This is a genomic window from Paenibacillus sp. FSL H3-0310, from assembly GCF_038002785.1.
In the GTDB taxonomy this organism is placed as follows: Bacteria; Bacillota; Bacilli; order Paenibacillales; family Paenibacillaceae; genus Paenibacillus_AQ; species Paenibacillus_AQ odorifer.
In genome coordinates this window covers 519,043-576,713 of record NZ_JBBODC010000003.1, presented here as the reverse complement: position 1 = coordinate 576,713, position 57,671 = coordinate 519,043, and the positions used below count along the sequence as shown (strand labels likewise).

The following is a 57,671-nucleotide window of genomic DNA, read 5'->3' as shown; positions in this document are numbered from 1 at the left end:
TGCATATTCCGTGTACCCACCTGCAGAATATCCGCATGTTCCGCACAGATATCAACATACTCTGGTGTCATAACCTCTGTAATGGTCAACAGCCCATGACGCTTTCCTGCTTCAGCCATCATAGTCAAACCTTCCACACCTACGCCTTGGAAGCTGTACGGTCCTGTACGGGGCTTAAATGCGCCTCCACGAAGTACCTGAGCACCAGACGCTTTAACAAGCCGGGCGATCTCATCAATCTGCTCTGGAGACTCAACGGCGCAAGGTCCGCCCATGATCACCAGGTTTTCTCCACCAATCTTCACACCCTTGATATCAATAATCGTATCCTCAGGATGGAAATCCCGGCTGGCCAGCTTGTAGGATTTGGAGATCTTCACGACGTTCTCTACACCCTTCATTTGCCGCAAATGCTCGGCGAGCTTAGGAGTGACGCCTCCCACTAAACCTATCACCGTGTGATCTGCTCCTCTGGAGAGATGCACCTGCAAACCTTCTTTTTCGATTACGGCAATTATATCTTTAACCTGCTCTTCCGGTGTTTGATTTGATGTAATGACGATCATATTTATAACTCCCTCTCTACATTTAAAATTTATAATAATTCCGCTAAGTACTATCGCGCTACGACGCGTGTTCGCTTTTAAGCTTTTATGCTTTTAATCACTAAAGCAATTTTACCTCAAAAAACGATTATAGTCAATCTATATTCTAGATTCCTATGCCGGAAGCGTTCTTTCGATAAAAAAGAGCACTTAACCTCGACTGACGAAGTTAAGCGCTCTTGTTGCAGCGTTCATAATATATAAGTTCGAGCCTAGCCCATTACATTAAGTAGTACTTGCACTCTTATTCTTAACCGGTGGCAGCAGCTTCGCCATATTCACTGTACGTTTGATCTCCCACGTCTCCGGATTAGCCGAATCATACTGATCTAAGTAGTTAATCACTTCTTTGGTGATAGGTGTAGGTGTGGACGCGCCAGAAGTGACCCCGACGATATTTACACCCTCTAGCCATTCTGTTTGGAGTTCAGACACATCAGAAATACGATGGGCAGGAACCCCAGCGATTTCTTCCGACACCTGTGCCAGACGATTGGAGTTGTTGCTTCGCGGATCACCGACAACAATCACCAGATCACATTGCCCCGCTTGTTCCGCCACAGCCTCTTGACGTACTTGGGTAGCCATACATATCTCATTATGCACTTCAGCACCTGGGAAGGTCTCTAGAAGCTTTTTCATGATGTGTTTAATATCCCACTGGCTCATAGTAGTCTGATTCGTAATGACAATACGTGAAGAAGAGATGGATAACGTAGCAATCTCATCTTCTTTTTCAATCAGATGCACATGCTCAGGGGCAATACCCACAGCACCCTCCGGTTCCGGATGGCCTTTTTTGCCGATATAAATGACCTCATAACCATCATCTACTTTTTCCTGAATAAGATCATGGGTCTTCGTGACATCAGGACAGGTGGCGTCGACCGTAGTCAGACCCTTGTCCCTAGCCATCTTGCGCACCTCAGGAGAAACCCCGTGTGCAGTGAATATGACGGTCCCACTATCCACTTTATCCAGAATATCCAGACGATTATGTCCGTCCAAAGTAATAATGCCATCATCTTCGAACGAATTCGTGACATGACTGTTATGAACAATCATACCCAGTATATAAATCGGCCGGGGAAGATCGAGATTTTGCGCAGCCTGCCGTGCCATAACCATTGCATCGACAACTCCGTAACAATATCCCCGGGGAGAGATTTTAATGACTTCCATGAGTTCACCAGCTTTCTGCTTTCATTGACCTCTGTAATAGGACACTTCTAAATTATACCCTATTCCAGCGGCGGAGCAAAGAGAAGCGGCAACCAGATGACAAAAGTGGTCCCCTCACCTTGGCGTGTAACAACCTCCACAGACCCACCATGCTCGTCAATAATCCACTTAGCAATGGATAAGCCAAGCCCAATCCCTTCCGTAATTCCACGCGATTCATCTGCACGATAGAAACGGTCAAAGATATATGGAACCTCATCTTTATCCATACCAATCCCTGTATCTGTGATCCGAATGCCAATCTGATTCTGATAGAAGAGGGTATCCAAACTCACGATGCCTGAAGGCGTGTACTTAAAGGCATTATCAATAAAAATAAAGAGCATTTGCTGTAGATAATCTTTATTCCCAACTATATATTTGCCATTTAAGACTGACATATCACCTGTAACCCACTCGGCTTGACGGGGCAGGAAAGAGGCGCGGCGCGCAATCTCATTCATCATCGGTTCCAGTGCCACGGGCTCTATATCAAAAGTACGTCCAGTATCCGCACGCGCGAGCGAGAGCATATCCGCTACCAAGCGGCTCATACGCTTAGACTCGTCTGCGATATCCTGCACCGATTCAAGCGATAGCTGGCGAATCTCAGCTTCACTCATCTTCCCTTCTCCGGGTTCCATCTCCCAAACCTTTTGCAGCAGATCAATATTTCCGCGGATCGTAGTGAGCGGTGTCCGAAGCTCGTGTGAAGCATCTGAAACGAAACGGCGCTGAGCCGCATACGAATCCTCCAGCTCTGTGTAGAACCCTTCCATACGCCCAAGCATACTGTTAACGGTCTCAATAAGTCTTCCTATCTCGTCTGGCGGCCCATCGTATTCAATCCGCGAGCTTAAATCATTCCCCGTCTGAATCCCATTCGCAGCTTCAATTACTTTGCCGATTGGACTCATGGATTTGCGCGCAAGGAACAAGCCGAAGGTAAATGCCGCGATCAGAGTAGCAAAAGAACCTACGAGTAGTATATTTTTTAAACGCTCCAAGAGCTTGTCTTCCGAATTTGACGGTGTTGCCACCTGCAGAAGGGCCACAGGACTCTTATTCAAGTCATATATCGGTATCTGATAAACCATCAAATGATATCCGCCAAGCGTAGTCTGTTTGAACCCGTGAGCTTTATCAATATCCTCCAGTTTCGGAACATCGAATTGGATATCTAGATAATGCAAGTTCTCTGACTTTTGCAGGTTCTCATTATTATAGATATAGGTTTGCACCAGAATATTAGCTTCCTCCAGTTTGTTGCCGAAGAAGGGGTTTATGCTCACACTTTGCAATGAACCGTCATACGCCCAGTTAGGATTGAGATTGGTTACAAGCTGCTCACCCTGTTTTTGTATACGATCCTTCAAGTCCCCATAAGTATTAAAATAAACAAAACCGTAAATTGCGGCTGATAAGGCCAGCAGCATAACGGCCAAAATCCCTGAATACCAAGCAGTCAGCCGCAATCTTATAGACATGTTAGTTGTCACCTCTTAGAATGTAACCGGCACCCCGGATCGTTTGAATGAGGCGTTTACCGCCATGCTCCTCCGTCTTTTGACGTAGCATAGCTATGTATACCTCAAGCACATTAGATTCACCGCTATAATCATAACCCCATATTTTATCCATGATCAGATCCCGTGAAAGCACACGTTTCGGATTTTGCATAAAAAGATGAAGCAGCTCAAATTCCTTCGCTGTTAGCTCCAGTCTTTTACCGGCGCGGGTAACCTCACGTGAATCCACATCCAGCGTAATATCTTCATAAGAAACCGCTTGCTCTCCACCTTCGCTTTGCTCACTCTTACGCCGAAGCAACGCACGTACACGTGCAAGCAGTTCTTCCAGCGCGAAGGGTTTAACCAGATAATCGTCCGCACCCAGATCAAGCCCTTTTACACGGTGCTCAATTTCATCCTTCGCGGTAAGCATGAGAACAGGAACATTACTGCCTCCTTCCCGCAAGCGGCGACATACTTCAAAGCCATCCACCTGAGGCATCATTACATCCAAAATTACCACATCCGGGTCACTGCTCAAGATTGCCCGTAATCCATCCGCTCCATTCACCGCTGTTTTCACATCGTAACCTTCAAAAGCTAAACCTCTACGCAGCATAGAAATAATCTTTTCGTCATCATCAATAATTAGAATATTCGGTCGCATCAAGCAGCCCCCATTGTTCAGTTCTTTTTATATATTGTAGCAGTTTACATCACAATTAGACAAAAACGGAAGGGTCGCCCCTTCCGTGTGACTTACCGTCCGGTATTATTGCTGCTGACTTTGTTGTGTAGTCGTTGTATCAAAATCATTTTTGTTACCGATGGTAACTGAGAGATCCATTGTTTTACCGTCGCGCACAACATTTAATGTTACTTTATCACCAACTTTTAACGTTTGAATGAAAGTAATCAGATCTTGGTTGGTTGCATACTTCGTTCCATTCGCACCGGTAATGATATCGTAAGGGCGCAGGTCAGCGGTATACGCTGGGGATTTATAGATGATGTCTGCAACCACAGAACCTTCTTTAATATCCGTACCCATTTGCTTAGCAACCTCATCTGTAATCGTCATAAGAGTTGCACCAATGAAAGGTACCGGCTCTTTCGGAATGGCTTGGTTGGCTTCCAGCTTATCTACGACTTCTTTAATCGTATTCACAGCGATTGCGAAACCAATACCTTGAGAATCCGTGCTGACGGCTACGTTCATCCCAATTACCTGCCCATTCATGTTGAGCAGCGGCCCACCTGAGTTACCCGGGTTGATAGAAGCGTCGGTTTGCAGCAGGTTTTTGTAATTACGTGTTCCACTGCCATCTTCTTCATTAATATCAATACTGCGTCCTTTTGCACTAAGAACACCGGAAGTTACAGTATGATCAAAGCCTTGCGGGTTACCGATAGCAACCACTTCTGAACCTACCTTTATGCTATCCGAATCTCCCAGTGCTACTGTAGGGAAATCACTATCTCCTTCAATTTTAAGCACAGCCAAATCCAGATCTTTGCTAGAACCTAGCAGCTTCGCTTCATAAGGCTTGGTTACGCCATCCACGGTGACTTGGATTACATCGGCATTGTCAATTACGTGCTGGTTGGTCAAAATATAGCCGGATTTCTCATAAATGAAGCCTGTTCCAATTCCATAAGGGATAAGCTGTGATGAAGAATCCGATCCTGATTGGGAATCCTGTTCATTTTGGGAAGAACCATTTCCACTGTATTGATCCCCGAAGAAAAATTGTGAGAAGGGATCACTCAGATTCGGACTGGATGAGCTTCCATTACGCGAATTAGATTTAACTAGTGTCTCAATCTTAACAACTGCTGGTCCCACCGCATCAACAACACCTGTCACATCACGAGATCCAGTCACCAAGGATGTAGTAGAAGTAGAAGGCGCAACACCTGCACTCTCGCCCGTTGTCTTCGCCGTTCCATTCGTTCCGGAGCTAGCAACCGTTGTAGCTGTATCTCCCGTAAACCAGTTACCTCTGTCTGCCATATACATTGAGCCCGAGAGAACGACCATACCGGCTAGGAATGATACCAGCACTGTTTTTAACGAGCTTTTTGGTTTTTTATTATATTGCCAGCCGCCGCCACCTTCAGAACCGCCACCGCCATTTCCTCCGCGGCCACCACCATTGCCATCATAGCCAGTGGTGCGAAGCGATGTGTTATAAGGCAATGGCTTTACAGGCTGTGGAGGTGTAACCTCGACACGTTCTGGCTCCATCCGATTGTAGTGCTGTGCGCCACCGTCAGTGTTATTCTCGTCTTTGTTCAAAGATTTAAAAGGTCCGTAAGAATAGTAGTATGATGATGATCCTGCTTCAGATGAATTATTATTATTGCTGCTATTGTTATTATTGTCCCATTCCCGATCTGGTGCTGGTCCATTGTCGCGATTGAAGTTGTTTTTGTTATCGTCCATGTTTATCTTTCCTCCTGCTTCCTGTCGCCGTGACAAGGATTAATTTGTTTTCATGTTCTTATTTTGTACTTTAAACCTTAAGGTCACATTAAAAACAATTTAAGCGCAGATAAAAGATATAGGCAAATGGGAGGAGATTAGGCAGGAAAGTAAAAAAAGAAGCTCGGGCGCGAAAAACATCGCGGCCCGAGCTTCTAAAACCATTTCAAATAGTAATGCACCTTAGTCTACAAGTCCTACCCCTGAGCCCAGCCCTTCCGATGAGCGTAAATAGCCAACTGGGTACGGTCATCAAGCTCGCATTTCATCAACAGATTGCTGACATGCGTCTTCACTGTCTTGATGCTGATATGCAGCTCCTCACCGATATCCTTATTGGTCTTGCCCTCAGCTATAAGCAGCAGGACTTCCTTCTCACGCTCTGTTAAACCGGAGGAATCACCTTGCACGGTGCGCTGGCGAATACCACGGGTCAGCGCCTGTGACACATCACCCGTCATGACTGGCATGCCGCGGTAAGCCCCTTGCAATGCGTAGATTAACTCTTCTGCCGACACTGTTTTGAGCACATAGCTGACTGCACCAGCCTCTATAGCATCTACAACAAGATCATCCTCCAGGAAGCTGGTGAGGATCACGATTTTGAGGCCAGGAAATTCAGCCAGCACTGCTCTTGTGGTCTCGGCACCATTCATCACTGGCATCATCAAATCCATCAGCACGAGGTCAGGCAGACCTTCATGTCCACCAGCACGCAGCATCTCCAGCGCCTCTTGTCCATTCGCCGCCTCACCGATGACCTCGAATGTAGGCTCCAGCATTAGATAAGTTTTGAGGCCCATCCGTACCATATCATGATCATCTACGAGCAACACTTTTATGACACTCATGCTCTACTCCTCCTCGTCCTGTGTATCTGTTCCTAACGATCTATTCTGCTCTAATTCTGGGTTCCCTTGAACAAACTTAGGAATATGTACACGGATCGTCGTTCCCGCACCCTTGCGGCTAATAATCTCCACTTGCCCACCCAGTTTCTCCGCGCGTTCGCGCATGGTGGTGAGACCGTAGGAGCCTTGTTTTTGCTGCACATGTTCAAAACCTTGACCGTCATCACTAATACTCAGCACAACTTGTCTTGATCCTTCACGCAGCGATAGACTCACCAGTCTAGCCCCGGCATGCTTCACGATATTCGCCATCGCCTCTTGAATAATTAGGAACAGCTGATGTTCGATTGCTTCCGATAACTCGCCCTGAAGTTCGAGCTCCTTCATTCCTTTCAAGCCATTCTGGCGGCAATAATCGGGAAACCATTTTTCCAGCGCCTCGAACAGATTTCGACCTTCCAGCTCCACCGGACGCAGTTGTGCAATTAATGCTCTCATTTGTTTTTGTGCCATCTGAGACATTGTAATCAACTGGTCCATGACCATTTGACCTTGAGCTTCATTAACCTTCAGCACTTTAGGCAGCGAAGAAGCCGACATATGGATGGCAAAAAGCTGTTGGCTCACCGTATCATGCAGATCCCGGGCCATACGCCTTCTTTCCTCCAACACCGCACTCTCCGCTGCCTGTTCCTTCTCAATAACCTCTTGCTCACCCAATCGCTGTAGAAGCTGCATCTTATTCTCGACCGTATCCATCATGACATTAAACTCGTGATACACTCGGGCAAAAGACTGATCGTCACTTTCTGGCATCCGTACGGACAGATTTCCTTTGGCGACCTGCAGCATATTCAGATCCAGATGATCAATCCGGCGCTGAATCCGCTGGCCTGCCATATAGCCGATAACTACAGTGAACAACACAATCCCGAGACATAAGTACAGCCACATCCGATAATCCTTCACTTCGATATAACCAAGGCAAGTGCCTGCATACATCAATCCTGCGCTTACCGCTCCAGTGAGCAAAAAGTAAAACAACAGCAACCATTTGGTATTACTGAAGATTGTCCCCATCTAACCCACCGTTTTAACTTTAATGTCACCTATAAATGCACTTACATTTATACGGACTTTTTTGCCTGCTTCTTTATAATAAGGAGTCTTGCACTGTACACTGCTCATAAAACCACTGCGAGACTGATCCAGAACTTCCATATCCCCGATAAAAGAACTGCTGTTCACCGAGATGCCAAGATCCATATCATTCGGAATGTACACTTTAATGTCGCCTATAAAAGCGGAAATATTAATCCTCGTTTCGCCATAAGCAATCTGTGCATTCGTCAGATCCAGTACGGTATCGCCGATAAACTGCGAGATATTCGTGTTCTTCAGTTGGAAATGCTCGCGCCCCATGTGGACATCTCCGATAAAAGCAGAGCGATTGGTCGATTCCTTTTGATTATTTGATTCATGGAATTCCTCATGCCATTTACCATGTCTATGAGCATGACGCTCATGACGTTCCTGACGTCTGCGCTCGTGTCGTTCCTGCTTCTCTTGCCAACGTGCTTCAGCGCTGGACTTATAAGATCCTGTTTCGTCCTCATCGTCTTCTTCATCTTTTTGAAGATAGTCCTTCCAGTCGCGTTGACCAGAAGCCTTGCCAAATTTTTGCTCAAATTGTTCATCAAGTGTGGAATCCAGTGGTTTGGGCGGCTCCACATCTAGTGAGCTTTTTCCTGAAGGAAAGTGATCTGGTGGTGACGGTGGAGCTGGTGGCACAGGTGGTACTGAACCGCGTGGTTTAAAAATCACATAAAGTCCGCCGCCGATCAACATAACTGGAATGAACATTTTGAAAAAATCCCCGGCCGAAATATCGAACCAATCTAAATTCCGTCCAAGGAAAAACACTCCGATCGCCAGAAAGAAAAAGCCGCCGATAGGTGAAGAACCTTTGGATTGTCCATCCCCTGTACCTAAAAGCCGGTTCATTCCCATTAGGATCAAAATTACCGGCCAATAATTCGAAATCAGGTAACCTAAGCTGAAATCAGTGTAACCTAATTGTCTCAGTAGAAACATAGCTCCAATCCCTATCAGGATCAGGCCGCCTAAAACCTGGCTGGTGAACCTTCTTTTCATCATTCATTTCCCCTTTAAAGTAGTGGAACGCTCTCTTCTTCAATCTTATAGCCTTAGTCTACAGGAATGAAGTACTGAGAAACAGCGGCGAGAGAAGGAACTTCCCCTCAGTCTCTAGACTGAGATGAATGGGATAAAATTCTATTTACTTCATTATATATGAAAAAAGACTGTCCCTCAGTAATTAACTGAATTGGACAGTCTCTTTTTTTCAGCAGTCTTCTGCTTCAGTCAGCGCATTATTGTTGCGGTTTCTGAGCTGGTTTAGAAGTATTTCCACTTTGCTTAGTAGCGCCGTCATTCTCAACAGCAAACTCAGCATTGTATTTTTCATTTGGTGTTTTGTAATTTTCTTGTACTTTAGATTTCTTGTTATTGGCCACGGAATTCACCTCCTTTTCTCTTATGCAGCATAGAATATGCTTACTAAGAGAACATCTCGGAAGAGGCAATTGCTTTGCCCCAGTCCGTATTATGGCAAGGTGATGTCACTATTATGCATGACCAAGTGAAAATAAGTTCAATCCCTTTAAATGGATTCTTCGAGCATGGATTGCGGTACTGCTTTGTAAGTCTCAATCGCTTGGCTCAGCTTCTTCAGCATGACTTCCGTACAAGTCCCGTTACCACGCTTAATGAGTTGAACTACAACTGATTTTTTGCCCCATTCCTTATACACCTGTTTCGTAGTAGCAAAATACAGATCAATCTTCCGCCCTTTAATAGCCGAGCCTGTATCAGCAACTATGGCATATCCATAGCCCGGTATATAAAGAATACTCCCCAGCGGCAAAACCTTAGGGTCCGCAGCAATGGTTGAGACTGTATTTTTGTCTCTGCGCACTTTTACCCCTGAATAGGTAATTCCATATTCGGGATGTTTAGATGTTTTACCTGTAGATTCATAACCCGCAGTATATCCAGTCGCCATCACTTTCATTGAAGTAATGATCTGGTCTTCCGCAGGTGCGGCTACAGGAATAGAATTTGGTAACTGTTTGGAAGATCCGCTGCCACCGTTTGCTTTAGTGGTTGGAGCTTTGGTGCTCTGCGGTGCCTTCGTCGCTGCTGGTTTATTTTTTGTTGTTGCAGGTAATACAGGTGCGACGGAATGCGCCTCGTTTGACATAAGTGTGGCACGGCCAGTCGTAAGAATGACCTTATCATCTGTAGTTCTCATAAACACAGAATTAGCCTTGGTATATTGCAACTCGTTCGATAGCGTTTTGTTAATACCCGTGTGTTGTAAAGTGTCTCCTGTCCCAATGGCCCCTACTGCCTGTTGCTTAGATTCTGGAATGATTCCAGCAGCGGTCAATAGCAAAACGATGGTGACAAAAAGACACCAAAACCTCTGAAATATGCCCATTTTGTTCATGTGAAAAACCTCCCCCTTATTAGCGAAGGTTTCCCGATTCACAAAATTTTATACATGAAGATCAGAAGTTGATCCTCATTGGCATATAACAGAGGTCTTATTTAGACGTAATTTTGGTGTTGTTAATTACAAGAAACTAGGAGATCACACGATCAGCAATTTCCTGAGACAAGAGCTCAATCACTTCTTGAAGCGGCTTAGCTCCAATGTCGCCTTCCCCGCGTTTACGGATGGAAACCGTCTGAGCGTTCATCTCATTCTCGCCAACTACGAACATGTATGGCAGTTTCTCAAGCTGAGCTTCGCGAATCTTATAACCCAGCTTCTCATTGCGGAGATCTGCTTCAGCAGAGATACCACGGCGACGCAGCTTGTCTGTAACTTCCTTGGCATAATCGTCGAACGCTGTCGATACAGGAATTACTTTAACCTGCTGTGGAGATAACCAAAGCGGCAGCGAGCCCGCAAAGTTCTCTAACAGGAAGGCAACGAAACGTTCCATTGTACCCAAGATTCCACGGTGCAGAACGACTGGACGGTGTTTTTGACCATCATCGCCGATATATTCCAGTTCAAAACGTTCAGGCAGCAAGAAGTCGATTTGTACAGTAGACAGAGTCTCTTCTTTACCTAATACAGTCTTAATTTGCACATCAAGTTTAGGACCATAGAATGCAGCTTCGCCTTCTGCTTCGTAGAACGGCAGTCCAGCTTCCTCTACAACCTCACGCAACATCCGCTGTGCAGTTTCCCACATTTCGTCATTTGCATAATATTTCTCAGTATCCTTAGGATCACGATAGGACAACCGGAAACGGTAGTCATTAATACCAAAGTCACTGTATACCTGTTTAATCAATTCGATTACACGAATGAACTCGCCTTTAATTTGGTCCAGACGGCAGAAAATATGGGAGTCATTAAGAGTCATCGAGCGTACACGGTGTAAGCCAGTCAATGCGCCTGACATTTCATAACGGTGCTGGATACCAAGCTCAGCAATACGGATCGGCAGATCACGGTAGCTGTGCATTGAGCTCTTATAAATCATCATGTGATGCGGGCAGTTCATTGGACGAAGAACAAATTCTTCATTGTCGATAGTCATCTTAGGGAACATGTCCTCTTGATAGTGCTCCCAGTGTCCTGAAGTTTTGTACAGCTCAACATTACCCAGAACTGGTGTGTATACATGCTGATAGCCAAGACTTGCTTCCAGATCTACGATATAACGCTCCAGAATACTGCGCAATTTGGCACCCTTAGGCAACCAGATTGGCAAGCCTTGTCCTACCAATTGATTAAATGTAAAGATTTCAAGCTCTTTACCGAGCTTCCGGTGATCGCGTTTCTTCGCTTCTTCAAGCAGACGAAGATGCTCATCAAGCTGAGCTTTTTTAATCCAAGCTGTGCCGTATACGCGTTGAAGCATCTTATTCTTGCTGTCGCCGCGCCAGTAAGCACCGGCTACATTCATCAATTTAAAGACTTTGATCTTAGCAGTCGACGGCACATGGGGTCCACGGCATAGGTCGAAGAATTCTCCTTGTTCATAGATAGAAATTACGCTATCTTCAGGCAATGCCTCGATCAATTCCAGCTTGTAAGGATCACCTAGCTCACCGAAAATTTCAAGTGCTTCCTTGCGGCTAACTTCTTTGCGCACGATCGGCAGGTTCTCCGAAATTATGCGGTCCATTTCCTTTTCGATTTTGAGCAAATCTTCAGGATTTAGAGGATGTTCCAGATCCATATCGTAGTAGAAGCCATCTTCAATGACCGGACCTACACCAAGCTTAACTTCTTTTGTTCCGAACAAACGTCTAACCGCTTGAGCCATCAAGTGAGCTGTACTGTGGCGCATAACCTCCAGACCTTCAGGTGAATCCAAAGTTACGATCTCTACCAGTGCGCCCTCTTCAAGGGGAGTAGATAAATCTACAACGATACCGTTCAATTTCCCCGCTGCTGCATTTTTGCGCAGGCCACTGCTAATAGAAGCTGCTACATCATCAATACTGCTACCCTCTGCGTATTCACGGACAGAACCGTCCGGAAGCTTAATACTTACTGACATTGCTAATTCCTCCTTCATATAATTAAGCCTAAGGGCCCTTTAACCTTTGCGGAACAATAATATCCACGCACACAAAAAAACGCCCGTCCCGCAAAGGGACGAGCGATTACACCCGTGGTTCCACCCAAATTCGATTCTCTCTAGCCTCCCTTGAATCCTCAAGCGGAGTGAAGATAGAATCCTTCGTAAGCATGGAGTAACGACCATGAACCGGCAGCTCTTACTATCCCATTGCAGGGAATTCAAAACCGCAGCTACAAAGGGGTAAATCGAAAGCAGGATGCCGGAGAAAATTTCAGCCTAAGTTTCCTCTCTCTGAACGGTCCAGAACAATCAACTCATATCTTCGTCAATGCTGTTAACGTGAATTATGGAGTAATTATAAATCTGTCCTCTCTGACAGTCAAGTCAGAAAAGGGTCCAAAATGATAGAAACACAGTCAGAAGACACACATAAGGACTGTTCTTGCAGCCAATACATGGATGCTGAAACAGCCCTTCTATGGTTATTCCTCTCGCCGTTTTTTTTCAGGTAAGCGGCCTGCACGCTTCAAAGACTCACGCAACAAGTATTCGATATGTCCGTTTACGCTGCGAAATTCCTCTCCCGCCCATCGTTCCAGCGCCTCATGTAAATCCGGATCAATCCGCAGTGGAAAGCTTTTCTTGGCCGCCATGATGCACCGCCTTAGTACAACGAGCCGGCGTTAATGACCGGACTCGCTCCGCGCTCCGACACGATCGCAACCATCAGATTATTAATCATCGCCGCTTTGCGTTCCTCATCAAGCTCAACCACGCCACTCTCTTTAAGCTGTTTAATCGCCATATCGACCATGCCCACGGCGCCTTCAACAATGATTTGACGAGCGGACAGAATTGCAGATGCTTGCTGACGTTGCAACATTGTACTGGCAATCTCTGTGGAATAAGCCAAGTGTGTGAGCCGCGCTTCAATGACCTCTACACCAGATATCGACAAACGTTCTTGCAGCTCGGTTGCCAATTCTTTAGCAATCTCATCTGCATTGGCCCGCAGGGACATGCCCGATTCATTGAAGTTATCATACGGGTATTTACTGGCCACATGACGCAGCGCTGTTTCACTTTGAATTTCCACAAACGCCATATATTTATCTACATCAAAAAGCGCTTTTGCAGAGTTAATTACCTTAAATACGATAACTGCAGCAATTTCAATCGGATTACCTTCCACATCATTAACCTTCAGCTTGACACTGTTAAAGTTACGTACGCGGAGGGAAACCGTCTTGCGCAAACTGAACGGAATGACTGCAAACAAGCCACTTGTCACGATAGTCCCTACATATTGCCCGAAAAAGGTAACTACAACCGACTTATTGGGCTGCACAACCGTAACACTTGTACATAATACCCCAGCTACAACGAACAGAATGACTGGCACTGCGACATACTCTTGAACCGCACCATAAATTCCCCCAGCTAAACAAACTGCAATTAAGGCGAGAACCCAAAATCCACTGACAGGACGAAGCGTTTTCTCTTTCATAAAAGCACCCCCACTAGATATTCTTTTGATATGATTATGATATCACTTTTGGATAATAATGTGAATGGGTAAAAAGAAATAAAAAAATATTTTTATGTTCACATTTATATAAAGCTTCGTTAAAAGGCGTACTCCACACCAACCCTCGTTTGTGTAGTTAACATTAGTTCATATTGTTCGTATACATCAGCTCTATCGGACACTGATGCTCTTATACGCCACATTTTCCGATTTTCCCTATGCTATCGGACCCCACAGTCGCTATTGCACTAAAAACCAGCCTATATGGGGCTCTTTTCAAGGAATAGCGTCGCTGGGGTCCGAACCCCGACTCAAGAAGCGCTGAATTTGCAATTAAGGTCCACTGGGTCCGTACGCCTAGCGGATGATATAACAAGCGAAGATTCAGATGTGTTCTGCAATAAGGCTTGCTAATGATCGTAATCCTAACCTTACAAAAAAAACGCTTGATGCTCAGTAATCCACTTAAGGATTAACAAGCATCAAGCGTTGATTAATAATTAATATATATTAGTTCTGCATTACAAAATCATTATCAATCTTCGCATTAGGATCATCGAACACCCGCAGAATATCATAACGTGTATTCCGCTGCGCTGGAACTTTGCCTGCTTCGCGAATCAGCTGAGTAATCGACTCGATGTTTACCTTATAAGTCGCACCCGCCGAAGATACTACGTTCTCTTCAATCATTGTGCTGCCGAAATCGTTGCAGCCATATTGCAAGGAGAGCTTGCCGACCTCTGGCCCCATAGTGACCCAAGAAGATTGGAAGTTCTTAATATTATCCAACACAAGGCGGCTGATCGCTACCGTCTTCAGATATTCCTCAGGCGTTTGTCTGTCCAGCTTCAGGTTGGTATTGTCCGGCTGGAATGTCCATGAGATAAAGGCCAAGAAACCTTCAGAATCATATTTGTTGGCAATACACTCATCCTGAGCCTCACGTACACGTAGTAAGTGCAAAGCTCGTTCTTCCATACTTTCTCCAAGCCCAATCACCATTGTTGCTGTTGTATTCATACCCACTTTATGTGCTGTCTGCATTACATCCATCCACTCGCGCCACGAGCCTTTTAGCCGGCTGATTTTGCGGCGTGTACGGTCATCAAGAATTTCTGCGCCTCCGCCTGGCAAGGAATCCAGACCCGCAGCATGAATTTCACGAACCACTTGTTCCAGTGGTAATCCTGATACTTCTTTCATCTTCATAATCTCAGCAGGAGAGAAGGAGTGCATTGTAATCTCAGGGAAACGTTGCTTAATTCCGCGCAGTATATCTGTATAGTAGCTAAATGGAAGGTTAGGATTAGTTCCACCTTGCATAAGAATTTCTGTACCATTAACAGCAATCGTTTCAGCAATTTTTTGATAAATCGTTTCATCTGGCAGCACATAGCCTTCATCCGAGCCTGGTCTGCGGTAAAAAGCACAAAAACGGCAGTACACATCACATACATTCGTATAGTTAATATTACGGCCAATTACAAATGTGGCTAACGGGTCCGGATGCCAGCGTTCCATAATAGTGTTTGCAGCAGCACCCATTTTCTCAATTTCGTTGCTCTCGAATAGTCGGATGGTATCTTCCAATTGGAGACGGTCACCCCGCAGGGCTTTATCCAAAATAAGATCTATCGTACTCATCGTTCGCATCCTCCTTTTAAACCCTTAGGGATATGGTAGATTCACAAAATCACAAGAAAAATAACGTTGTCGTCCTTTAGAGATAACAACCGTTTCTCGTAGTAACATAAGGATAAAGTATAGTATGTAACTTATACCTTATATTTTAATAAATGAACAGTTCATTTCCTCATCGTATCACAATCTGAACAGCTTGAAAAACTTTTTACTTTCTTAGCAAGATACCATCCAGCAGAAAGAGTCCTTACATTGCTGCCTGCACCCGGTGAATCAAAATTCCTTGAGGCTGCCGGACACAGATGACGTTATTAGTTAGTATTTAGCCTTTGGAGCATAGTTCTGGACTCCAGCGACGCTATTCCTTGACAAGAGACTCATGAAGGCTGGTTTTTAGCGCAATAGCTGCTGTGGAGTCCGTTAACATTCCAAATGTGTAATAATGCTGTGTCTAAGGTCAGCTGTGTCCAATAGCAAAAAGTCCAAAAAGAAGAGCTATCCCAGCAGCCAATTCCCGGCTTATGAGACAGCTCTATTTCATCCTGCGTCCAACACCAGCTCTAAATCAACGGTGAGATAGATCCTCGATATTTCCCAGCATTCGGTGCCGATCTGGGTTGCCGTTACTTTTACTTCGTTTCGATTTCCGCTCGCGCAGCCTCTAAAGCTTGACCAAGATCAGCAATTAGATCCTCCGCATGTTCAATACCGACCGAGAAGCGCAGCAATCGATCATCTACACCCACCGCATTCCGAATTTCCACAGGAATATCCGCATGCGTCTGTACTGCAGGATAGGTCATTAGCGATTCAACCCCGCCGAGGCTCTCCGCGAAGGCAATAAGCCGGATATGACGAAGCAGAGGTTCTACGTATCTGGCATCTTTTAATTTGAAAGAAAAAATTCCGGTATTGCCCGAGGACTGGCGATTCTGGATTTCATATCCCGGATGATCCGGCAGGCCTGGATGGAACACTTCCGCAATCGCCGGATGCTCTTGTAGATAGCGGGCAATTGCTAGCGCATTGCTCTCGTGCCGTTCCATACGCAGGGCCAGTGTCTTCATGCCTCTCATCAGCTGATAACTGTCTGTTGGCCCAAGCACAGCGCCAATAGAGTTATGTAGAATCGCTATTTCAGCGGATAATTCAGCTCCTTTAGATACAATAAGACCCGCAAGTACATCATTGTGTCCGCCCAAATATTTGGTAGCACTATGGACTACAATGTCCGCACCTAATTCCAGAGGACGCTGGAAAAATGGAGTCAGCAGTGTATTGTCTACAATTGTGAGCAGCCCATGATGACGGGCCCAAGTAGCAACGGCTGCAATATCCGTAACCATCATCAAAGGATTCGTTGGCGTTTCAATAAATATCGCCTTCGTATTTGGAAGACGTGAAGCCTCAAGCGCATCCAAATCATTCGTATCTACATAGGAAGCAGTGATTCCAAACTTGGACATAATTCGTTCCAACAAACGATAGGTCCCGCCGTAAAGATCCAGCGAAACGATCAAGTGATCGCCTTGCCCAAACAGGGTAAATATGGTTTGAATAGCTGCCATCCCAGAACTACAGGCAAAACCTGCATCACCAGACTCCAATTCCGCAGCCGCATTCTCTAGTACGGAACGGGTTGGACTTTTGGTACGGCTATAATCGAAACCTGTGCTCTGCCCAAGCTTCGGGTGACGGAATGCCGTAGCATTATAGATAGGGAAATTAATGGCTCCGGTAGCCGGATCTTCTTGTGAACCTATTTGTGCCAGTCTGCTTTCAATCCTAAGTTTGTCGTCCATGATAAATGCCTCCTAAATTGTAATGTAGCGCTGATCTTAATAAACAATCGGGTCGATATCGTAAGGTGTCTCTTGATATACATAGTAATTGAGCCAATTAGAGAATAATAAGTTGGCATGTGCACGCCACACTGCAGGAGGTGTTTGTTCTGGATCATCTTTAGGGAAATAGTGTTTCGGCAAGGCCATCTCCATGCCCCTCTCCAAATCACGATCATATTCCCATTTCAAGGATAATGGATCGTATTCGGAATGTCCGGTCACAAATATTTGTTTGCCGTCGGTCGTAGCTACTAGATACATACCAGCTTCTTCGGATTCCGCCAGAATCTGCAGATCTGGATTGCTCTCAATATCTTCGCGGGAGACATCGGTATGACGGGAATGCGGTACATGGAATACCTCGTCAAAGCCGCGCAGCAATTTAATGTTATTTTGGTTAATCGTATGGGAGAATACTCCAAAACATTTTTCAGGCAAAGCCACTTTACGAACACCAAAATGATGATACAACCCTGCCTGTGCCGCCCAACAGATATGCATGGTCGAGGTCACGTTATCCTTGCTCCATTCAAAAATCTCTTTTAGCTCTTCCCAATAGGATACTTCCTCAAACTCCATTTGCTCTACGGGTGCTCCTGTAACAATAAGACCATCCAAACGGCGGTGGCTGATCTCGTCAAAAGTTTTGTAAAAGCTTCTCAAATGCTCAGCAGAAGTATTCTTAGAAGTATGTGAGCGTGGATGCAGCAAGGTAACGTCAACTTGTAGCGGTGAATTTCCTATTAAACGCAGCAATTGAGTCTCCGTCGTTTCTTTAGTCGGCATGAGATTCAGAATAGCAATCCTTAGTGGACGGATATCCTGATGGAAAGCCAAACTATCATCCATCACAAAAATATTTTCACCGGATAGTATTTCTTTTGCTGGTAAACTGTCGGGAATTTTAATTGGCATTGTCTTTCCACTCCTTAACTGTATTTAGGTTATGTTGTCACATCGCGGCTTTCTGAACAATAAAAAGACCTTTCTCGGAAAACGAGAAAGGTCATATCTACAGTCATATGCGCCTCTCTCATCTGCCAGAAACTTTTGGACGAGGTTTAGTCGTCAGCAAAGTTCCGCAAGAATTAGCACCGTGCGTTCACACGCCGGTTGCCGGGTTTCATAGGGCTAGTCCCTCCACCTGCTCTTGATAAGATTTAGCTGTATTCAATTAAATTTCTTTAAAATTTACTTTAAATCATGAACCTCCTTTTCGTCAAGTCCATACAATGCTGAAGTAGCCTCAAAGTAACAATAAATTTGCTTGAAAGAGGCATACTCCGTTGTTATACTAGACAAGTATTTCATACCTGAACGAAAAGAAGAGGTGAGAAGAAGAATGGAAGGCGACCCGAGCTCGCAATTAAGTGTACAGAATGAGCAACCACACAGGATAATCATCAGCTTGCCGGCGGCGGGAGCAGTTCTTCTTCATGCCCTCGAATCGTCATTCGGCCTCTTGTATTGATTGTAACGCCGGCCAAGCTGATTTTTTCTCTGTGCTTAATTAGCAGTCCCTGGTGAAGACCCGGGGATAGAAGGAGTGGAATCAGATGAAAATCCGGCTGGTGAATGCAGGGGTTTTTACACCTATTGATGAAATTGATGAAACATTGACACCCCCAACAGAAGGGTTCTATTGGATTGATGCAGATGTGGAGGATTTGGAGCTGCTTCAGCCCCTGTTCAACCTGCATGATCTCGCTGTTGAGGATTGCCTTAGTGAAGAGGATCAACGTCCAAAGATCGAAATATACGAAAGTCATTACTTTATTGTTGTAAACAGCATCCGCTTTGATGATGAGGAAATCTTCCTGCGGGCGCTCAATATATTCTTGGGAAGACATTATATTATTACTGTAACGAAACAAAAGATTCACGAGCTACGCGTCCTGAAGCCCATGTTATGGGAACAAGAGGTTAGCGAACCCGACCAATTCCTTTACCTGCTTATCGACCTTGTCGTAGATAATTATTTCTCCGTAGGTGACCGAATTGAAGCCCGGATTGAGAAGCTTGAAGAGGATATCCTAATGCATACCAAGAAATCTCATCTGAGTGAGATTATCGGTCTGCGAAGTGAGATCTTATGGTTAAAGAAGATGCTGGGACCACAGAAAGAGGTTATCAATACCCTGAATAAAAAAGACCTCCGTCTGATTGATGATCAGCTGCAGAAATACTTTAGCGACATTTATGAAAATGCAGTTAAAATATCCGAAACCTTTGAGACGTACCGCGATCTCATGGGCAACTTACGTGAGGCCTACCAATCCAGTATCGCCAACCGCGCCAATGAAATTATGAGAGTATTTACCGCGATTACAACGATATTCATGCCTTTGACCGTAATTACCGGAATCTATGGGATGAACTTTGATCATATGCCGGAATTGCATACGAAATACGGTTATTTTGCCGTTATAGGTCTAATGTTGACGTTAGGCTGTGGGATGCTGTATGTATTCCGCAAGAAAGAATGGCTATGAAAATAAACGGACGAATAGGCAAGACGAAGGCCCTTTAACCCTTTGGTGTAAGGAAGCCTTCGTCTTTTTGATATGATAAAAAGCTACTAGAAACTGGTCGCCATGCCCACTTTAGCAGCTTGCTCCCGCCGGAAATGAATGCGGATCAGCCGCAGACGTTCATAATAGCTATCCAGCCCTTCTGCTGCTGAAAAATCCTCCCCATACACCTTATGCAGCACTGGCTTTAGAAAAAGATCTCCTACCTCTGCATAGGCATTCCATATCGCCTCCTGCTCATTCTGCGGCACATTTTTCAGTTCTACCTCGATCAGTTTCTCCACGCAATAACCTTCTCTTTCCAGCCCCTCTACCGCTTCAATCAGTTCGCGACGGTTCACTCCACTGTTCACCTTAAGCTGTTCTAACCCTAACCCATTCTCGATCCCTTGCAGCAGAATTCGCCGTAATCGCAGTCTTTCTAGCTGTTTCTTATATTTGACCTCTTTCTGTTTATAGAGCCAGGATACAAAAGAATCCTCCTCAATTTCTTGGTGTACCCAATTCAAAGGAAAGGAGTGTTCCCTTGCAGCCGTAGAGGTTATAGCCAACCAATCCGTGCCATATTGGGCTACCTTTCCTTCCCCTACACCAGGGATCTGCAGCAGCTCCTCTGGTGTATGCGGCAAGAAAGTGCTTATCAAACGTAACAAACGATTGCTGGCAAGAATGTAAGGGGCTTTCCGTTCACTAGAAGCTCGGCTGCGGCGCCAAGCACATAACTCCTCATAAATAGCTTCGTTCCCATTATATTCACTGTAATATTGCAGCCTTAGCTGCTCCTGATTACGCCCGGTAAGGCCGTCTTCTTCATGAAATACGCCATCAATCAACGGCCGATAGCCATCCCCCATCTTCACCGCCAGCTCATGCCTGTAAACACAAAGCATTTCATTCCATGAACCACCCGCGTACCACAAATGCTCCTGTGTTTCCTCACCGCCTGAAAAATCACGCCAGCCCAGACTCCACACTCCTTCTTCCTCTCCAATCCATAGCTGAGCGAACACCTCTTGATCCACCCCAGATATTCTGGATAAGCGATTCATAAATACAATTTGCATATTCATCCCTGCCTTTCTAGTCTTCAGCAAGCACTATACCTACCGGTCTGAGCTACTTATTCGCTGATGTGAATGCCACACTGTCAGACTCGGAAAACGCAAAAAAGCACCACTCTCACGATAAACGTGAAAGAGGTGCTCCCTCATTAAATGCTATACTGTTAGATCCTACAATACCATATATTTCCTAACAGTCAATATCTTTTTATACTAGTTTCTTGCCAAAGCTAAAGTTGCCAGTCCAATCGCACCTGCAAGTCCTGCGTTATCTCCAAGCTGCGGTGGCACAACATAATTATCGATGTCGGTATTTAGCGCTGGATGCTGAACATAACCCTTCAGCAGCTCCTGCAGCTTGGTACGAATTAGCGGGAACAAGTGGCTTTGCTTCATGACACCACCGCCCATTACGATTTTTTCGGGAGACAGAATCAACACGTAATTCATAAGTGCATGTGCAAGATAATGAGCTTCCATATCCCAAGCTGGATGGTCAACAGGCAGCTCGCCTGCTGGTTGTCCCCAGCGTTTGCCAATCCCCGGACCTGCGGCTAACCCTTCAAGGCAATCGCCATGATAAGGGCAGTAGCCCTCAAACGTGTCCTCTGGATGTCTGCGAACTAGAATATGTCCCATCTCAGGATGAGACAATCCATGCACCATCTGACCTCCAACTACTGCTCCCGCTCCAATGCCTGTCCCAACCGTAATATAAAGGCAGCTGTCCAGACCTTTAGCCGCTCCCCATTTACTTTCCGCAAGCGCTGCACCATTCACATCCGTATCAAAACCGATCGGCACGTTAAATTGCTCAGCCATTGTACCTACCAAATTATATTGTCCCCAGTGAGGTTTTGGTGTCGTTGTTATGTAACCATAAGTAGGGCTGTCCAGCACGGGATCAATCGGTCCAAACGATCCAATACCAAAAGCTTCTACATTCTTCCCATTAAAATAGTCGATTACGAGTCCCATCGTTTCTTCCGGTGTTGTTGTCGGAAAGCTAACTCGGTCCAGAATGGTACCGTCCTCATAACCAATTCCGCATACAAACTTCGTTCCGCCTGCTTCAATCGCTCCCAATAACTTCATAGCAACTATCTCCCTTCTCCATTAAGCAATAATCCGCCATCCAGTTTGAAAATAAAAATTAATATAAAATAAAACAATCAACAGCCCTTATTATACGTTGGATGAAGCGCTATCACAATAATAAAACTCCCTTCATGCTTTTTTGCATGAAGGGAGACTATTGATGTTTAATTATTTAAGTCATCAAACATAGAGCCTTTTACCGTAACCTCAATTTGATCCAGCGGCTTAATGCCGACAAGCTTGCCCAGTGATTTGTACGCGTTGGTACTCTTGGAGAGCTCCACATCTGCCAGCCAAGCCTTAACATAGTACTTCCCATCTGGCATTTCAGCTGTAGTATAGACAGGAATATGGTCCTTATTAATCGTAATCGTCACCGTAGACTTTTCCGTGATCTTGTACATATTCTGATTCAAGCCCACATATTCACGGTATTTGAAATTGTTGAAGCTTCCCAGTGTACTAGACTGTGAGTAACCCTCTAATATATTCTTCCAGAATTCATGGGTGCCTTTATCACTTTCTCTTTCTTGTGAATATGGGATCTCTTCCACATCTTTAGTAAAGCTGTTCTCCACCGTCAGCAACTTTGCATCATTCACTCCGGTGTTATCCTCTACGGATAAAGCTGCTGGCTTTCTTGCAAAGTTATTCCCGTTTTTGCTCAGTGGTTCATTCCGCAGATTGACCGCAACTTTATCATTATTGATATACATAAGATCAGTTTCATATCGGAAAGAATTCGTAAGTTCCTCAACAAGATCCTTATGGTCCTTCGTGTCTTTATCCGTATCTTTAAACGTAACTGTCTCCAGTGTAAAGGTATACGTTCCAACAGGATTAAAATAATATCCGGATTTAATCGGATAATCATACCCTTGAAGTTGCTTATCCGTCGCAAACACGGCGGTATCATAATTAGATTTGTCGTTAAGCATCTTTTTAGCGGTAGCTCTGGCTTTCTTATAAGCTTGAGCCATGCTATTCTCTACCTTCCAGCCGATGTCTCCGCTTGCCTGTTGTGTGAAGATTCGCTCGAATTGCCCCTTTACTTTCGTCCAATCCTGTAAGTTCTTATTCTCATCTTCATGAGCCATCCAGCGGATTACATTATAATTGTAAGGCTCACTTGTCCAGAAGAGCTTTCGAATCAAAGAATCCGCTTTATTCTTGTCTATTGAATTCTTGTACAGCTTAGGTGCTATTTGTTTGGCCCCATTATAAATATAAGTCCGAATGGTTTTGACATCCTCACCTGGTGTAAACGGAGCTGAAGTGCTGCCGCTCTCCGTATATGTTTGACAAGATTCAACATCTTTACCTTCCCCGTTCTTTGTTGTGCTGCACACCTGATAATTACGAGTGAAATTTCTGCTCACAGTACCCTGGAAACTGATATTACCTGACTTTTGATTAGGTGTATACGGAGCCGGATTAATGTACCACTTACCGTTAACAGGATCATCACCAAAATCAGGGCGCTGTAGACTAGCTATGATGTCAGGTTGTCTAACTATAGTACTGGCGGCATCGTTAACCAGCGGATTATTCTCCACACGGAAATAACGATAGATAGTATCCGTATTATTGATTACTTCCAAAGCGCCTGTAGCATTCCCACTCCAAGTAAAATCAGAATATTGCGGTTGTAGAACAGCCTTTATAGCAGCGCCATCGGCTAACCCGAATTTCACTTTTTTCGATAACACATTATAATCCAGATCGAAGGAGCCTTTAGTTGTTGGCATCGAGTTGACCTTCTTAATCCATCCGTAAATCTCATTATTTCCGTAAAAGACTTCATTAGGTGACTTCAGCCTGTTCAGATTAAACTGGATGTATACGTCCTCATCAGGCATTGTAAATGTCGCGAAAAGAATATTGTCAGCCGTATTAGCCGCAAGCATAATTTCACCTGCTAACGTTGACGCATGACCATGGTATCTTACAGGGATTTCCTTTCCGTTACTCGTGATCTTCCAAGCGTAATCTGTTGTTTTCTGGGTGGCGAAGCTGGATCTGAGTCTGATTCCAACGGTTACCTCTTGTCCAGCTACCGCGCCGGTTGGCAAAGTTTCGAAATGAGGGGATAAATCATTTACCTGCAAAATAAACGGTGCGATAGGAATGCCTAAGTAAGTAATATTTCCGTTAGAACCTTGGATGTAAATCCTCCCTGATCCCCAAGACAGATAGGTAGGCGGTTGCAGGACGTGAACATAATCTATCCATCGCCCTCCCTTAGACGGTGTAGTATTCTGAGTGTATACAACCCTGTCTTTATACTCCTTGTCTTGATTGTTATAGATGAACCGTTCATATTTCTTACCGGCATAGCTCAGGTTTAGTCCAGTAAGAATAGCCTGCTCAAAAGTCCCGCCGGAATTCACTAGATACTCAATATCCCTACCTACAAATGCATCAAAATCATTTTTTCTAATTTTGTAGCTTGATTTTACGCCAGAGTCCTTCCAAGGTTCCTTAATCATATTAAAATTCTGAATTTGAATCCCGCTCCATCCAGCATACCATGGAGCTCCCTCAGTTGAGACCGAGTCCCCATCAATCGAATACCCGGAAAAAGCAAACATATTGCTATGCTCAAGCCATTCATGATTTCCACCATAGACAATCTCAAAATTACTATTGTTAGATTTTATCTGGTTTTGTAACAAATCCTCTCTTAACTTTCCTTTATTAGTCTCCATTGTGTAATAATTAGATTTTTTATAGAGCTCCGCCATATCTTTATTGATCTTCTCGATAACAGCTGTCGCTGTTTTTGGAAGATTGTTAGAAGTATCATTCACTGACTCTTCAGAGAAAACTGAAGAAGCTATAGATTGGAATAAGAATATTGTCACTATACTAAGCCATATCGATTTTTTCATACCTTCACCTCTCCTACTTCGGCCATACTGCGATTCCTATATCCCCCATACCAGGAGAGTCTACATCAATTTTATAATCTTTGCTTTGGAAGACTTTATAATCTAGCTCATCCATTCTTTTTGTTTTTGTTCTAACATACTTCATAATCGAATCTACGACATCGCCCTCAATGTTTTGTCTAAGAATATTCTCCGCTTCCTTCGCCTCCAGTGCAGGGTCAGAGCCTATATTAGTAAATGTAATTGTAATTTGAAAAAGATACTGACCTGCTTTCCGATCATCATTGTTGTATACTGTCAGCTGTGAATCGGTAATATAAGTCGACTCTAGATTGGCCCCCAGATGGGTATACGGGATTTCAAACCCATGAATCGTTACCGTCTTGGCTCCATTCGTTGATTCTCCCGTAGCAGGCTTATCAGAGGTAGCTATTTCACCTGAAGGAGTAGTGATGTAGACCGTCTTCACAGCATCATCCCATTTCACGTTTACACCGAGTCCTTCATATACAAATCGAAGTGGGACAAAAGTTCTTGACTGTTTGAACAATGCAGCCGTGTCCATTTGTTTTGTTTTTCCATTGAGCTCATAACTCTTTTTCCCGATATAGACACCCATTGTTTTGCCTTCAAGCGAGATTGTTGCCTTTTTAGCCTTACTGTCCCATAACACCTTAGCTCCAAGCGCTTCACTTATAAAACGCACGGGTAGCTGTACCCTTTGCTGCGCATCGATAAAAGGCTGGGCGTCTGGAAAAATAACTTTTTCTCCATTTACTACTACTCTCAATGGAAGACTTGCTGCAAAACCTGAAAATGCAGAAGTCATCAGGGATACCATTAGTAATAAAAGCAGCGAACTAATTATTTTTTTCATATAATTGCTCCTCTCAAATTTATCTTTCTATTTCCTGATATAATTAGTTCAGGTGTATTGTGGTAGTACTTGCACGGGCAGCAGCAACAATTTTAGATTCAATCTCTCGATATTTTGTAACAGTGTATCTTAAACCTGCAGTTTTTCCGTTTATCGCTGTTGTTACACGATTTTTCTGCGTCCGGACTTCATTGCTTAAACGTTGAACTTCTCTTAATTGAGCTTGAACATAAGATTCACTGTAAGCCCTGCCCACGTTAGAACTTACTCCAGAAGCTATAGATAATATCCTCTCGACGACTTCAGCAATGCTCTCTTCCTTACGCACCAGACTTTTCTGCAGACTCTCCAGTTTATCCATATTCGCCAAGATCTTAGCTCCTTGAATGACACTAGCAGATGCAACTGCAATCTTCGTAATGGTTTTCGTTACGGTCGATTTAACATTGCTGATCGCTGAATCTTTAATCGTGCGTGCGCCAGCGATAAATTCTTCCTTTGTTTTCTTAATTTTAGATTTTACACTTTGGAATATATCCCCCATTTTCTTCATCGCTTTGTCTTTTACACTAATCCAATATTCCTTCTGAGCTTCAACATATTGAATGGCATTCTCTACAAAACGATTGAAGCCCTCTTTCATTTTCGTCATAAAATCAGAAACTGCGTGCTTTACCTTTTGTGAAAACTCCGCAATTTTATCACCGATCAAATTAGTCACTCGGACAGCTTCTGTCACCATATTCGTTACAAATTCAACACTTTGATTATAAAAGGAAACTACTCTCTCCTTGATATCCTCCACCCTTTGCTCAATCCAGGGAATCACACTGTCAATTACAAAACCAATCATATAAAGCGCAACCAGAGCTTTTATAGTGACAACGAGCGCAGCTAACGCTGCAGTAAGCGCCGCAGTAACAACTGCAACGGGCCCAACTGTCACCATTAAAAGTCCAACTACGGCTACTCCCGCAAACGCTAATGGCCGCAGATCTACTTCCCCATCCAATACTTTGAAAACCCCTTCGACCAATGCTTCCTTTAGGGGGCCCGGCACAATTTCCAGACCAACTGTAATATTATGCACTAGGTTAGGAACCAAAGCCCGAGTCTGTGACTCTGAACGTTGAAAGGACTCATTGTTCCCGTCGATCTTCAGTGAGAATAAGGAATGATGTGGCAGGACGGTATTCCTTTCAGATTCAGTATCAATGTAAATACCTGCCGATGGATTTTGAAATAGGGCCGGAACGATGTCATTTTTATTTCTGAACTCTTTAATTCTGTCATTCTCATTCAATTCGTCTATAGTGGCCCTGTGTTTATCAAGCAAGGTTCCATTAAATCCCGGTGCATTAAACGTTGATGCGGAAGTTAGTTGGTTCCGTAAATTCTCAGGTAATATAAAAGAGGAATATAGGGCTAGATTACCTCCTAGCGAGTGCCCAGTCAGAAACAATTCATAACCCGCATCTATTTTGAAATTATTCATATATTCTTTAGCTTCCGCCTGTTGTAAAGATTCAAGGGCATATGCAGTTGTTCCGTTGTTTTTCCAGTCATTATGGTAAAGCGGGTTATCCATTGGTTCACTACCCCGGAACGCCGCTACCTTTGCCCCGTTCTTGGTATCTACTGTAAATGCAACAAAACCTGATTCCTCTTTTTTATTATGAGAGACGATATTGGAGATTTCCCAATTCTGATAATCAGATATATTCATCTGCTCTATGAGATCATTCCACTGCTTGTATTCTTTGACTCCGTTAAGATCGTCAGGAAAGCGTTCTTTTAATTGTTGCTGACCTGCGGGAGAAGCGTAGAAGTTGAGAACTTCGCCGAGAGTGATTTTTTTATATAATGCATAAGTTTTTTCCAAATCCTTAATGTTGAGTATATCTAAATAAACAAGTTGCGAGATCTGCTTTAACTCTACCTCTGTAAGCGTATCGTCCATTACAATCCCCCTCTTTGTTCCATTCTTTTTATTCTGTCCTCTTTCCATATATCAAAGAATTCTCTAATCTTGTCTTGAGATTCTACAATCTTTCCATCAACTCCTAATTTGAATCCAGCCATTGTAACTATATTAATAATTCCTGTTTTTTTAGTTTCGTCACTAAAATATATGTCAACACTTTCCTCTGCCTTTTTGACCTCTTCTAATCGACCATAGGCCTCTGGAGTGAGGTATCCTATCCCTATCAGACTACTCACATATTTATTTTCTGCTAGTATTTTTGCAAAATCCATATATTTTCTCATTTCTGCCTCTTGGTCCATATCTCCATTACCATCAACATAGTTATCACTATTTAAATAGACTGAAATCACCAGCGTATTCGTTGGATATAACTTCAGAAATTGCTCGTAGGAAAGCTTTGTATTGTTATGCTTGGGGTAAACCAACCCCGTTTCGTTGGCAACGATAATTTTACTGTCAGGCCAAATGCTAGCAGCGATTGCTTGAATCATTGGTTCGTCTTTTTTTGCTACCACCTGGTTTAAATAGTTGTCATACACCTTTTCCAAATCCTTCGTGATTTCCACCCGTACATTAATCGTGTCATCCTTCTTAGGATGCACAGTCGCCTTCAATGTATTGTTGTTCATCGTTCCCCAACCGCCGCCTATGCCATCAAGGATGAATTCCTCGCCATACTTTTCCTGCAAGGAGCTCAAAATTTTCTTTTCACTTTTCTCCTCTCTAGAGCCACATCCCATAAAGCTGAACATTGATAATATCAACATCAGAGTCAACACCTTCCTTGTATAAATCTTTTTCATGCTGGCTTCACTCCTTTTTGATGGCGATTCCAGTTAGTAATCAGAATTCAAAATCCAGCTTCAATTCTGGAAATTTGAGCATTTGATTCATGGTTGTTTCAACCACCTTATCTAGATGTAATGTCATTTGGTTCGTTAGTTTCTCCATACGTTCCATGAGGGCATTTGTCAGTTTATTCAACCATTCCTCTACATGGTCCATCAGCTTATCCCCTACCGGACTGCAAATCAGTAGGATGGATAAGACAGCTTGCGTGATTTCATTAAGCTCTTCTGCTATTCCCGCTGCCTCTAGCATGGCTGCTTCAGATAGTTGTTCAAATTTCGCAGAGATGTCATCGAATAAGAAGGATTCCGGAATATTATTCATTTCGGTTCTCCACTCGCTGAACTTCGCATCCAACATTCGTTCATATTTGTGGGCAATTTCAATCAGTGCACCTCGCACTTTTCCTACATCCAACTGATCTATTAAGGTAAATATCACGTAACCCAAATGGTCCGATGCAGCTTCTGTTAGTCCGACGGTATCCCCAAATCCACTCATAACAGCATCAAAAACAGGCGTATGCTCTTCCGTTAGGATATTAATCTTGGATAGCAAAGCATAGGCATTCCCTTTTTCACCTATAATCACATTCCCCTCAGCGTCAAAGGTATAGCGCTGCCAAAGCGAATCAGGAATTAGAAATTCCGTTTCTTCTATACCCGATTTAGCAAATACAATCTCTTCGTTGTGTTTGCCTAACGCGGATACAAGACTGTTATAAGCCACAATATTTTTAACCTGAAGCTTTCCCTTTTGCTCCACAGTCAGAATGTTTGCTATACCTGGTGCGTCGAATACCACACCACCAATCCCCTCATTAACCGTTGCTGCATAAAGAGCTAAGGCACCGCCCATGGAATAACCAGTAACCTGGCAATCCTTCTCCCCTTTGTTTTTTAATAAAAATCTTGATGCTTCCTCCGGCATGCTGCTCTGACCGCTTAACAGAGACTGCAGATCCGCAAGCCAATCTTTTCCTTTATATGTAAAGATAATTAATCTATCATCATGCTCATCTCTATAGGCATAGGCTGCTGCACCAGCAAAAGCCAGACTATCCGTCAGTTCGAGACCGTCTGCTGCTTCTACAACTGATGCCAGTGTTATGTATTGTTGTTCGGTCAGCTTCACTTACAGATCCCCCCAAATAAATTCACATTAAAATCATACTAACAAGGCAGATGGCTCAAAATCTGCCTTGTTATGTATGCCAGCATTATTTTCCACGCAGTTTACTTGCCATTTCTTGCTCGGCTTGTTGCTTGATGTTAGCAATTTGCGTTAGGTTCTTACTGATATTCTCTACACAGAGAACCATTTCCTTAAAACTAGGCATAAGTCCATCGAATTGTTGTATAAAAGCTGTTTGTGATTCTCCTTGCCACCAACCGCTAACGGCATGAATTTCAGATTGCAATTGTTTGATAAGAGTATCTGCATTATTTGCTTTGGTTTTAATAGACTTAGCTACACCTAGTGCCTGATCCGGATTAAATGTAAGATTGTTTCCCGCCACATTATTCACCTCCTTTCAAAGCATTTATATCTCAACAACCCTGTCATTACTTCTGGCTTTGCTTTTGTTTTTCTAATTGCTTTTGTTTCAGTGCCTCTTGCGCCGCCTTCTCTGCTAGTCTTCGCTTTTCTTCTCTTTCCTGTTCAGCACGGATCACTTCTGAAGCCACTCTTTGGACCCCACTTTCGAGCCTACCCAGCATTGTGAGCAGGGTCTTCATTTCGCTATCCAGCTCGTTGTATTCACTTTGAAATGCCTTAGAAGCCGTACCGGTCCAATAGCTGGCCGATTGTGTATAATCGCTTTGCAGTTTTTTTGAAGTACTGTTTACTTCATTAGTTAGACTATGGATCTGTGAAGCGTTTCCCCTGATTTCTGATGGACTAACTGACACTAGCTACACCTCCATCCTAAACTCCTACTCCCGCATTAACTCGATTCTCCTTACTCCATACGGCACATCTTAATCCGGTATATTTATTCTTTACAATGAGATAGCCATCACCTTGCTCCCCTTCTTTCTCCTGGGTTCCGTAAGGTAAAGAAACATTGTAAAGATTTTGTTCTTTCATTCTTCCTAGCAAAATCCCGGTCTGTTCTTCTCGGATAGTCTTGCCCAAGGAATCCCAATTAGAGGTAAGATCACTTGTGTTATCTGCCGCTAGAACAGCTACCTTCATACCGCGTTCTTGCTTCACAATTCGTTCAATCAGCTCATGCAGCATGTACTTGTCTCCGCTCGTAAATTCACTTAGACGATCAATAACGAAGATGATCTGCTTCCACTGTTTCATCAGAGCGCCAACGTCACCACCGGACATTCTGCATGAGAGAAGCTCACTGCGTCTAGTTTCCAATTGTTCTTTGATCCCATCAATGAAATTGTCCAAATCATCCACGTTCGATAAATCCGTTACGTAAGACTGTTGTATCAGTTCATAAATGCCCATAGCAGATGAATCCAGCGCATATACCTCTATATCCTGCTTTTCGCTCATCAGCTTCATCCACGATACAAGTAAAGTGCTCTTTCCTGACATAGGCTCTCCAGCTATCATCAGCACTGGTGTTGCAACAAGGTCTATAAACACAGGCTGTAAATCATTGTTGCCCAAGCCTATGGCCAGTTGCTCTGTATTATTATTGAGCTGCCGCAGATCAATCGTAGAAGGCATCACCGGAATTGGTGCGGCTCCACTTAGATTCAAAGCCTCCATTCTCTTCAAGATGAGCTCGGTAGCGGAATGTTGATATTCAGGAAGCGAAGTCTGAAATTCCAAAGGCGGCTTGCCTCTTACCAATCCTCTGCCTGCAACCTTTGCGGGTTCCAAGCCTTCCGTTCGTCCTACAATACCATCATATTCACTCTTCTCAGTCATCTGGAAGCTGATCGCCATTTTGAAGTTAACCGAAAATTTATATCTGACCAAAGCACTATTGGTTGCTGTAGCGACCATATAAATACCGTATTTAAAACCTTCACGAGCCAGCAGCACCATTTGAGCGTCAAAATCTTCGTAGGTCTCCGATAAAGCAAAGTAGTTGTCGACTATGACTATAAATGCGGGCAGTTTTCGTCCACTTCTACGGTAATCATTGAACCCTTCACTTCCATTATTTTGAAACAGCGTTCTTCGATCCTCCATAACCCTGAACATAAAGCGCATAAATTGGTCAATTTTATCTTCTTGTTCCAGTGTCATTACCCCACCGACATGAGGAAGCTTCTCCATAGCTTTAAGTGAGCTTCCGCCAAAATCCATAATATAGATATTGACGTCATCCGGCGGATACATCAGAGCCATCGATAAACATAACGTTTTGAGGAACACAGTTTTACCTGTACCCGGCGTTCCATAGACAAACAGATTCCCCTCAGATGCAAAATCTATCTCCAGCGCTTCCTGTCTCTGTCCTCTTGGATCATCCATGAGCCCCACTGGCACACTGAGCAGTTTCTGCTGCTGCGGCCATCTACCTTCTGCTAAGCTATTCGGCAGCAATAAATCGAGGTAGACTACATCAGGCAGTGGCGGTAGCCAAGGCCCCTTCATTGGAGAAATCCCATATTGCTTGGCGGTTTCTGTAATGTATTCAACCATGGCATGGAGCTGGGAAGCGGACTCATTTTTGGAGATTTTCTCTTCTTCAAGCGGAAAGATCTGCTCGCTTCTACCATTCAGAGCTACCTTATAGATTCGTTTGGGCTTGTTCTCCTGTTTCTGTAGTTCGCCTTTCGGATCATAATCAGCACCAGAATACGCAGATTGGAACAACTCAAAGATCTCATCATTTCCGACCTGTATATACGCCCGTCCCGGTTCCTTAATCATGGCCGCATCAGGACGTTTAATAACATCCCTACTGTCAGCCTCATCCTGCACTTTAAGACATATTTTAAATTTCGAGTTACTCCATATCTGGTCATCCACTACGCCGGCAGGCTTCTGGGTGGCAAGGATCAAATGGACGCCAAGGCTTCGACCTACCCGGGCCGTACTTACAAGCTCTTTCATGAAATCCGGTTGATCCTGCTTAAGCTCCGCGAACTCATCCGCAATCATAATCAGATGGGGAATAGCTGGCATGTCACCTTTTACATCTTTGCTATAAAATAATTTCTGGTATTTATCAATATTGTTCACGCCATATTCCGAGAAGACACGTTGCCGCCGCATGAGCTCACTTTTGATAGACAATAGTGCTCTCGTCGTTTGATTTCCATCCAAATTCGTAATGGTACCGACCAGATGAGGCATTCCTTTAAATACATCTGCCATGCCTCCCCCTTTGTAATCGATGAGAACAAAAGCAATATCATGGGGATGGTAATGAATGGCTTGGGATACGATGATACTTTGCAGTAACTCACTTTTGCCAGAACCTGTTGTTCCGGCTACAAGACCATGGGGCCCAAACCCCGTCTCATGCATATCTAAAAATAAAGCTTCTCCGCCAGCTCTCACCCCTATAGGTACGCTCATGCCCATATAGGTTTTGTTGCGGGTCCAGTTCAGAATTACATTTACTTCAGACACCTTTTCGTTCTGTAGCATTTCCATCAGCGTGATGGAGGATGGAAGCGAGAAACTAGCACTTGAATTTTTAATACGAAGCGGTGCGAGCTTTCTCGCGACTAGATCTAAATCATTTATGTCTGCCTGGTCTGGAGTAAACACGATCTTCTCTCCGGTTAATCGATTGGCCATTTCACCACTTTTTCCGTTTAAATGAATAACCGTTTTACAGTTCATGGGCAGATAAGCGGAATTCTTGGCGATAAAAAGGGTTGATACTCCAAGCTTTACACTGCCGTTGTACAAATATTTACTGATTAGCTCATTCTCAAGCAAGGAAGCGTCCTCTACAATAAAGAGATAATGGGGCAATACACCACCGCTCAAAGACCTCATCTCCCGTTCCTTCAAAGAGCCATAAATCTCGGACAAGGTCTGATGGGCAATGGCTTTACCACATAAAAGAAATCTGATATTAAACCCGTCATCCCATAGATGGGGTACAAATTTCAGCCAATCCCATTTCTCCAATTCATCCTCTGCGGCAAGAACAATAACCCTGACATCGTCATAACCATGATGAGTCACAAGCTGTAGCAGCATCAGCTTTATTAGCACAGCTGTTTTATCGCTTTCACCGGCAATCCCGCATATTTCGGAAGTCACCAGATTAACCGTTATGGGAACATTCGAGACCTTCTCGAATTCCATGGCCAATCTCTGCGGCTCCATCAACAGCGGGTCCGTTTCAAGGATGATCGCCTGTTTGGTGTATTTGATGTGCAGTTCCAGCGGTACACTTCCCACCCCGATCCGCAGAGCCAGAAAATCATTATGTGAAGGCGTTTTTTCCCATAGCTTGTTATCCCTGCGCAGGATTCGTTGCACACATTCCGCAGGTTCCGGGCTCATTTCATTCATGGCTTTTACCTGTTGTTCGCGAGCTATCGACAATTCGCTGCGGACATCGGTTATAAATTGAAGATATTTTTCTTCCCGTTCCTTCTTCTTTAGCTTATATTTCCGAATCTGAGAAGTTGCTCCTGTCAATGACCCAATCAGTGTCATTACTGTAGTCGCAACTGAGATCAGTAAATAGATAGACTGTGAAGTCATTGCGATTAATACGGTAATAATCAACATTACGATAGGTGGAAGCAATATTCCGAACCAAGAGATTTCTGGTTTCTCGTTAATCATAGGTGGATTAGGAACATCAATTTCTCCCCGGGGCATATCCGGTAGGAAACGGGGCTGACGACTGAATTCATAGCTCATTAGATCTACCTTCCTATAAAGGTTATTGTCTCCGCCTCTCCACCAAATAGAGAGATTCGATGCCATTCACGACCACTGCAAAAATAAAGATCATTGTCCAGAACATGTAAATAGTCCGCGCTTTCCCCAGATATTCGAATACTCCCTCCATGCAATGGATCCACTCGATATATACTGTTGTCATTTAATCGGTTAGCACAATAAATATATTTGTCATCCGAGCTCATACTAAGGGCATCTATATTGTCTACCACAGTTACCGTATCACGCTCCACATCAAGCAGCGTCAAGCGGTGTCCATTCCCGGCATCTGGAAAACACAGTTTACTTCCTATTCGGATCAGTAAACTTGTAACCATTTCACTAATCCTTTCACTAGCCTCACCGGATTCTATGCTCCTCTTAATCCCATTTGGTGTAGCATAGTAGATTTGTCCTTCATACAAGAGAAAACTCTCCACATGCTCATCAATCAGCTTTATATCACGTTTACCACTAGTAGCACAGCGATACAATCGATGGTCCTCCTCGTGAATATAGTAGATCCAATCTCCATGTCGCTGAAGCTGATAACAAGGTTTGTCTAACAATACTTCTGTATGTCGCTTTACAATATCAAGCTTACAGAGCACATTCCCCTTTAACTGATCACTGTAATAAAGGAAATTTCCAGCCTCATTCATGAACCAGAACAAACCCTCATAATGAATAGGCACTGCTTGATCATTCGCTCTATCTAAAGAATAGGTTCCTGAATAATTTTTAATATCCGTAATAAAAAGAGATTCATCAGCCTTTAGGATTAATCCGCCACTTTGCAGGTTGCTATTCATTTCATTGCCCCTTCTCAGATAAGTGTGAGCAGTGCGCCTTGGGCTACACCTTCTTGATCCAAGGTTTTACTATTACTTAATATTCTGCCTAATGGCTCAGCCTGAAGCTTGGCCCCGCTTCTCTCCTTTAAGCTCAAGGACTCCATTAACATGTCTAACAGTTCTTCTATAGTCACAAACACCGGAACTTTTAGGTCCATTCTTAGAGCTGTATCCGTTTGAAAAGTAACCATTATATAATCCATTCCGATTATTCCTTTCATCAATTCTTAACGGAGAGAATATATTTCCTCTCGCTAATTAACTGATAATCTACTTCTTTGTCTGCTTCTTCAGCGAGCTTTAAGTATCTGGTTTTAAATTTGTATGTTGCCTGTGCTTTCACATTAACTTCTGATACTCTTTGACTGGTTTGGGCATTCTCCATGTTAGAAAAATCTAAACTTACCGTAAAATCATTGTATCTATCATCATTGGATGTAAATGTAAGCACGTTGCCATCATCGGTCTGTTCCGATACATTTAGAGCGCTTTCGAACGCATCTGAAAAGTATTCTTTGAACCTCTCCTCGTTAATCACCGCATCCAGTCCACGTAGCAGTTCATACTCCAAACTCCGATCCTTAGCTGCCCGGCAAGCATTTGAGATCGCAGTGCTCAGCACTACCTTCTCTCTAAATACAATGCCCGTCTCCACCAAAGGCTCCACAACAATTGACACTAGAATAATCAACAATACTCCTACTGCAATATTTTTCACCAAAAGTCATCCTATCAATCTATATAGTAGTCCAGATCCTTATAATGTTTCAGGCCTGTCGTTGACATGGAGAAGTGGACCGGAATTTCACGCTCCAGCTTCTTTCCCCATAAAGTGATAGAGAAAGGATACACAGCTTTAATCTCAACCGTAAGTGGTTCGCCTCTTTGCCGATAAGGTTTATTCCATTCGTTCCCTTCATCGTAATATGAGGTTTCATCATCATTACCAATCGCATTATCATGATCTGCATTAGTGACCGTAATGACAATATCATCGGCTTTATCTCGGTAAATAGGGCGCTCCTGTAATCTCTCCATAACATCCTCATAATACGATTCCTTCAAGTAGTTATCACCAGCTACAATCTGCGAAACACTATACGTCTCTGTGACTAGCGTTAAATACCATGGGAAAAAGAAAGCCAAATTCACAAACAGCAGAATCGTAACCGAAGTCAGTATGGTAAGTAATACTGCCTTTGCTATCCCTTGCATTGTATTTTCACCCCAAATTAGCTAACCATCTTTTTGATCAAATCATCGAATAAAAATGTCCAGATATCATCAACCCATCCTGCCAGTACTCCGCCCTTTAAATAAGTGACTACCACACCAATTAATATAATAACGCCGACCGTAATCGCGATTTGCTTGATGCCTACTTCCCCTTTTTCCTCCACTAGCAATTCCTTTAGATCTGTCTTCATTCGTGTATCCCCCTATAAATAAAATTGGTTTATTGAAACATCTTCATCGAACTCAGAATGGTAAATAAATAGTACATAACGATATAAATGGCCAACACTATAATAAGTAGAAATTGGATTCTTGCACTGCTGCGCTGCCTGCTCTCCAGTTCTTCTTCCAAAGCCCTGATTCTGAAGCCATCTAATTCATTCTTGAGATATGCCATCTGAGACACATTATCGTATCCTTTAAGCCTAGTCTCCATAATGTCGCAGAACTTGATCACATAATGCATTGGAATCCGTTTCTTCAGCTGCTTAAAAGCGAATTCTTCTCCGTAATCAATATTATCCAGCATCACACCAAGCTCCTCGGCTATATCAGGATTTGCACTGGGAATGTAATCCTTAAGCACATCCGAGAAATGTATGTTGACCGACTTTATATACTGGTAATAGACCATACTATAAAAGGCTGGGAAATCCAGGGATATATTTTTGTTCTTCTTATCGATAATCTTCTCCAACTCGACCACCGGATAGAGCCAGCCCAGCATGATGAAGATGGCAGAGATACAGCCAAGCAGGATGTTCACCTTCCATAGCAACAACATAATCACAATAGCACTTAGCGAGTACATGAATTGCTCGGTCCGTATTTCCTCTGGAGTCTTTTGTAGATCAAGTCGGTCAATGATTTTCTTGAATCTTAACCTTTCAGCACTTCCCAATAACCCTTTAACATATTTCATTGCAATTCTTCGTTTATATTGGTTGAACTTCTCTTTTAACGCCGCATTTTTACGCTGCTTGATATATTGACGTGCACGTTTTTTCTGTTTTCTGCTCACAGGTTTAAAGAAGGGGTATAACAATATCTTGATCAAATAAAGGATGGAGAGCATGGCAATCAGCTTAACTAGGAATATCATTTGCGCTCACCACCCATGCCGACGTTCCCTTGGAGTACCTGGCTGCGTGCAAAGCTTAAACAAATGACACTAATCAATATCGTGTTGATCAATTTCCCAACATTACTTACAAGCATAAATTCTCTAAAATCCTTTACAGTTAATGCGTACAAGAAAAAAAGCACAATGATTCCGGTTTTAAACATAAAATCTCGATTCATCTTTCTAAAAATCCGTTCCTTTTTAGAGTTAATCTCGCGCAGCACGGCATTTTCATCTACAATATCGAGGAAAATGTCTGCCATACCTTTTCTTTCGTTATATTCGAAAACCACTGCTTTTTTTGTGAAATTATCAAATTTGGGACCAAGCTGTCTATTTAACAGCGTAATAGCTTGCTTAAAGGAATAGCCGTTGTTATCGCAATTATCTATAAACTGCTGGAAATAGGGCCTAAGATTAGGACTGATATATTCATCGCTCTCCATCACCTTTTTAATAGCTACTAGTACACCTTCACGGGCTAACGGACAAATTACATCTTCGGCATCCATTATATTTTCCAGCCGTTCTGCTTGGATGGCTCTAGACTGCATCACGAAAAAAGTAAACAAGCCTACAAAGATTGAAATCGTGATCACAAGCGAAAGCGTAATGCTATTCATAAGCAGAACCACTAGCAGAGCTATAATAGCAAAACAAATGCAAAGCATTGAGGTGAAGCTCTCCAGTGTAAAAGGCATATTAAAATCTAAAATTAGACCCTCTACCATTCGATTGTATTTCGCATAAATATTTTCCTTCTGCCTGACAATTCGTTCCTTCTTGATCCGGTCGACATAACGCTTTGTGTTATACTTGCCAAGGTACTCTGCGAGGGTATCCATAACGTCGAGAACATATCTTACAGACCCCTGAAAAAACTTGACCTCAAAGATGGCGTTAAATAGTACAAATGCAGCCGTACCAAGAAGTAGACTAATGATTAAAGTTGTATTCATCGAATTCGTACACCTCTGTTTCGCCCTCCAACGGATCCTTGGTAAAGAACTCAAACCTGCTTCTCTTAATTCCGGCCTTGAGCATTAGCTGCTGTATATTCTCCGAGATCTTTCCTACACGTAAATGTCTGCCAACAATTTTGATCATCTTCTTGCCTTCAATCATCTCTTCAATAACATCATCACAATCAAATCTATAGATTTGATTAATCAGTGGATTCAAGCCATCTGAGCCCAAAATCTCTGAAATTGAAGTCACTTTACGCGTACCATCTGCCAGTTTCTCTTGAAAGATTACAAATTTTACAGCACTGCAGATATTTCGTAGAGCAAGTTCCGCTGGCTCATTAGAGGCCATTAGATAGGCCGTTAGAAATCTGAAGATCGCTTCCTTATCCCCCTCTGCATGAAGTGTGGAAAAGAAATAGTGTCCCGTCTGTGCTGCTCGGAGCGCTGTGGCGAATTCACCGGGTGTTCGAAGCTCCCCTGGTCCAATCCAGTGAGGTGATTGTCTCATCGCATTAATAAGCAAATTTTCCATAGTCGCTGGGCTTGAGTCATCATCATCAGGGACCGACTCGTATTGCAACACATCATTCAGCACTCTACCGTGTTCGCTGTTATCTTCTCTTTGAATCAATCTCATCTCCGAAGGATTTTCAATGGTAATGATCCTTGATAGAGGATTGATCTCCTTAACAAGAATTTCATTTAGCGTTGTCTTTCCGCTTCCTGTCGGTCCCACTGTAATCCAGGATAAGTCTGATTTCGGGATCAAAGACAATAATTTATACATGTTTGAGGAGAAGGATTTATTCTCAATAAGCATTTTCGGAACAATACTCTTCTTGCTGAACTTTCGGATCACAAACGCTGGTTGGTCATACGGTGAGATCTCAGCATGAGTGGCATTCACACGATACCCCTCAATCGTTCTGGCATTTACCATGGGTATCTTTGGAATCAGCCGAACCTTGGAGATACCTATAAGCTTGGCGATAATCCGTTCCATATGATCACGATCTGTAAAATGTTGATCCCACTGCAGGCTTCTTCCGCCGCTTTCCACAAAGATTTGATCAGGTCCGTTGGCTCTGATTTCATCTATACTAGGGTCCTCCATAGCCTTGGTAATAGGACCATAGTGAGTGATTTCATTGGTGAGTGCGTTTTTCAACTCTGCTAGGTCATAAAATCCCTCGACAGAAGGTTTCTGTGCATCTACAAATTCATTTATGTAAGCCTTCGTCATTTCACGTTTTCGAGCAGGGTCGCTTTCTCGCCTATAGGCATGTGTCGTTATTTTCGTAATATATTTTTGGCATAACTCCAAAGCCTCATCAAAGCTTATGGTCGTATATTTACTAGCCAGATCCTCCATGTTCTCCTTCGGCCCTACCTGATGCAGTACTTTTTGCTGCATATCGCTAATTTTCGCACGTGTCAGCAAATCGCTCTCCCCTTTACTGATCCGCCAACCGATCGGCCAGTTTTTGGATCTCTTTTTTGAAATATTTATTGATTAGGGGGTTATCTTTTATGTACAGCCTGCCCTCATGTGCACGAACTACGGCATCCTTCACAAGTGGCAGTACAGAAACTATGTTAAAACCCATATCCTTCATAACCTTATAATCAAATTCAACATGCTGAATATTCATCATCACCACACTGGTGAACTTAGCCGTACTTATCCCCACCGATTTAGCATAGTCCAGCAGCTTCACCATATTTATTGTAGCTTCCATCCTCTCTGTTGCCGTAAAGAATCCTATGTGACAATACTTCATGGCACCCAGACAAAATTCCAATGGAGGGTTGTTGGGAATGTCGATCAGCACGATATCAAACATCTGCTTAAGTGTAGTAATTACACGCTCTAAATTTCCAAACTCAAAATCAAAATACTCCTCCATTAGATCCTGTGGACTAGCTGATAACAGGAACAGCTTCTCGTATTTGGTCTGCTGTAATTCATCTCTGAAATCTACCTTGTCGCTTTTCAACACCTTAATTAATCCTTGCCCCTTCTTATGTGCAGGGACATCTAGAAATTGATATAAGTTTGGATAAAACACCTTAAGGTCAACCACACACGTATTTAGACCCTTTTGAGATAACAAATATCCTAAGTTGCTTATGAGCATGGCATTATCTACACCATCACAAGCAGGTATAAAACCTACTACACTATAAATCAGATTATTCTCTTGAAGTTCGGCACCGACGAGATCCTTAGATGATATTTTCTGAAAAATGCTGTCGATTCCTAATCCTCTTTTCCGATCCACGATTCCACCTCTTTCTCCAAAGTGGGCAATTGGTCAATGATGACATCACTACTTTTTCTGCTCAGTATGGTAATCAGAAATGAATTTCCATTAAGTCCTTTGTATTTGGCATAGTTGTTAATTTGTGCACTCGTCCCCTCGAGAAGTAATGCTTTAGGTTGAATGTTCTTTAAGAAATCCTTACTCTTCATAACATTTTGTTTCTTATCCTCATCCAGTTTCTGCACTTCTTTATATACTTCGTAGATGGAATGACTACTTGCGTTGAGCATATCCTTCACAACAATGCTTTCAAACAATACTTCAGTTTTTTTGATCGTATTCGTGGACTCGGAATAAATAGCGTTTGGATTGCCACCCGCGGTATCCTTCTCCTCTACCTCATAGGACACACGGATACGAACACGGTCTCCTGGCATTAGAATATCTCCACCAACCTCCAGAAAATTATAAGGAAGCGTCAAGACCTCATTTTCCTCATTCACTTGATACAGCCATTCATTTTTTTGCGGTTTTTCATCCAGTAACTGATCTTTGTAGAGCACGCTGTTTTCTCGAAGATAATATGCGGACAGTTTATCCTTCACCGAATCTATATCTTCAGACAACACCATGTCCTCCGTGTATTCTTTTTTGATAATATTGTATTTCTCAATCATAGGTTCCGTAATGACTACGTAAGCCGGAATACCATCACTCTGCTTCACCCGCAACACCTCTACCACATCGCTGGCATCTTTGCTGGCTTTCGTAATGAACATATATGAAACCACGATGATCAATAGACTAAAGAGCAATGCTGCAACCCGCTTGAACATTTGCTTATTGGGTGTCGCGTTTTTAAGCCCGCTTAAATCCATTAACTACTCCCCTCCAGTAATCTAAGAAGTATATTTCCATAAGCCCGCTCATGGTCTTTGTTTGAATATACAAGCGGCACATCGGTTTCAATCTGAGTATCAAAGTCCGTGTCATAAGAGACATGACCTGCCACTTTCATTCCGTATGTAAAGCTTTCTAAAAGACCGGATGTAGCAATTGCACTTACCTTATCTGGTACGAAAATTTCACCTTGAAATCTGGAACGGTCATTATATTTGGTGACAATTACTTTTGATTTAGCATTCAAATAGGCCGTATTTTCCTTATTCAGTGTCTCTTCCACATTCCTCAGAGTGCTTAAAACAGCATATAGATTATTGGGAATACAGAGGCCAAAGCTGTCGATATGGATTAATGCTTCTCGAAATCTGTCTAATAAGTTCAGTGGTAGATCCAATAGGATCAAATTAAATTTGTTTCGGAGTAAGGACAACAGACCGACAAGTTTAGAGCTGGTGTAAAATTGCTCGATTAACTTGGGGTCGGAAAAGCTGTAACCCAGTCCAGCCAGCCATAGATTTTCTTTCAAATGAAAAGCCGTAGTCAAACAATCCTGAGGTCTTGCTAACGTTCGGATGAGAGATGCATTTATATCTTCATCCCGCTTGGTTCGTTCATGAAAGCTGCTAAAATACATATTCGTACTTCGATATTCGATGTCCATATCCACGATTATTACATTCAGACCCCGTTTACTCGCTTCACTTGCAACATTGATAGTTGTGCTAGTAATTCCGCATCCACTATGGCCGGTTATCGCTACAATACGACTAATCCCTCGGCTAATCTTATCAAGCTCCCTAGTAAGGGTATCTGTAGCCTGTAATTCAGTTGGGGCTTTCAGTTTCGGTTTAAAGCGATCCAGAAACGACCCTTTTCTGTCTATACTTTTTTGATTGCTCTTATCGTCGTGAAGTCTGGAATGTTGTTTCAATTGAGGTTTGGTATCGGATAAATGCTCAAGAGCTTCCTGAAATAGTACTGGTGTAATGCGTATGTATTCGTAATTCTTAATTTGGAGATTCGGATATCTATAGCTGAGATTCTCCCATTCTTTATCTTTCCTTATGTGCCTGGTGAGGATTAAAATCTTTACATTTGACTTTTGATTATATAAGAGCCAATTGATTAGGTTATTTAAATCACTCCTGTTCTGTTCCATCCTCAGAGATAATGCATCATCTGTTATTAATATGCTGTCTATAGAAGGATTGATGTTTTGCAAAAACTCCAAAATACCTCCAAGGACTAATTCAGACTCGTTCACTACGTCTATGGTCCGCCTGCAATAATTACCTACTATCTTCTGGAACTTGTGCGTGACCAAAAGTATCTTCATCTCATCATCACCTACTATGGAAAATAATCCCTATGTATTTCCTTTGAAATTTCATTAAACCAATATCCATGATTAGAAACCTTAATTTGTAATTAAGTCAAAAAAAGACATATATTGATAAATTTCCACATGAATTCGACAACAAAAAAAGCAGATCAAGGAAAGTAACCTTGACCTGCCATTATGTTTATTCACCTTTTCATCAGAAGAGAACCACTCTCCTTAACCCAGATCACCTAACTCAATCTGTACAATTCCCCGTTCGTCCTGCACCTCAGCGATCAAATGCATCAGGCTGCCAAATTCCAGTTCTTGAAATTTACGCGCGGCTGTTTCCCGTTGTAATTGCCATAAAGCTTCCGCCAGCTCACAGACCACAGGCACATCACAACGGATTTCAGCCAGCTCTCTTGATAGATGCAGCATATCAAGGTCGGCTTCAATTTTGGACCGTACACCTTTAGGGAGCAAGTGAAGATTCTCAATTACACCTTCAACTGTACCGTATTCCGTTAACAGCTTCAGCGCGGTTTTCTCACCAATCCCTTTTACACCAGGGTAATTATCACTTGTATCGCCCATAAAGCCCTTCAGGTCAATAACCTGTCTAGGGGTTAGACCTTTATCCTCAAGCAATTCTGCAAGGTCATAAACTTTATAGTTGGAGCGTCCTTTTTTCATAATGACGACCTTAACATTCTCATCAATAAGCTGCAGCATATCATGGTCACCCGTCAGAATGTAAACCTCAGAATTATCGCTGTAACAGGATGCTAGCGTACCAATGCAATCATCTGCTTCATAGCCGGCAAGACCGATGTTTGGCACACCTAGCTCAGCCACTACTTCTTTTACTAGATCAAATTGCGGAATTAATTCCAGCGGAGCTTCGATCCGGTTGGATTTGTATCCATCATATTTCTCGGTACGGAACGTTCCTTTACCCATATCCCAGCAGCATACGACATGAGAAGGCTCAAACGTACTTACTGCATCAAAAAAATACTGCAAAAATCCATATACCGCATTCGTCGGTAAACCTTCTTTTGTCTTGCGAATATATCCTCCATAAGAGGTCGCATAAAAGGCCCGGAACAGCAGAGCCATTCCATCTACAAGCATTACCCGGCCCGTTGTATCTGTTCTCACTTATAAACCTCTCCCTTGATCGTTGTATTGATATTAAACATTAGTCCAAGTATCGGCATATTGGTCTTCTTTGAATCCCACCGTAACTTTAACTCCATCCGTGACAATCGGACGTTTGATCAGCATCCCGTGGCTTGAGAGCAGCTCTAACTTCTCCTGTTCCGTAAGCTGGGGCAGCTTGTCCTTCAGACCTAATGATTTATATACTTCACCGCTTGTATTAAAAAACTTCTTCAGCTCAAGGCCGCTGTTCGCGAGCAGCTCACGCAGCTCGTCCACCGTAGGTGGCTGCTCTGCGATGTGCTGAAGCTCCAGCTCATGACCTTGTCCCTGCAACCATTTTACTGCGCTGCGGCAGGTGCTGCATTTGGGATATTGATATACTTTTAATTTGCTCATGTTGTGCTCCTTTAATAATCGGCTAATAATATCGTAACTATGGGGAATGTTTGGACTTTCGGCCGCTGTTGTCTACAGATTTCTTCAATTTTACCGTTAAACACGTTTGAAATCCGCAAACAAAGGCGGTCGCTATCGCTCCTACAGTTCCAATCCTCCCCTTCGCCACTCCATCGCCTGAATCATAATTTTATCACAAATCCACTGTCGGACCTTGCTCCAATATTTTCTCCAAGGCTGCCATGTCAGGTGGCAACGGGGCTTCGAAAATCATTTCTTGCAGAAGCACAGGGTGCTTGAACGTCAGACGGACTGCGTGCAGCGCCTGACGCGGTATGGAAGCATCGAGTGCTGCAACGGTCTCCAATTGCTGGCTTTGAGTTGAAGTCAATTCTGGTAGATTGTACAGCTCATGACGGTACATGCTGTCCCCAATCAGCGGACAGCCGATTGAGGTCATATGGACCCGAATCTGATGCGTACGCCCACTCTCCAGCTTTAGTTCAACTCTAGAGCCAGCTGAATACACCTGCTTAACCTCATATCGGGTTAGGGAAGGATATCCATCCGGTGTCACGATACGCCGATGTGGCTCCTCAGGATCACGATCGATAGGGCCGTCGATATCGCCGGATAACTCCGCAGGAACCCCGTGAACAAATGCAGCGTAACGCTTATCCACAGTACCGGCGATCATCTGCTCGGAAATATGCTGATGGCTGTAAGGATTTTTGGCGATCACTAACACACCGGAGGTCTCCTGATCCAGACGGTGAACAGGCCGGAAACGGAAGCGTTCATTCTTCTGTGCCCAATAATAAACCACACCATTGGCAAGCGTGTCGGTGTAATGTCCATGTGTGGGATGAACTATAATTCCCGCTGCCTTGTTAACCACTAGCAGATGTTCATCTTCAAATAAAATCTCAAATGGAATCGGCTGCGGCAAAATATCATCCGAAGTCTCCGTTTCCATGCGAATCTGCACGGTATCTCCTGCCTTTACATGCACACTAATGTATACACGTTCACCGTTTAATGTAATGCCTTGCTCCGTCTGCTTCAGGCGAGAGAGCAGCTTGCGTGAGACATCCATCCGTTTGTGCAGGATGGTCTTCAGCAGGAAGTCATCCTCTTCAGGCGGTATGATATAAGTAATGGGTGAATAATAGCTTGTCATATTAGTCTCGGAACACCTTTTTACTGCGGATGTATTCTACATCAGTAATCCCTGACCGTGTATTAGCCGTTCTAGCCAAAGCAAAAAAATAATCCGACAACCGATTAAGATAAATCACCGCTTCTGGGTTAATGTCCGCAGTTCGCCCTAAGGTAACCGCCCGGCGTTCTGCACGACGGCAAACCGTGCGGCACACATGTAGAACCGAAGCCAGCTGACTCCCCCCTGGCAGGATAAATTTCTCAAGTGGCGGATTCTCCTCTTGTAGAGTATCTATCCAGCCTTCCAGCCGCTGAGCCATCTCACTTGTCACCATATATTGACCACCATCAGCAAGTCTAACAAATGCTAAATCCGTGCCGCAATCAAACAGCTCATGCTGTATTTCGAGCAATTGCTCGCGGACATCGTCGAAATTATCACTTTCCATCAGGCTTCGTGCTTGCCCTACAAAACAATTCAGCTCATCGATCGTTCCGTAGGCCTCGACGCGGACATCATCCTTGCCGACCCGGCCGCCAATCACTGAGGTCTGACCTGCATCACCCGAACGTGTGTAAATCGCCATGGTTTAAGCCTCCTATCCATTCTTAAAAAACATATACTGCTAGTTTAAGCTTTCTGCTATAAGGAAGGCAATAAAGATAGCAAATTAAGAGTATACACAAAAACACCATCATTAGTAAGAGTGCACAACAAAAAGAGGACCCTAGGGTCCTCTCAAGAGCATTCAGCAGCACTATTTTCCAGCTGGACGCCCCTTCATATACTCATTTATTTTGAGGTCCAATAAACTGCTAATTTCAATCACATTATCCGAAGTGAATGATTTTTCCTGCAGGAAAAGCTGCTCCATCTTGCTGCGGAGTATTCTAATTTCATCTTCCAGAGAGAGTATGCGAGCAGAAGCATCACCCTTGGGGGGTATTTTCCCATTTCCAGAGAAACATTTCCCACCATAGGAAGGTAAGTAATAATCGGCGCTAAGCACAATCATCCCTCCCAAAAGTATTATTGAGCGCGTGCTGCAAAAGAGCATAAAAGTTAAATAAAGCAACTTCAAAGCAACGCCTTAGTTCCAGAGTAAATGGATCCTTGTAAGTTCTATTATAGGGGCTAATTACTCTCAAAGTAAAATAATACCATAGGATTGTATGATCGGCTATAGTTCAATTTTCACTAATCCGTTCTCTCACGTGTAAGCTTTGTGACAAAAGCACCAATGCGTTCTACTGCTTCGTTCAGTTGGGATACTGATGTGGCGTAGGAACAGCGTAAGTAACCTTCTCCACCTAATCCAAAGACACTTCCAGGCACAGCTGCAACCTTGTATTCAAGCAAAAGCCGCTGAGCAAATTGATCAGAAGTCAGCCCTGTCTTGCGCACGCTTGGAAAAGCGTAGAAGGCGCCCTGCGGCTCATGGCACTCCAGCCCTGCATCGCGTAGGCCCTTGACGATCAACCTCCGCCGTTGGTTATAGGAATCCACCATCCGGTCCTTCTCTTCCATCCCATTGGTCAGCGCTTCAAGTGCAGCCACCTGTCCCATAGAAGGAGCACACATCACAGTATACTGATGAATCTTAAGCATTGCAGCGATAAGATCCGGGTGACCACAAGCATACCCCATCCGCCATCCGGTCATTGCAAAAGCTTTGGAGAAGCCGCTAACCAGAATCGTACGGTCTATCATGCCTGGTAAAGAGGCAAAGCTGACGTGATTAATGCCATAAGACAATTCTGCATAAATCTCATCTGAAATCACTATAAGATCATGTTTCTCTACTACCTTAGCAATCGGCTCCCAATCTTCTCGGGTCATTACACTTCCCGTAGGGTTACTAGGGTAACACAAAATCAGAACCTTGGAGCGCGGAGTGATTTTGGCTTCCAAGCTTTCCGCAGTAAGTTTAAAGTTATTCTCACCAACCGTTTCAATACCTACAGGTATTCCTCCACCAATCGCGGTGATCGGCGAATAAGAGATATAACAAGGCTCCGGAATCAGAATTTCATCCCCCGGTGAAATCAGCGCACGTAGTGCCAAATCGATGGCCTCGCTTCCGCCAACGGTTGCTATAATTTGATTGGCAGGATCATATTCCACAGAAAAACGGCTGTGCAAGTAATTCGCGATCCCTTCCCGCAGTTCAGGCATCCCTGCATTGGATGTATACCCTGTAAATCCTCTTTCCAGCGAATAGACACAAGCCTCTCTGACATGCCAGGGGGTCTTGAAGTCAGGCTCTCCAACTCCCAAAGAGATGATATCCTTACTGCCTGCAGCCAGATCAAAAAACTTGCGGATACCCGAAGGTTGAATTTGCTGTACCAACGGGGCCAAATAAGAATCCATTGATTTGCTGTCTTCTCCAGTTAGCTGCGATTTATTCGTGATCATATGATTACTTCCTTTATGGAGAGATCATCAGACGGTTGTCTTCCTCATGCTCTTCGAAGATGATCCCGTCCTGTTTGTATTTTTTAAGGGTAAAATTCGTTTTGGTTGAAAGTACTGAATCAATTGGAGACAGCTTCTCAGATACAAAATTGGCCACTTCACGTAAATTCCGGCCTTCCACTTCCACCAGAAGATCATAAGCACCAGACATCAGATAAACTGATTTGACCTGTGGATACAGGTAGATTCGCTCGGCAATCCCTTCAAAACCACGCCCTCGTTCAGGCGTAATCTGCACCTCAATCAGTGCGGTTACCTTCTCATCGTCCACTTTATCCCAGTTTACAACGGCGGCATATTTTACAATGACATGATCTTTCTCCAACTGCTCAATCGCAGTCTTCACATCTTCTTCTTCCGCGCCAAGCAGCGTTGCTAAGAGTGCAGTAGATCTTCTCGCGTCTTCCTTAAGCAGTTCCAGCACTTTCCTCTTAAGCTCGTTCATTTCCTTCATGCCTTCCCTCCGGATAGTTCGCCAATGACGGTACGCTATTAATGCGTCGCCCCGCGAAAAGAGTTTAATACTAATATGACATGAAATGTGCATCTCTGCAAACAAAATAACCCCATAGGAGCTTCCATGAAAGGCAGAGTTTACATAGAACATACACAAAAAAATAGAAAAAACGCCCGTTCTACCGGATTTAACCAGTAAAAACGGGCGTTATCTCCACACACATGAAGCGATTTGCTTCATTCGCCAACCATCATGGTTACATTAAATGAGAAGGCTGATGTTGTCCGTTAGCCGGGATATGAGCATTCTGAGCGTATGCGCCAAATTGCCCGGTTTTTTGTTGAACAAATTGCCCGGTTTGCTGTTGCATTTGCTGTGCGGTTTGAAGCTGCTTGTCCACATCTTGGCGCAATGCTTTTGCAGGTGCAGGATACATATTCAGTTGAGACATATGCGTGTATAAATCACCTTGGAGTTGCAAAGTGTCCATGGTCATAGTGTTAAAAACCCTACGAACGGCTGGACATGCTGATTCTGTAGCAGCTGTAGCATATTCGCGTACGGTCCGCTTCAAATCACACAAAATGGTGTTTAGTAAATCCTCATCCGGCATAAATGCCCCAGTATTTTGCGCGTTCATTAAATAACCTCCTTAGAATTAATATTGCAATTATTGTGGGCTTGTTGGCGCGTATTGTTGATGTTGTTGGATTAACTGAGTAAGCTCAGTCATGTGTTTGGTGTGATTTTGCATATGCTGCATACAAATTTGACGAACTTGTTGATTCTGTGTTGTCGCAGCTGTTGCTGCACATTGCTTAAGAAGCAAGTCCTCATTAGAGATGGAGTCAGCGATATATTCCAATTCCTTACCACTTAGCGCTTGCATTTGCGTTGATTGCATTTGTTGTAGTCCCTCCTTGTAGTTGATTCATACAGGCTTTAGTATGCCGCCTATACCCGCGATTTATTTGCCGAAAGGCACTAGAGAGTTATGACAGAAATAAGAACATACCGCGAATGAGACGATAAAATGCCGCCAATACTAAAACACGGCACGAATGAAGGAGCGAACAATTCATGAATTTAAATAGTGGAAATACACCTTGGTCAAGCACTTTACAGAACCCTCCAACTTACCCCTCTCTAGAAGGTACTATTCATTGTGATTGCCTGGTTGTAGGCGCCGGAATGGGTGGGGCAATGGCCGCCTATCGCTTGTCCTTAAGTGGAGCGGATGCTGTTCTGATCGAAAAAAGACGGGTCGGCAGCGGCAGCTCGCATGCTAACACTGGACTCCTGCAGATTTCCAACGATAAATCGTTAACCTCATGTATGAACACCTTTGGGCAAAAGAACGGTTTGCTCTTTTATCAGTTATGCCAGGCTGGGGTAAGGAACATTCTGGACCTGCCGGACAAGCTCGATATCGATCCGCAGATCATTCCTCGCAGCAGTCTTTTATATGCCAGCACTCCAGAGGATGTACCTGCATTGCGGGAAGAATATGAGAATCTCGTGGCTAACGGCTTCGATTCTGAATTCTGGGAAGAGGATAAGATTGCAGCTCTGTACTCTTTTTCAAAACCAGCAGGACTTTATTCACGTGGGGATGCCGAAGCGAATCCTTATCGAACGGTGCACAGCCTAATCGCCAAGGCAGCGTCGAATGGCGTCCGCGTCTTTGAACAGAGCGAAGCGAAACATTATGAGTTTACTGAGAATGGCGTGATTTGCCATACAGAAAGTGGCCGGATTATTGCCAAGGATGTTATTTTTGCAATGGGTTATGAAACACAGGAATTCAAAAAAGACCGGGGCGCTGAGCTGATCAACACGTATGCAGTGATGACCAAACCTCTAAAGGATTTTCCAAAGTGGCATGAGCGTAGCCTGCTGTGGGAGACAGCCCGCCCTTATTTATATTTTCGGACAACCCCTGAAGGCAGGATTATTGCAGGAGGTAAGGATGAGCAGCTGACAGACCCCGAACGTCGTGAGGTCCGGGTGATTTCTCAAGGTCAAAAATTGCTCGAAGAGCTTGAAGCCTTATTTCCAGAAATTAAAGGCATTGAGCTGGAGTACTCCTGGGGTGCTGTGTTCGGTTCTACTCGTGATGGACTTCCATATATCGGCCCACATCCAAAGTTCCCTCACTGTTACTTCATCGAGGGCTACGGAGGCAATGGGACGGTGTACAGTATGATCGCTGCGGAGTTGTTAACGGATACGATTGCCGGCAAACATCGGCCTGAGTTAGATTTATTCTCACTCACCCGATCAGCCAAACCCTCTCCTTCTAAGAGTTTGGACGTGATGAAACAGAACTGATTTTTGTAGAAAATAAAAACGGGGCTGTCCCTCGCAGCCGCTTCACTGCTTTTTGGACAACCCCGCTTTTTATTTTCCCTGCTTCAATCATAAATCCATCAGCCCATGGAGCTTACGGACTCAGTTGACGTTATTTACATGTTTTTAGCCTTTAAAGCAAGGTTTCGGACTCCAGTGATGCTATCCTTGGAAAGAGGCCCATATATAGGCGTTTTTCAGGCCAATAGCTGCACTAGAGTCCGATAGCATTCCAAATATCGGATAATGGTGCGATTAAGGCCGGCTGTGTCCGTTAGCGGGTTAATAAGCGCTTCCGACAGTGATTTCATATACACACGCTTTCGACAACGGACAACGGTCAAGTAAGGTCCAAAAAAAAGAAGGGGCGCCCCCAGCAGCTATTAGCTTACGGGACCGCCCCTTTTTTTATATACTTATTCTTACGCCTGAGCGTTGCTCAAATTGCGTACGAGCTGAATCCGATCTTCCTGCGCCAGACTGTGCTGAACATGGAAGCAGGAAGGACATACGTAAACATTGAGTGAGAATGGAGCGGTTAATACCGACTTACCTAATGTAGCTGGAGCAGACGGCTCAAAGCTGCTCACAGGCTGCTTACCCGCAAGGATAGTGAGCTCATGGCATTGAGTACATTCCGGAGCTTCCTCCTGAATGGCCAGAATAGCTGAGACACTCTCTTCGTACTTGTTCAAGTCATAATCATCGCCGAATTGATTAAGCGTATTATAGATTGGAACTACGCTGTCTTTATCAGGCTCTCCCCAAAGATCATCGTCATTAACAACCTCTTGTTTGGGTTCCTCTACGACTTCCTCTACTACTTCTTCTTCGATGCCGTCAATCCCAACAGTGACCGTACGGTATCCGCTAAGCTCATTGTTACAGTGAGGACAATTCTCCTCAGGTCCAAATTCCTCGTCCCATACAATTTCAGTATGACACCAAGGGCATACAGTTGTTTCCATCTTTTTAATCTCCTTCACACTTTCACTTTTAAATTTAATTCATCATTAAATAAATAATACCGGCTGCTATAAAAGCAATCGCTGACAGAAACAGAACTCGGGTGAGAATCTTCATGATTTCCTCCTAAGATACCCCACAAAGAGTGGGACTGCTCAATTCAAAGCTTGTCCAGATCCATAATCCTTTGCAGGGTGTCCTTATAAGGACGGATTTAAAAAATAGCCGCACCTATTACATAAGACAACGATACCGAGATCAGCATGGCAATAAGTCCAACAGCACGGTTATCCGCAGCGATCTCCTCGTCAATAGAGAATACAGGGGTCAGAAATTCAAATAAAAAATAGGCAAGCAGCAGCAGCAAAAAACCGACGACGGACCACTTCATTGTCTCGTAAATTGAAACACCAGCTTCAATACTGAAACGCAGTACGTTGCAAATTCCGAAGATTTTGCCGCCTGTGGCCATTGCCACTGCCAGGTTTCCCTTACGTATTTCTTCCCAGCAATTATATTTCGTTACCATTTCAAAAAAAGACAGAAATACAACCAGCCCAAGAATCGCCACTGCAAAGTAGCCAAGCAAGGCACCTAGCGGATGACCCAGCAAAAGATCAATATCTTCTTGCACGCTTTCCCCTTCTTTCTGCCGGGAAATCCCGCTATTGCAGCTCAGCCACAGTTACGCCCGCGCCGCCTTCGTTATAATTCCCGAGCCGATAACTCTTCACATGCTTGTGCTTACGCAAATATTCCTGAATTCCTGTGCGCAGCACACCCGTTCCTTTACCGTGAATGATGGCGATTTGGCCCAGATTACCTAAAAAGGCTTCATCGATAAACCGATCTGTCTCCATGATAGCTTCCTCCAGGTTAGTCCCGCGCAAATCCAGTTCACTGCGAATGTTCTCATCACGGGAACGTTTGACGGTTGTCGCATGGCGAAGGGCCGTTGGCGCAGCTGTTGCCTTCGAGGAGAGCAATTCCAAATCATCCAGCCTTACCTTCATCTTCATAATGCCAAACTGCACCAGCGCCTCTTTAGTACCGCTTAGCTCCACCACAAAGCCCTTTTGGTTCAAGCTGTCGACTTTCACTTCATCTCCAGGACCAATTGTACGTGGAGCTTTGGTAGTCTTGCGGGTAACAGCCTTCTTGCGCGGTGATGGCTCAGCTTCATCCAGACGTCGCCGTGCTTCAATCAGCTTATGCTCTTTAACTGAAGCTCCTTCTTCCATAGCCAAGCGGCGCAAATCACTGATAATTTCCTCAGCTTCCTTACGCGCTTTGTCCAGGATCGCGCTGGCGTCCTTCTCAGCCTTCTCGAGGCGTTTCTCACGCTGGCTTTCCAGCTTCTCAAGCTCTTGCTGTTGTCTGCTGCGCAGCTCCTCCACTTCGCGGCGGATGCCCTCTGCACGTTCATGCTCCTGTTCCGCTCCCAGCCGATTCTCTTCGAGAGAAGCAATCATATGCTCCACGCGCAGATCTTCTTCCTTCACTTCGCCGCGGGCATGCTCCAGAATCGCATGAGGCAGGCCTAGACGCTCGGCAATCGCAAAGGCGTTGCTTCGTCCGGGTACGCCGATCAATAAGCGATAGGTTGGGCTAAGGGTCTGGACATCAAATTCCATACTGGCATTGATGACTCCCTTACGCTCATAAGCGTATGCTTTCAGTTCGCTATAATGTGTTGTTGCGACCATCCGGCATTCGATCCGGTGAATATGCTCCAGAATGGCAATTGCCAGCGCAGAGCCTTCTGCCGGGTCGGTTCCAGCCCCCACCTCATCAAGCAGAATAAGGCTCTTAGGAGTCATTCTACGCAGAATGGAGATAATATTAGTCATATGACTAGAGAAGGTACTCAGACTTTGCTCGATGCTCTGTTCATCGCCAATATCAGCATAAATGGCATCAAACACACACATCTGGCTGCCTTCCTCTGCTGGAATAAACAAGCCGGACATCGACATTAAGCTTAACAAGCCGATGGTTTTGAGGGTAACGGTCTTACCACCGGTATTCGGTCCGGTTACGATAATTGAGCTGTATTGATTGCCCAGCTCCACGTCCAAAGGAACCACATGCTCCGCTGGAATAAGCGGATGCCGCCCTTTGCGCAGCTTAAGATAACCGCGGTCATTCATACGCGGCTGAGTAGCCTTCATATCACGAGCAAGACGCGCTTTGGAGAAGATGAAGTCCAGTTCTCCCAGAATATCAATATCGTAGGTCATTTCTTCCGCAATGTCGGCTACAAGTGCCGTCAGCCTGTGTAAAATGATCTCGATTTCCCGTTCCTCACGCAGCCGTGTTTCACGAAGTTTATTATTCATCGCCACAATAGACTCTGGCTCGATAAATAAAGTCGCTCCTGATCCAGACTGATCATGTACGATACCACCGAAATGGGCACGGTACTCCGCTTTTACAGGAATAACAAACCGATCACCACGAATGGTTACCAGCTGATCCTGCAGCATTTTTGCTACAGAAGACGAACGAATCATCGAATCCAGCTTCTCACGAATTCTGGTCTCTCCTCCGCGCAATTCACGGCGAATGTTAGCCAGCTCAGAACTAGCTGTATCAAGTACATCAGCATTCTCGTCTATACATAAACGGATGGCATCTTCCACATGTTTTTGCTCCGATAAAACGTCACTCAGTGAGAACAGGAGCTCAATCTTTTCTTCCTCATGCATAGCTGCCAGGAAACGTTTGACTCTGCGTGCGCCGCCAATGGTATTTCCAACGGCCAGCAGCTCAGTTGTTCCCAGCATTCCGCCTATAGACGCACGTTTGAGTGCTGCTCGAATATCGCTTACCCCGCCGAACGAAGGAATGCCCTTCAGGCGATCCACATTAGCCGCTTCATCCGTGGCTTGAAGCAGCTTCTTCACACCTTCGAAATCGCCGGAGGGCCTTAGCTGCTCCGCAGCCAATCTTCCCATGGGGGTTTGCGTATATTGCATTAATTTATTTAAAATCTTGCGATATTCAAGCGTATGCAAAATTTTGTCGTCCAATTACAGTCACAGCTCCCTTCATAGATGTTTCCATTATACAGAATTCAGGTCAATTTCGCTATTTGGGTCTTATTTTTAAGCATAGAATCACGTAATAAGGTCACAATAAGAACTGCACATATCCTTAGCATGGGCCAAAGGAGGTTAGTACAGTGAATTTCTTAAGTCATGTTGGTCGTTTTGTGGTCGCAGCGCTTGTTCTGATGGTTGTGGGCTGGATTGTTCCACAGTTCACGGTTGGTGGGTTCTGGAGCGCTCTAATCCTTGCACTGGTGATTGCGCTACTCGGCTGGGTAGTCGAAGGAATCTTCGGCAAAAAAGCAACGCCTTTCGGTCGTGGTATCGTCGGCTTTATTGTCAGTGCGGTAGTAATCTGGGTCGCTCAATTCGTAGTCAGCGGAGTCAGCGTATCCATTCTGGGTGCCATCTTAGCAGCTCTTGTCATTGGGATTATCGACCTGTTTCTGCCGGTATCCACTCCATTTGAGGCCGCTAAGTAACAAAAGCTCTTCACAACACAGAACCCCCTATTCCGGTTCTTCTCCGGCAATAAGGGGTTCTGTGTTGTTTTTATGCAAAAGACACAATCTCCTCTTTATGACTCTCCGCACAGTTGACCACTCTGTTCTTGCCTTGCTTTTTAGCGGTATAGAGCGCTTTGTCTGTTTTACGAAAGAGAAGCTCTTTCCCATCCCCAAGCTGATAATCACAAATTCCAATGCTCACGGTGATCGGCTTGTTACCAGCCTGCAAATGTTCAATTTGAGCAATATTTTTCCGTAATTTCTCTACTGCTTCATAGGACTCCGAGAAACTTTTATCTGTAAAAATCACAGCGAACTCTTCCCCGCCATACCTAGCCGCAAAATCATTTAACTCAATCATGCCGCCTACCTTGTCCGCTATCACCTTAAGTACAAGGTCTCCAACCCTGTGTCCGTAGGTATCATTCACTTGCTTGAAGTTATCAATATCGAAAAGAGCCAGCTGTAGCTGAAGGTTGTTGCTTTCACATTGCTCCAATAATGAATCCAAATATTCATGAAAGGTTTTATGATTATAGAGTCCAGTGAGTGCGTCTATCTTCAGCAGCTTATCCGAAATAGCCCTCTCCACCATTAGATCTTGGCCCGCCTTGGTTAATCTTTCTAAATTAATACGCGCTTCACGAGCACGAATAATTACTGCAATAGCCATCAGCACAAATACCAAAAATACACACTCTACCATCAAGAATTCAAGCAGCGGTTTATGTAGGAATGGCCGTTCCAACCCAAAATATACCCCGGCATAAAACACAATACTAAATAACCCCATTATGTACAGGAGCTTACGATCAAAATAAATAAGAGCAACCATAATCGGCATCATAAGTGTCATCTGAGCACCGTCAACAAAAGGCTCTAATACAAAATACATAAGGTAGGACACTAAAAACCCGCAGCTAACCACCCCATATTTAGGGGACTGTTTACTATAACGCAGCCACAGCTCCGCAGTAATCATAAGGAACACAATTAGTAAATTACAGGCTATAAATAAATGCCATAGATTCGTATCCATGGTTGTTTTTATTTGGAGTCGGTCAATATTCGACAAAAACAGCAACTGTGAGATTAATAAAAGAATGACTACCATCCAATAGCCTTGTAAGATTCTACGGTGCCAAACCTCCGTACTTAGCGCATCATTAATACTTGTAATATGTATCCCCTACTTTTATACGTTAATGTAATAGCTTTCATTATAATAAATTTTAGTTATATTTTCATCATTTTTTTGCAATTTACGACAAAGTTTGAACAGTCTGCCTGTTCACATATTTTTCACATTTAATCAAAGCGCTTACTTAAATTTTAAGTTATGATGTCTACATAATTGTCACATTTTCACTATGCTTGGACTTCTTGGGAGGGGATTTAGATTATTAAAAAATTTGCAATTCTACTTTCAATGGTGTTCGTTATAGCACTTACAGCCTGTGGGAACAACAATGATAGTGCTGCTGGCAATGCTAACACATCGGAGCCGGAAATCGAGGCAGAAACAGAACTCATAATTACAGCTACAAATTACAGCTTTGATCAGGAAGAATACCATCTAAAAAAGGGTGTTCCCGTCAAAATCATTTTTAAAAATGATGACGGCAATCACGGTATCCTTATTCCAGAGTTCGAGCTGCAGCTTAATGAAAAAAAATCCTCAAAGGTGATCGTACCCGAGGAAGCTGGAACTTTCGAAATGACCTGCTCCATTATGTGTGGCTCCGGACATAGCGGAATGAGAGCTACAATCATCGTGGAATAGATTACACATAAACAGCCGATTATTAGGGATTCCCCCTGAGATCGGCTGTTTTTTTAATTTGAGCTCATTAATAAAGAGAGCTGACCCGAAATAGATCTCTCTACTCATCAGGTCAGCTCTCTTACTTGCATCCGGCACTCAACTGTCTTGCTCGATCAGTTGAATCCATTCATTATATTCATTTTGTAGCTTGGCATATTCCTCTTTAAGGTTACGATGCTCATCTGTCAGCTTGTC

Annotated in this window: 55 protein-coding genes and 1 riboswitch (2 of these 56 only partly in view); of the genes, 4 read left to right on the top strand and 51 right to left on the bottom strand. The window is 43.8% G+C overall.

Annotated elements, in window-relative coordinates:
• The 16 genes from aroF to metA form a co-directional block, all read right to left on the bottom strand.
• A protein-coding gene (gene aroF, locus MHH63_RS28465; RefSeq protein WP_076192813.1) for a 3-deoxy-7-phosphoheptulonate synthase crosses the window boundary here: on the bottom strand, window positions 1–566 show its 5' portion. 481 nt of this gene lie to the left of the window's left edge; the window shows 566 of its 1,047 coding nt (coding positions 1–566); it begins with the start codon at window positions 564–566; its stop codon lies off the left edge, out of view.
• A gap of 264 nt (window positions 567–830) precedes the next feature.
• Window positions 831–1,787 (bottom strand): 4-hydroxy-3-methylbut-2-enyl diphosphate reductase, encoded by a 957-nt coding sequence (locus MHH63_RS28460; RefSeq protein ID WP_076126427.1) that lies wholly within the window; start codon window positions 1,785–1,787, stop codon window positions 831–833.
• A gap of 59 nt (window positions 1,788–1,846) precedes the next feature.
• A complete protein-coding gene (locus MHH63_RS28455) occupies window positions 1,847–3,313 on the bottom strand; it encodes a sensor histidine kinase (protein WP_076126425.1) in 1,467 nt (488 codons plus the stop codon).
• 1 nt (window position 3,314) lies between these two features.
• A complete protein-coding gene (locus tag MHH63_RS28450; RefSeq protein ID WP_036684461.1) occupies window positions 3,315–4,004 on the bottom strand; it encodes a response regulator transcription factor in 690 nt (229 codons plus the stop codon).
• Window positions 4,005–4,109: 105 nt separating this feature from the next.
• A complete protein-coding gene (locus MHH63_RS28445) occupies window positions 4,110–5,783 on the bottom strand; it encodes a S1C family serine protease (RefSeq protein WP_341172333.1) in 1,674 nt (557 codons plus the stop codon).
• Between the two features lie 236 nt (window positions 5,784–6,019).
• Entirely contained in the window at window positions 6,020–6,673 is a 654-nt protein-coding gene (locus tag MHH63_RS28440) for a response regulator (protein ID WP_036684464.1), read from the bottom strand.
• Between the two features lie 3 nt (window positions 6,674–6,676).
• Window positions 6,677–7,753 (bottom strand): HAMP domain-containing sensor histidine kinase, encoded by a 1,077-nt coding sequence (locus MHH63_RS28435; RefSeq protein WP_076126420.1) that lies wholly within the window; start codon window positions 7,751–7,753, stop codon window positions 6,677–6,679.
• On the bottom strand, window positions 7,754–8,830 hold the full coding sequence (liaF, locus tag MHH63_RS28430; RefSeq protein WP_305953552.1) for a cell wall-active antibiotics response protein LiaF: 1,077 nt from the start codon (window positions 8,828–8,830) through the stop codon (window positions 7,754–7,756).
• Between the two features lie 236 nt (window positions 8,831–9,066).
• On the bottom strand, window positions 9,067–9,210 hold the full coding sequence (locus MHH63_RS28425; RefSeq protein ID WP_156113077.1) for a hypothetical protein: 144 nt from the start codon (window positions 9,208–9,210) through the stop codon (window positions 9,067–9,069).
• 146 nt (window positions 9,211–9,356) lie between these two features.
• On the bottom strand, window positions 9,357–9,956 hold the full coding sequence (locus MHH63_RS28420; RefSeq protein ID WP_175617330.1) for a 3D domain-containing protein: 600 nt from the start codon (window positions 9,954–9,956) through the stop codon (window positions 9,357–9,359).
• Between the two features lie 385 nt (window positions 9,957–10,341).
• Window positions 10,342–12,282, bottom strand: coding sequence for a threonine--tRNA ligase (gene thrS / locus MHH63_RS28415; RefSeq protein ID WP_076135889.1), 1,941 nt, complete (start codon window positions 12,280–12,282; stop codon window positions 10,342–10,344).
• A gap of 506 nt (window positions 12,283–12,788) precedes the next feature.
• Complete coding sequence (locus MHH63_RS28410; protein WP_036684471.1) at window positions 12,789–12,959, bottom strand: toxin-antitoxin system HicB family antitoxin; 171 nt, start codon at window positions 12,957–12,959, stop codon at window positions 12,789–12,791.
• A gap of 11 nt (window positions 12,960–12,970) precedes the next feature.
• The gene (locus tag MHH63_RS28405) at window positions 12,971–13,813 is read right to left on the bottom strand and encodes an SPFH domain-containing protein (protein ID WP_036684473.1); all 843 of its coding nucleotides are present in this window, start codon (window positions 13,811–13,813) and stop codon (window positions 12,971–12,973) included.
• A gap of 531 nt (window positions 13,814–14,344) precedes the next feature.
• Entirely contained in the window at window positions 14,345–15,481 is a 1,137-nt protein-coding gene (gene mqnC, locus MHH63_RS28400; protein ID WP_076184682.1) for a cyclic dehypoxanthinyl futalosine synthase, read from the bottom strand.
• Window positions 15,482–16,107: 626 nt separating this feature from the next.
• Complete coding sequence (locus MHH63_RS28395) at window positions 16,108–17,280, bottom strand: PLP-dependent transferase (protein WP_076184683.1); 1,173 nt, start codon at window positions 17,278–17,280, stop codon at window positions 16,108–16,110.
• Between the two features lie 36 nt (window positions 17,281–17,316).
• Window positions 17,317–18,237 (bottom strand): homoserine O-acetyltransferase MetA, encoded by a 921-nt coding sequence (gene metA, locus MHH63_RS28390; RefSeq protein ID WP_076281068.1) that lies wholly within the window; start codon window positions 18,235–18,237, stop codon window positions 17,317–17,319.
• Window positions 18,238–18,352: 115 nt separating this feature from the next.
• A riboswitch (SAM riboswitch) is annotated at window positions 18,353–18,482 on the bottom strand.
• Between the two features lie 396 nt (window positions 18,483–18,878).
• Between metA and corA the strand changes: the two genes are divergently transcribed.
• On the top strand, window positions 18,879–19,814 hold the full coding sequence (corA, locus tag MHH63_RS28385) for a magnesium/cobalt transporter CorA (protein ID WP_036684479.1): 936 nt from the start codon (window positions 18,879–18,881) through the stop codon (window positions 19,812–19,814).
• Window positions 19,815–19,900: 86 nt separating this feature from the next.
• On the opposite strand, the gene MHH63_RS28380 is transcribed toward corA, so the two are convergent.
• The 30 genes from MHH63_RS28380 to MHH63_RS28235 all read right to left on the bottom strand — a co-directional run bounded on the left by MHH63_RS28380 (window position 19,901) and on the right by MHH63_RS28235 (window position 49,684).
• Window positions 19,901–20,917, bottom strand: a complete 1,017-nt coding sequence (locus MHH63_RS28380) for an HRDC domain-containing protein (RefSeq protein WP_341172332.1) — start codon at window positions 20,915–20,917, stop codon at window positions 19,901–19,903.
• Window positions 20,918–21,127: 210 nt separating this feature from the next.
• Complete coding sequence (locus tag MHH63_RS28375; RefSeq protein WP_051491338.1) at window positions 21,128–22,009, bottom strand: ROK family protein; 882 nt, start codon at window positions 22,007–22,009, stop codon at window positions 21,128–21,130.
• Window positions 22,010–22,176: 167 nt separating this feature from the next.
• Complete coding sequence (locus MHH63_RS28370; RefSeq protein WP_339281869.1) at window positions 22,177–24,903, bottom strand: hypothetical protein; 2,727 nt, start codon at window positions 24,901–24,903, stop codon at window positions 22,177–22,179.
• A 13-nt stretch (window positions 24,904–24,916) separates the two neighbouring features.
• Window positions 24,917–25,780, bottom strand: coding sequence for a copper amine oxidase N-terminal domain-containing protein (locus MHH63_RS28365; RefSeq protein ID WP_339172584.1), 864 nt, complete (start codon window positions 25,778–25,780; stop codon window positions 24,917–24,919).
• Between the two features lie 43 nt (window positions 25,781–25,823).
• Complete coding sequence (locus MHH63_RS28360; protein ID WP_341144039.1) at window positions 25,824–27,740, bottom strand: Mbeg1-like protein; 1,917 nt, start codon at window positions 27,738–27,740, stop codon at window positions 25,824–25,826.
• Complete coding sequence (locus tag MHH63_RS28355) at window positions 27,740–28,570, bottom strand: hypothetical protein (RefSeq protein WP_341144038.1); 831 nt, start codon at window positions 28,568–28,570, stop codon at window positions 27,740–27,742. Before MHH63_RS28355 ends, MHH63_RS28360 begins: the two co-directional genes overlap by 1 nt.
• A gap of 40 nt (window positions 28,571–28,610) precedes the next feature.
• On the bottom strand, window positions 28,611–29,750 hold the full coding sequence (locus MHH63_RS28350; RefSeq protein ID WP_339190243.1) for an Mbeg1-like protein: 1,140 nt from the start codon (window positions 29,748–29,750) through the stop codon (window positions 28,611–28,613).
• 85 nt (window positions 29,751–29,835) lie between these two features.
• Window positions 29,836–30,135 (bottom strand): WXG100 family type VII secretion target, encoded by a 300-nt coding sequence (locus MHH63_RS28345; protein ID WP_036684485.1) that lies wholly within the window; start codon window positions 30,133–30,135, stop codon window positions 29,836–29,838.
• A 46-nt stretch (window positions 30,136–30,181) separates the two neighbouring features.
• A complete protein-coding gene (locus tag MHH63_RS28340; RefSeq protein WP_076281074.1) occupies window positions 30,182–30,529 on the bottom strand; it encodes a WXG100 family type VII secretion target in 348 nt (115 codons plus the stop codon).
• 16 nt (window positions 30,530–30,545) lie between these two features.
• Window positions 30,546–34,430, bottom strand: coding sequence for a type VII secretion protein EssC (gene essC, locus MHH63_RS28335; RefSeq protein ID WP_341172331.1), 3,885 nt, complete (start codon window positions 34,428–34,430; stop codon window positions 30,546–30,548).
• Window positions 34,431–34,435: 5 nt separating this feature from the next.
• Window positions 34,436–35,263: a DUF5050 domain-containing protein gene (locus MHH63_RS28330; RefSeq protein ID WP_280752665.1), complete on the bottom strand. Its 828-nt coding sequence runs from the start codon at window positions 35,261–35,263 to the stop codon at window positions 34,436–34,438.
• Between the two features lie 14 nt (window positions 35,264–35,277).
• The gene (locus MHH63_RS28325) at window positions 35,278–35,526 is read right to left on the bottom strand and encodes an EsaB/YukD family protein (protein WP_076281077.1); all 249 of its coding nucleotides are present in this window, start codon (window positions 35,524–35,526) and stop codon (window positions 35,278–35,280) included.
• Window positions 35,526–36,023 carry a hypothetical protein gene (locus tag MHH63_RS28320; RefSeq protein WP_341144036.1) on the bottom strand — a complete coding sequence of 166 codons (498 nt, stop codon included), beginning with the start codon at window positions 36,021–36,023 and terminating at the stop codon, window positions 35,526–35,528. Before MHH63_RS28320 ends, MHH63_RS28325 begins: the two co-directional genes overlap by 1 nt.
• Before the next feature lie 14 nt (window positions 36,024–36,037).
• Window positions 36,038–36,520: a hypothetical protein gene (locus tag MHH63_RS28315; protein ID WP_036684493.1), complete on the bottom strand. Its 483-nt coding sequence runs from the start codon at window positions 36,518–36,520 to the stop codon at window positions 36,038–36,040.
• Window positions 36,521–36,537: 17 nt separating this feature from the next.
• Window positions 36,538–36,732 (bottom strand): hypothetical protein, encoded by a 195-nt coding sequence (locus tag MHH63_RS28310; RefSeq protein ID WP_076281079.1) that lies wholly within the window; start codon window positions 36,730–36,732, stop codon window positions 36,538–36,540.
• 29 nt (window positions 36,733–36,761) lie between these two features.
• Window positions 36,762–37,643, bottom strand: coding sequence for a hypothetical protein (locus MHH63_RS28305; protein ID WP_076281080.1), 882 nt, complete (start codon window positions 37,641–37,643; stop codon window positions 36,762–36,764).
• Entirely contained in the window at window positions 37,640–38,623 is a 984-nt protein-coding gene (locus tag MHH63_RS28300) for a hypothetical protein (RefSeq protein WP_076281081.1), read from the bottom strand. Before MHH63_RS28300 ends, MHH63_RS28305 begins: the two co-directional genes overlap by 4 nt.
• The gene (locus MHH63_RS28295) at window positions 38,601–40,046 is read right to left on the bottom strand and encodes an ATPase, T2SS/T4P/T4SS family (protein WP_280775604.1); all 1,446 of its coding nucleotides are present in this window, start codon (window positions 40,044–40,046) and stop codon (window positions 38,601–38,603) included. The genes MHH63_RS28300 and MHH63_RS28295 overlap by 23 nt, the downstream gene beginning before the upstream one ends.
• 40 nt (window positions 40,047–40,086) lie before the next feature.
• Window positions 40,087–40,914, bottom strand: a complete 828-nt coding sequence (locus MHH63_RS28290; protein ID WP_076281083.1) for a hypothetical protein — start codon at window positions 40,912–40,914, stop codon at window positions 40,087–40,089.
• On the bottom strand, window positions 40,893–41,774 hold the full coding sequence (locus MHH63_RS28285) for a hypothetical protein (protein WP_076301355.1): 882 nt from the start codon (window positions 41,772–41,774) through the stop codon (window positions 40,893–40,895). Before MHH63_RS28285 ends, MHH63_RS28290 begins: the two co-directional genes overlap by 22 nt.
• On the bottom strand, window positions 41,774–43,063 hold the full coding sequence (locus MHH63_RS28280) for an AAA family ATPase (RefSeq protein WP_175623547.1): 1,290 nt from the start codon (window positions 43,061–43,063) through the stop codon (window positions 41,774–41,776). Before MHH63_RS28280 ends, MHH63_RS28285 begins: the two co-directional genes overlap by 1 nt.
• Before the next feature lie 294 nt (window positions 43,064–43,357).
• Complete coding sequence (locus MHH63_RS28275; protein ID WP_076126491.1) at window positions 43,358–44,257, bottom strand: 5'-3' exonuclease; 900 nt, start codon at window positions 44,255–44,257, stop codon at window positions 43,358–43,360.
• 60 nt (window positions 44,258–44,317) lie between these two features.
• Window positions 44,318–44,683, bottom strand: a complete 366-nt coding sequence (locus MHH63_RS28270; RefSeq protein ID WP_038569540.1) for an arsenate reductase family protein — start codon at window positions 44,681–44,683, stop codon at window positions 44,318–44,320.
• A 193-nt stretch (window positions 44,684–44,876) separates the two neighbouring features.
• The gene (locus tag MHH63_RS28265; RefSeq protein WP_341172330.1) at window positions 44,877–45,863 is read right to left on the bottom strand and encodes an RluA family pseudouridine synthase; all 987 of its coding nucleotides are present in this window, start codon (window positions 45,861–45,863) and stop codon (window positions 44,877–44,879) included.
• Window position 45,864: 1 nt separating this feature from the next.
• Window positions 45,865–46,431: a cob(I)yrinic acid a,c-diamide adenosyltransferase gene (locus tag MHH63_RS28260; protein ID WP_076301356.1), complete on the bottom strand. Its 567-nt coding sequence runs from the start codon at window positions 46,429–46,431 to the stop codon at window positions 45,865–45,867.
• Between the two features lie 171 nt (window positions 46,432–46,602).
• Entirely contained in the window at window positions 46,603–46,791 is a 189-nt protein-coding gene (locus MHH63_RS28255; RefSeq protein ID WP_232061510.1) for an aspartyl-phosphate phosphatase Spo0E family protein, read from the bottom strand.
• Between the two features lie 251 nt (window positions 46,792–47,042).
• Window positions 47,043–48,263: an aminotransferase class I/II-fold pyridoxal phosphate-dependent enzyme gene (locus MHH63_RS28250; RefSeq protein WP_341172329.1), complete on the bottom strand. Its 1,221-nt coding sequence runs from the start codon at window positions 48,261–48,263 to the stop codon at window positions 47,043–47,045.
• A 13-nt stretch (window positions 48,264–48,276) separates the two neighbouring features.
• Complete coding sequence (locus MHH63_RS28245) at window positions 48,277–48,777, bottom strand: Lrp/AsnC family transcriptional regulator (RefSeq protein ID WP_036683529.1); 501 nt, start codon at window positions 48,775–48,777, stop codon at window positions 48,277–48,279.
• Between the two features lie 259 nt (window positions 48,778–49,036).
• On the bottom strand, window positions 49,037–49,420 hold the full coding sequence (locus tag MHH63_RS28240) for a spore coat protein (RefSeq protein WP_076126401.1): 384 nt from the start codon (window positions 49,418–49,420) through the stop codon (window positions 49,037–49,039).
• Window positions 49,421–49,450: 30 nt separating this feature from the next.
• Window positions 49,451–49,684 (bottom strand): spore coat protein, encoded by a 234-nt coding sequence (locus MHH63_RS28235; protein ID WP_036683535.1) that lies wholly within the window; start codon window positions 49,682–49,684, stop codon window positions 49,451–49,453.
• 176 nt (window positions 49,685–49,860) lie between these two features.
• Here MHH63_RS28235 and MHH63_RS28230 point away from each other — a divergent pair, with 176 nt between their 5' ends.
• A complete protein-coding gene (locus tag MHH63_RS28230) occupies window positions 49,861–51,111 on the top strand; it encodes an NAD(P)/FAD-dependent oxidoreductase (RefSeq protein ID WP_341172328.1) in 1,251 nt (416 codons plus the stop codon).
• Between the two features lie 440 nt (window positions 51,112–51,551).
• On the opposite strand, the gene MHH63_RS28225 is transcribed toward MHH63_RS28230, so the two are convergent.
• The 3 genes from MHH63_RS28225 to MHH63_RS28215 all read right to left on the bottom strand — a co-directional run bounded on the left by MHH63_RS28225 (window position 51,552) and on the right by MHH63_RS28215 (window position 55,127).
• On the bottom strand, window positions 51,552–52,097 hold the full coding sequence (locus MHH63_RS28225; protein ID WP_076301359.1) for a hypothetical protein: 546 nt from the start codon (window positions 52,095–52,097) through the stop codon (window positions 51,552–51,554).
• Window positions 52,098–52,309: 212 nt separating this feature from the next.
• On the bottom strand, window positions 52,310–52,729 hold the full coding sequence (locus MHH63_RS28220) for a DUF350 domain-containing protein (protein ID WP_036683543.1): 420 nt from the start codon (window positions 52,727–52,729) through the stop codon (window positions 52,310–52,312).
• A 31-nt stretch (window positions 52,730–52,760) separates the two neighbouring features.
• Window positions 52,761–55,127, bottom strand: coding sequence for an endonuclease MutS2 (locus MHH63_RS28215; protein ID WP_076126396.1), 2,367 nt, complete (start codon window positions 55,125–55,127; stop codon window positions 52,761–52,763).
• A 152-nt stretch (window positions 55,128–55,279) separates the two neighbouring features.
• Here MHH63_RS28215 and MHH63_RS28210 point away from each other — a divergent pair, with 152 nt between their 5' ends.
• Window positions 55,280–55,627 (top strand): phage holin family protein, encoded by a 348-nt coding sequence (locus tag MHH63_RS28210; RefSeq protein WP_036683548.1) that lies wholly within the window; start codon window positions 55,280–55,282, stop codon window positions 55,625–55,627.
• Between the two features lie 70 nt (window positions 55,628–55,697).
• Here the strand turns inward: MHH63_RS28210 and MHH63_RS28205 are convergent, their stop codons facing one another.
• Window positions 55,698–56,765: a GGDEF domain-containing protein gene (locus MHH63_RS28205; RefSeq protein WP_076126393.1), complete on the bottom strand. Its 1,068-nt coding sequence runs from the start codon at window positions 56,763–56,765 to the stop codon at window positions 55,698–55,700.
• A 315-nt stretch (window positions 56,766–57,080) separates the two neighbouring features.
• On the opposite strand from MHH63_RS28205, the gene MHH63_RS28200 reads away from it, so the two are divergent.
• The gene (locus MHH63_RS28200; protein ID WP_256715140.1) at window positions 57,081–57,434 is read left to right on the top strand and encodes a cupredoxin domain-containing protein; all 354 of its coding nucleotides are present in this window, start codon (window positions 57,081–57,083) and stop codon (window positions 57,432–57,434) included.
• Between the two features lie 138 nt (window positions 57,435–57,572).
• Here the strand turns inward: MHH63_RS28200 and zapA are convergent, their stop codons facing one another.
• Window positions 57,573–57,671: the 3' portion of a cell division protein ZapA gene (zapA, locus tag MHH63_RS28195; protein WP_341172327.1), read on the bottom strand. It continues 1,992 nt past the right edge of the window; the window shows 99 of its 2,091 coding nt (coding positions 1,993–2,091); the start codon falls outside the window, past its right edge; it ends in the stop codon at window positions 57,573–57,575.

Bases quoted from the DNA above. Each gene is read 5' to 3' on its own strand.
- MHH63_RS28460 (WP_076126427.1), bottom strand. From the start codon at position 1,787: ATGGAAGTCATTAAAATCTCTCCCCGGGGATATTGTTACGGAGTTGTC.
- MHH63_RS28455 (WP_076126425.1), bottom strand. From the start codon at position 3,313: ATGTCTATAAGATTGCGGCTGACTGCTTGGTATTCAGGGATTTTGGCC.
- MHH63_RS28450 (WP_036684461.1), bottom strand. From the start codon at position 4,004: ATGCGACCGAATATTCTAATTATTGATGATGACGAAAAGATTATTTCT.
- MHH63_RS28445 (WP_341172333.1), bottom strand. From the start codon at position 5,783: ATGGACGATAACAAAAACAACTTCAATCGCGACAATGGACCAGCACCA.
- MHH63_RS28440 (WP_036684464.1), bottom strand. From the start codon at position 6,673: ATGAGTGTCATAAAAGTGTTGCTCGTAGATGATCATGATATGGTACGG.
- MHH63_RS28435 (WP_076126420.1), bottom strand. From the start codon at position 7,753: ATGGGGACAATCTTCAGTAATACCAAATGGTTGCTGTTGTTTTACTTT.
- liaF (WP_305953552.1), bottom strand. From the start codon at position 8,830: ATGATGAAAAGAAGGTTCACCAGCCAGGTTTTAGGCGGCCTGATCCTG.
- MHH63_RS28420 (WP_175617330.1), bottom strand. From the start codon at position 9,956: ATGTCAAACGAGGCGCATTCCGTCGCACCTGTATTACCTGCAACAACA.
- thrS (WP_076135889.1), bottom strand. From the start codon at position 12,282: ATGTCAGTAAGTATTAAGCTTCCGGACGGTTCTGTCCGTGAATACGCA.
- MHH63_RS28410 (WP_036684471.1), bottom strand. From the start codon at position 12,959: ATGGCGGCCAAGAAAAGCTTTCCACTGCGGATTGATCCGGATTTACAT.
- MHH63_RS28405 (WP_036684473.1), bottom strand. From the start codon at position 13,813: ATGAAAGAGAAAACGCTTCGTCCTGTCAGTGGATTTTGGGTTCTCGCC.
- mqnC (WP_076184682.1), bottom strand. From the start codon at position 15,481: ATGAGTACGATAGATCTTATTTTGGATAAAGCCCTGCGGGGTGACCGT.
- MHH63_RS28395 (WP_076184683.1), bottom strand. From the start codon at position 17,280: ATGGACGACAAACTTAGGATTGAAAGCAGACTGGCACAAATAGGTTCA.
- metA (WP_076281068.1), bottom strand. From the start codon at position 18,237: ATGCCAATTAAAATTCCCGACAGTTTACCAGCAAAAGAAATACTATCC.
- corA (WP_036684479.1), top strand. From the start codon at position 18,879: ATGAAAATCCGGCTGGTGAATGCAGGGGTTTTTACACCTATTGATGAA.
- MHH63_RS28380 (WP_341172332.1), bottom strand. From the start codon at position 20,917: ATGCAAATTGTATTTATGAATCGCTTATCCAGAATATCTGGGGTGGAT.
- MHH63_RS28375 (WP_051491338.1), bottom strand. From the start codon at position 22,009: ATGAAGTTATTGGGAGCGATTGAAGCAGGCGGAACGAAGTTTGTATGC.
- MHH63_RS28370 (WP_339281869.1), bottom strand. From the start codon at position 24,903: ATGAAAAAATCGATATGGCTTAGTATAGTGACAATATTCTTATTCCAA.
- MHH63_RS28365 (WP_339172584.1), bottom strand. From the start codon at position 25,780: ATGAAAAAAATAATTAGTTCGCTGCTTTTATTACTAATGGTATCCCTG.
- MHH63_RS28360 (WP_341144039.1), bottom strand. From the start codon at position 27,740: ATGGACGATACGCTTACAGAGGTAGAGTTAAAGCAGATCTCGCAACTT.
- MHH63_RS28355 (WP_341144038.1), bottom strand. From the start codon at position 28,570: ATGAAAAAGATTTATACAAGGAAGGTGTTGACTCTGATGTTGATATTA.
- essC (WP_341172331.1), bottom strand. From the start codon at position 34,430: ATGAGCTATGAATTCAGTCGTCAGCCCCGTTTCCTACCGGATATGCCC.
- MHH63_RS28330 (WP_280752665.1), bottom strand. From the start codon at position 35,263: ATGAATAGCAACCTGCAAAGTGGCGGATTAATCCTAAAGGCTGATGAA.
- MHH63_RS28325 (WP_076281077.1), bottom strand. From the start codon at position 35,526: ATGAAAGGAATAATCGGAATGGATTATATAATGGTTACTTTTCAAACG.
- MHH63_RS28315 (WP_036684493.1), bottom strand. From the start codon at position 36,520: ATGCAAGGGATAGCAAAGGCAGTATTACTTACCATACTGACTTCGGTT.
- MHH63_RS28310 (WP_076281079.1), bottom strand. From the start codon at position 36,732: ATGAAGACAGATCTAAAGGAATTGCTAGTGGAGGAAAAAGGGGAAGTA.
- MHH63_RS28305 (WP_076281080.1), bottom strand. From the start codon at position 37,643: ATGATATTCCTAGTTAAGCTGATTGCCATGCTCTCCATCCTTTATTTG.
- MHH63_RS28300 (WP_076281081.1), bottom strand. From the start codon at position 38,623: ATGAATACAACTTTAATCATTAGTCTACTTCTTGGTACGGCTGCATTT.
- MHH63_RS28295 (WP_280775604.1), bottom strand. From the start codon at position 40,046: ATGCAGCAAAAAGTACTGCATCAGGTAGGGCCGAAGGAGAACATGGAG.
- MHH63_RS28285 (WP_076301355.1), bottom strand. From the start codon at position 41,774: ATGGATTTAAGCGGGCTTAAAAACGCGACACCCAATAAGCAAATGTTC.
- MHH63_RS28275 (WP_076126491.1), bottom strand. From the start codon at position 44,257: ATGCTTGTAGATGGAATGGCTCTGCTGTTCCGGGCCTTTTATGCGACC.
- MHH63_RS28270 (WP_038569540.1), bottom strand. From the start codon at position 44,683: ATGAGCAAATTAAAAGTATATCAATATCCCAAATGCAGCACCTGCCGC.
- MHH63_RS28265 (WP_341172330.1), bottom strand. From the start codon at position 45,863: ATGACAAGCTATTATTCACCCATTACTTATATCATACCGCCTGAAGAG.
- MHH63_RS28260 (WP_076301356.1), bottom strand. From the start codon at position 46,431: ATGGCGATTTACACACGTTCGGGTGATGCAGGTCAGACCTCAGTGATT.
- MHH63_RS28250 (WP_341172329.1), bottom strand. From the start codon at position 48,263: ATGATCACGAATAAATCGCAGCTAACTGGAGAAGACAGCAAATCAATG.
- MHH63_RS28245 (WP_036683529.1), bottom strand. From the start codon at position 48,777: ATGAAGGAAATGAACGAGCTTAAGAGGAAAGTGCTGGAACTGCTTAAG.
- MHH63_RS28240 (WP_076126401.1), bottom strand. From the start codon at position 49,420: ATGAACGCGCAAAATACTGGGGCATTTATGCCGGATGAGGATTTACTA.
- MHH63_RS28235 (WP_036683535.1), bottom strand. From the start codon at position 49,684: ATGCAATCAACGCAAATGCAAGCGCTAAGTGGTAAGGAATTGGAATAT.
- MHH63_RS28230 (WP_341172328.1), top strand. From the start codon at position 49,861: ATGAATTTAAATAGTGGAAATACACCTTGGTCAAGCACTTTACAGAAC.
- MHH63_RS28225 (WP_076301359.1), bottom strand. From the start codon at position 52,097: ATGGAAACAACTGTATGCCCTTGGTGTCATACTGAAATTGTATGGGAC.
- MHH63_RS28205 (WP_076126393.1), bottom strand. From the start codon at position 56,765: ATGGTAGTCATTCTTTTATTAATCTCACAGTTGCTGTTTTTGTCGAAT.
- MHH63_RS28200 (WP_256715140.1), top strand. From the start codon at position 57,081: ATGGTGTTCGTTATAGCACTTACAGCCTGTGGGAACAACAATGATAGT.